We start from the raw sequence: 57,671 nt of genomic DNA, 5'->3' as shown, positions 1-57,671 counted from the left end.
ATTCCAAGAATAACAAGGCCCTCTTATCCGTTTCCATAATAAAACCAGTAGAGATAGATGAAAAACTTGCCAAATTGGTGGCTATCGAGCTTTCAGCATTGACTAAAATCAATGCGGAATATTTTGAACACCTGCAGAGCTATGAAATTGAGGAAGCCCTTCCTCAAGTTGAAGATATGGGATACAGTTTACCTTCAGGAAACACCAAAATTCAGGATGGGGTCTATCTGGCAGGAGATTATCTTTTGAATGGATCGATCAATGCCGCAATGACGGCCGGTCGCAAAGCAGCAGAGGCAGTCATTCTGAGTTTTCAACCCACTCATTGATTGAAAAAAACCGTTGCCATAGCAGGGGCCGGGGGCTATATCGGAAGATGGTTTATCCACCATTTCAGGGATAAGTACAAGATCATTGCACTCAGCAGGAGAGAGGCCGTAGAAAACTCAGATCCGGATGTGGAATGGAGAAAAGTGGAGCTTTTTTCCATCACCTCTACCATTGAAGCACTTAAGGGGGTGGATTATGCAGTATACTTGATCCACTCCATGAGTGCTTCAACCCGTCTTAACCAAGGTTCATTCGAAGATACAGACCTATTGTTGGCTGACAACTTTGCACGGGCAGCATCGGCCAATAGGATCAAACAGATTGTGTATTTGGGTGGAATTCTCCCTAAAGAAGTGGGAATTCAAAAGATGTCCAAACATTTAAAAAGTAGGTTAGAGGTTGAAGAAGCACTTGCTTCACAAGGCATACCTGTAACCAGTCTCAGAGCAGGAATCATTGTTGGTCCAGGAGGTTCTTCTTTTGAGATGATTCATCATTTGATTGACCGGCTTCCGGTTTTAATTTGTCCAAAATGGACCCTTTCCCAAACCCAGGCTATTTCTCTTAGAGATACTTTGACGATTATGGATGCCTCGATAGGAAATGAATCGCTCTATCACCGGGCTGTAGAGATAGGAGCTCCAGAAGTATTGACCTATAAAAGTATGCTCGAAATTACGGCCAAGGTTATGGATAAAAAGAGATGGATATTTTCTGTACCTGTTTTTTCAGTCGGTCTTTCAAAGCTTTGGGTAAGTTATTTTGGCAATACTCCTGCTAAATTGGTTTCTCCCTTGGTGGAAAGCTTGAAACATACCTTAACGGTCTCGGATAATCTACGGTTTAGATCAAAAGAAATTGATTACCTTAATTTTGAAGGAAGTGTTCAAGAAGCTTTGGACCCTGAAAAAAAACTGACCGATCTGCCGAGATTTAAGCGTGAAAAAGGAATCAGGAATACGGTAAGAAGTATTCAGCGCTTCCCCAATACCAGGCATCGCAGCGCACTTTGGGTAGCCAATAGATACAAAGTATGGTTACCTACATTTTTCAGCTTTTTGATCAATGCCAAAGAGACTTCCAGGGGAGATATAGGTTTTTACTTATTGGGTATAAAAAAGCCAATGTTACAACTCACCTGGATACCCGACCGTAGTGATATAAAAAGACAGCTGTTTTATATTACGGGTGGATGGCTTGTCAAGCGCTTTGACTATGGCTGGCTGGAATTCAGGGAGGTTTTGGACGGTAAATATATGATTTCTGCCATCCATGAATTTGTCCCAAGATTGCCTTGGCTTTTGTATGTCAATACCCAGGCTAAACTGCATCTCTGGGTAATGAACAGATTCAAGAAATACCTTGAAAAATATAAATCAGAGGTCTAAGAACTCTCAGCAATTGGTTGTAAATTTACTTCAAACAATAGTTAAAAAATTACCAGATCAAACAACAAAATAAGATGAAGACCCTGACTTTTAAAAATGGAGATAAAATGCCCATCATTGGTTTAGGAACCTGGAAGTCCAAGCCAGGTGAAGTTTACCAGGCTGTTTTATGGGCTATTGAAGCAGGCTACAGGCATATAGATTGTGCTGCCATCTATGATAATGAAAAAGAGGTCGGTAATGCTTTAGAAAAGGCCATCAAAGAAAATCTTGTAAAAAGGGAGGAGCTTTTTATCACTTCCAAACTTTGGAACAGTTGTCACAGGCTGGAAGACGTCCAACCTGCATTAAAGAAAACCCTGAAAGATTTGAAATTGGATTACTTGGATCTTTACCTGATCCATTGGCCGGTAAGTTTCAAGCCTGGAGTAGGGTTCGCCCAGACCAGGGAGGAGTTTTATACTTACAGTGATATCCCGCTCTCTCAAACTTGGGAAGGTATGGAACATTGTCTCGATGCAGGACTTACACGACATATTGGTGTTTCCAATTTCAATATTTCCAAATTGACTGAAATAATGAATTCTGCTTCTTTGGCCCCCGAAATGAACCAAGTAGAACTGCATCCTTTTCTTCCACAAAATAAGCTTGTAAATTTCTGTAAGGATAATGGGATTTTGCTTACCGCATACTCACCTTTAGGCTCTGGAGATAGATCTGCTTCCATCAAAAAACCCGATGAGCCCAGCCTTTTGGAGAATCAGGTTGTCAAGGGCATAGCAGATAAGAAAGGGCTTACACCCGCCCAGGTTTTAATCGCCTATTCCATAGCCAGGGATATCGCGGTAATTCCTAAATCGGTGAACAGGGAGAGGATTGCCCAAAATCTGGCAGCAGCGAATGTTGAACTTACAGGGGATGAGATGCAAGCTCTTGCCAATATTGGTATCTCTTATAGATACGTGGATGGTTCTTTCTTTACAGGCGCCATCAGTCCTTATCGCTTAAGCGATTTATGGGAAAAAGAATAAGTCATGTTAGAGCAAATTCAAAAGTATAACCTATTTAAAATTTTGAAGGACAGCATCATGGATTTCACCAGTGGGGAATCCATGAATTTGGCTGCAGCTACGGCTTTTTATACTATCTTCAGCTTACCCGCCCTATTGCTTATTTTGCTCAATATCGGGGCTACTTTTTTAAGCCAATCCGAAATGAAGGATGAGATAATGCTTCAGGTAGAAGTCATGGCAGGCGAAGAAAGCAGGGCTACCCTGGAAGAAGTGCTGGGAAATTATGTGGCAAGTCCACAATTTGGGATTGCTTACATCATTGCATTTTTGATTTTGGCATTCAGTGCCACCACCGTTTTTATGAGCCTTCAAAATGCCATCAACCATATCTGGCACATTAAAGCAAAACCAAAAAAGGGTATTTTAAAATACATCATCAACAGGCTTTTGGGTTTTCTTATGGTAGCTTCCATAGGAATGGTGATGATTGCGTCTTTGATTTTGGAAGCCGCTCTGGTCATCATCAGTGAATACCTTACCGACTTCATAGGGGATATCAATATCCAACTTTTTACCATAATAAACTTCGTTGTTAGCCAATTGGTATTGGTTGTGATTTTTGCCCTTATGTTCAAGATTTTACCAGATGCGAAGGTGAGGTGGAAAGACACCTGGCTCGGGGCCATTATAACGATGGTCCTCTTTGGGATTGGGAAGTATTTGATAGGTATCTATATAGCCAACAGTGACCTGGATTCCACCTATGGTGCTGCGGGTTCCCTCGCTGTTTTATTGGTTTGGATATATTATTCTCTGGTCATCATCCTTTTTGGTGGTCAATTGACCTATTATTTGGCAGAGCATGTAGGAGGTGGCGTAGTTCCTCTCCCGCAGGCTGTTAAAGTTGAGTTAAGAGAATTAAATGCTGATTGATTTCCGTAACTATTGATTATGTAGGTTGAAGTGGTTGTCAATTTCCTTACATTTCAAGCATCCGCTTTACCAAAAGTTCCCATTCTTCATTCAAGCTACAGGAAGGTCTTGCTTCTCCCGCTCTTTTGTACCAGTAATCTGCATTCCACAAATCTCCCTCTTTCCTATGGAGGTAGGCATGTACCCTGGCTGAAAGTCGATCTGAAGGTCCATCAGCCAAATCATGGGCTTTTTGCCAATCACCGATCCCATCATACCATAAGGCTTCCAATTGCCTACTTAGATTTCCTGGTTTTTTTTGCTGCGCAACTGACTGAATAAAGCTTTCAAATTCCATTTTGAATTGGTTTATGTTAAAATGGATATCCTATACCAATGTTGAATACAGTTTGTCCCCTTGCTCCAAGGAAACTCTTAAAGAAATTACCCAAAATGAATCTTTCCCCGATGGGTCTGGCAGGATCTACAGCCTTGACCCCCATGTCCAACCTGAAAACAAGGAAATCGAAATCCATCCTCAATCCTAATCCTGTTCCTACAGCTATCTCCCTCCAAAACCGGTCAAATTCAAAATTGGCACCTGGTCTGGTTAAATCTTCCTGAAAAGTCCAGCTGTTTCCCAAATCAATGAAAAATGCCCCATCAAAATACCCATACAGTTTTGAACGAAGTTCAAACATGCCTTCAAAAAGAATATCCGCTGGCTGCTCAAAACGGTAATCAAATGTTCCGTCTTCCAATGTTTCGGGGGTAAAAGATCCCGGTCCCAAACGTCTGGGTTGCCAGGCCCTGATACCCGTACTACCTCCTGCAAAGAAATACTTTTCGTAAGGTAAGACACCATTACTGATGCCATAAGGCCTTGCCATTCCAAGATTCAGCCTGTAAGCAAATGTTTGGTTCCTTGATAGGGGAATATATCTCCTGAAATCGGACTGGAATTTTAAAAATTGAAAGTAAGCCAAATTTCGGTTATTGATAAAATCCTCATTAAAGAAATTCAGGGTTGTTCCGCCGCTTTCCAGGAAAATTCTCCATAAGGAAGCGCGGTTTTTTTGAAACAGCCCATATTGATTAAAATTGATGATAACCTGCCCTGAAATACTGCTCACATAAGAAGGCAGGAAAGAATTGATCAGGTTATTTCCCTGGTTTTGCAAATCTTCCAACAATTGACGGAAATCCCTGTTGAGGTTGGACCGGATAAAGTTGGCATCCAGCACATTGAAAGTGTATTGTTGCCTGAGGTTTCTGGTATTCCAGTTGTACGCAACGATTCCATTGACACTTTCCCTGATGTATTCTGGTCTGTTTACGTAATTGTAACCAATTAAAGTCCTTGTATTGGGATTATACCGACCAAATTTTTGAAGGGAACTTTGATTAAATGGAAATAAGAACTGAGGAAAAATTACCGACGCAGAAGTGTTCAATTCCCGGCTGCGGAATACACCCCCTTCACCGGTTGCAGATACCACTCCTTCCAAACCCGCACGGAAAAAAAATTCAAATATTTCTGCACCTCTAAACAGGTTTCTGTTTCTTAAAGAATGGCTAAAAAACGGGCCAGGGACCTGTTCTGTAATGCTTGCACCCAATTGATTGGTTACCAGATATTTTTGGTTTGGCTGGGTAAAAATTTTAGGCCTAAGTACGTTGCCTAAGGTATCAAAGGCAATATTCACAAACCTGAACAAATCAAGGTTGGCCAATTGCCTTTGTGTTTCGATGACATCTGTACGCTTATAAAGGTCTCCCTTATTTAAAAAGATCCTGGAGGCTATGATTTTTTCAGAATATTTATCCTCATAAAATTCAAAGTTGATATCCCTGTAGGTACTCTTTTTTCCTTCATCGAAGAATTCGGTGGAAGGAGGGTCAATGGAAAAATACACTGAGTCCAGAAAAAATACCTGGTGTTTATCAGCAAATACCGGTTTTCGGATTACTTGCTCAATATCAACTTTTTTTTCAACTGTGTCTTTATAGACATTATATTCGATATATGACCTTGAAAAGGTATAATATCCATTATCCTTAAGAATATCTTCCACCCTTTGTCTTTCTCTGGTTATGGCAGATTGGTCATACCGACTGGAAAGTTTAATATTGGATTTATTAGCAGAATTTTCAAGAATGAGATAGATATTTTCATCATCGGATCGGGTATAAAAAGTATCCACCAAATAAGGACTGTTTTCTTCAATCAAGTACGTAACATATGCCTTTTTCCTTTTGGTCTTTACCTCAAAATCTGTTTTGGCGTCAAAAAAACCATTGTTTAAGAGGAAATTGGCCATTTGTCTTCGGCTTTCCTCCGTTTTTGCACTGTCCAATATGACCCTTGGATTACCAGTCCTCATAAAAAAATTTCCAAACTCAATTTTTTTATTCAATGAACTGAGGATATTATTCACCTTGTTCAGTCTTTTCTGCTGCTTTTTGGAAAGACCTTCCGAGGTAGTTTCAAGACGGAGAAGCTCAAGCCTTTCTTGTTCATATCTGGCTTTTTTTTCCAAAGGCTTCAGGCTATCATAGGTCCATTCCCCAAATCTGTACAGAGAAACGCCAATGGAGGTATTGAGCAATGGAATTCTGGTATTTGGATCCTGTCTTGCCAGGCTCAAAAGATCATTTTTATTTGTCAGCTTATTCCCGTGAACATCGATATCGTACAGTAAATATTCCCCTTCTTTCAGTCCTTTGGTCAAAGAACAGGAAGAAATTAAAATCATCAGAAAAAGAAAGTTTATATATTTGGACTTGTTCACTACTCCGAAATTATCCGAATGTTAAGCAAAAATACGCTTAAGTTTATTAAATCCTTGCAACAGAAAAAATTCCGTAAAGAGGAACAGTCTTTTTTTGTCGAAGGCTCAAAAAATGTAACGGAATTGCTTCAGTCAGATTTTGAGGTCACCCATCTTTTATTTACCGAAAAGTTTGCAAGTGAATTTCATCATTTTATTCCTGACTCAGGGGTAGCACTTTTTGAAGTCAGTCAAAAAGAGCTTGAAAATGCAGGAACTTTTCAATCCAATGACAGTGCTTTGGCTGTTGCAAAGATAAAAGACAACATACCATTTGACTTAAAGTCAAATGAATGGGCAATTGCTTTGGACGATGTAAGGGATCCTGGCAACCTGGGCACTATCCTTAGAATAGCCGATTGGTATGGAATCAATAAACTCTTGATTTCCAATGAATCGGCAGATATCTATAATCCAAAAGTGCTGCATGCCAGTATGGGGAGTTTTACCAGGGTAGCATTTTTCTACACAGATTTGGAAGCCTATTTCACCAAGTCGAACCCTGTGATCTATGGTGCTTTTTTGGAAGGGGAGAATATTTACGATGTAAATTTTGGCGATGGAGGAATCATTCTGATGGGCAATGAATCCAATGGCATCAGTCACAAAATTGGCAAGCAGGTAAATAGGAAAATCTCCATTCCGAAATATGGACATGCAGAATCATTGAATGTGGCAATTGCTACATCCATTATCTGCGACAACATCAGAAGACAGGAACATATCCAATCTAAACGCTTAAGATAAAATGACAAAACTCAGAGATACCCTTCGAAGAGTTGGGTTGAATACTTTTTTCCTTTTACTGATCGGGATGATTTTTTTGGCTAAGATTTTTCCTGAGTGGGGAACAGCAGATAGTCCGCTTCCTTTAAAAGCCATTACAGGTGCAGGAATTTCTATTATCTTCTTTTTTTATGGGGTCAAGTTGAGCCCTCAAAAATTATGGGAAGGGTTGGCCAATTGGAAATTGCACATAGTGGTTCAGGCAACTACTTTTTTGATTTTCCCCTTAGTGGTATTGCTATTTTATGCCTTTTTTGGAGAGGAGGGGAGTTATCTTTGGTTGGGAACCTTTTATTTGGCAGCATTGCCTTCTACTGTTTCTTCTTCGGTTGTCATGGTCTCCATCGCTGGAGGGAATCTACCCGCAGCTATTTTCAATGCCAGCATTTCCAGTATGGTGGGCATCTTCATCACGCCTATTTGGATGGACATCATGTTGCCAGAGACCTCTGTATCCTTTGATCTTACAGATACTTTTATCAAGTTGAGTTTTCAGGTATTGTTTCCTGTAATCATTGGTCTTTTACTCCATCACCGATTGATCGGTTTTGTCAATAAATACCAAACGGCCTTAAAAAACTTCGATCAGGGGATTATTTTATTAATTGTATTTACTGCTTTTGCTGAATCATTTGCCGAGGATATGTTTGCAGGTCAGAGCACCTGGGCCTTAATTGGTCTAAGTGTACTGATGCTGGTATTTTTTGGATTCATGCTGGTCCTGATGTACTTCATTTCGGTTGGGTTCAGGTTTTCCAGAGAAGATACGATTACAGTTATGTTCTGTGGAAGCAAAAAATCATTGGTTCAGGGGGCTGTCATGGGCAGGGTGATGTTTCCGGATCCGGTCGTTTTTGGTGTGATCTTGCTGCCTTTGATGATATATCATGCATTACAGTTGATGGCAGGCTCAGCCTTGGCCCAACGTTTAGGTGAAAACAAAAAATAGTATATCAGAGCAGAATTAATATTACACCGAAAAATAATAACCTATTCCTTTGATGGTGATGATCTCAACTTGTGGATCAGCCTTCAGATAGTCTCTTAGTTTGGTGATATATACATCCAGATTTCTTGAATTGAAATAGCTGTCATCTCCCCATAAACTCATCAAAATTTCTTTTCTTTCAGTGGTTTGATTGGCATTTTCCAGCAATAGGGATAAAATTCCCGCTTCTTTGTAAGACAGTCTTTTAACCGCTCCTTCTGGGTCTTTTAACTCATATCGGCTTGGATTGAAAACAAATTTCCCGAAAATGATTTCCTGCTTCGCCTGTTGTTTTTGACCATTGGTCAACATCAGGAGATTTTCTATCCTGACGATCAATTCTTCCAAGCTGAATGGCTTTTTGAGATAATCATTGCCACCGGATTGAAAACCCTTCACTACATCATCTACCTGACTTTTGGCGGTTAAGAATAAAATTGGGATCTGAGGGGACAATTTTCTGATAGACAATGCCAAGGTGTAGCCATCCATTTTGGGAAGCATAATGTCCAATACGCAGATGTCAACTTTGGAATCGGGAAATAATTTAAGTGCACTGATTCCGTCTTCTGCCATGAGAACCTCATAATTTCTGCTTTGAAGGCTTTCTTTCACAATTTTTCCCAATGCAGGCTCATCTTCTACATACAATATTCTGGTCATACTTGTTGAAATTGAAGGGTGAAAACAGATCCTTGTCCCACTTTGGACTCAAGGGAAATTTTCCCATCATGTAAGCGGATAATTTCTGCTACCTGGGCGAGGCCCAAACCATATCCTTTAACATCATGTACATCCTGTTGTGGTACCCTGATGAATTTTTCAAAAATTTCCTTTTGGTAAGCTTCCGGTATCCCAATCCCTTTATCTTGAATCTGAAGGATGATTTTTCCCCCAGATTCCCGTAATTTCACTTGAATATTTTTTTCCTCCTTGCTGTATTTGACAGCATTGTCCAACAAATTAAAAATGACGAGTCCAAGTTTTTCCCAATCCCCAATTATAGAAAAATTCTTTCCTTCTTTGATGTACTGAAATTCAAAATTTTGGTGATCCAAAATGGGTTTAAATGACTGGATCTTTTCCTCCAGCAGCACATCCAATTCGATGGGTTTAAAACTTACCTTTTGCTCTTTTTCCAAAAGACTGGAAGTAAGGATATTTTCTGCCATTTGGGTAAGTCTTTTCAGTTCGTTTTTGGCAATTTGAATATATTCTTTCCTTAAAGCTTCTTTTTGTTGGCTTCCAAAGTTTTCCAAAGACTCTAGAACGATGGCTACTGTTGCCACCGGGGTTTTCAATTCATGCGTGATATTGCTGATAATATCATTTTTGAGAAGGTTGAGCCTTTGTTGCTTAAGCATGTTCCTGTACATGGCTAACATCGACCAGCTTATAAACAGTACTACCAACAATGCGAATAAAGATGGCACAATCATTTTTTTATAAAGGAATACTTGGTAATTATATAAGTATCCCTGTATCCTTGTGCCAAATGGAATCCTTATTTCCTTGAGATCAATGACATTTTTTGGCAATTGGGATAAAGGCTCTTCTATATGATATTTTCTTACCTTTGCATTTACCTCATAACCTCTCGCAATTAGTGCCTTTTCGAAAGTAGATTCTATTTCTTCAGGAGACAGCGTTTCTTCATCCAATCTGAAAGTGAATTTTTTACCCTCCCCCAAACTGTCCAGACCAAGCATTAAGGGACGAACAACTGACCTGAGCGAATCAAGGGGTACATTTTCCCCACTGGAAATGACCTGAATTTGTCTGTTGACTCGACCTTTGGTCCCAGCTTCATTTTCGCCCTGTCTGATTTCAATTCTAAAGGATCTTATAGTATCCTGCGTGGTTTTTTTTCCTATTTGCAAAGGTCTGATAAAAGCAGTATCCGGCATACCTGGTATAAAAACAGGAGTCATTTTCCGGAGCACCAATGAATCTAACATGTCAGTGACTGTGTTGGCAAACAATAAGGCGGCCTCCTGTTTTAGACTTGTCTTGTAATCATTGTAAACAGATTTAAGCCAAAAAAACTGCAACACCAGGACCGTCAGGACACTGGCCACCATAAGTATCAAGTAGCGGAGGTTTTTTCGTTGCATAGGACAAATATAAAGGGTTTATTTTCCTTTGCTTTCAGCCATTAACCTTAATTAACCTTGTATTCAGGTTGCTTAACCTGCACTTTATTTTTCTTATCCTACTTTTGGACCAACAAAATTCCAATATCATGAAAAAATACCTTTTAGCCATGTTTGCCTGTGCCTCTTGGGCATTTATATCCCAACAAATCGATCAGGGCATCATTACCTACTCGACAAAAGTCAATGTGCACAAGCGCATGCCTGCCGAACAGGAAGAAATGAAAAAAATGATCCCTGAATTCAATGTCACCGAAAACCTCCTTGTATTTAGTGGAGATGAGAGCCTTTACAAACCTGTTCCGATAGATGAGAACCCATTTGATCAGGGGCCTGGTGCGGGTGGACCTAGGATGATGCGGATGGTGATTCAAAATGAAACTTATGTGGACAGGTCTTCTGAAATCATGACCCAGTTGCGGGAATTTATGGGCAAGAAATACATCATACAAAAAGAAACCTCGAGAATACCCTGGAAATTGGGGCAGGATACCAAAGAGATCCAGGGCATGATTTGCAAAAATGCCTTTTATACAGATGAAAATCAAAGAGAAATCGTCGCTTGGTATACCGAGGAAATCAGATTACCCATAGGTCCGGAAAGTTTTCATGGCCTACCTGGACTTATCTTGGAAGTTAGTATCAACACGGATGACATCATTATTACTGCGGATAAAATTGACTTGAGGGCCTTAAAGAAAAATGAGCTTAAAATTCCAAAGGGAGGACAAGAAATATCCGAAGAAGCATACAGGGCTATGGTCCAGGAACAAATGGAAAAAATGGGAGCCCAGAGTGGTCAGGGGGGATTTAGGATGATGATCAGGAATTAAACTTAGAAACAAGAAGCAAAAAACAAGAAGAGATTTAAAATCAGATTCCGATTTCTGAAACAAGAAAAATAATTCCCATGCAGAAGATATTCTTAGCAATTTCAATCATTTTTTTGACCAGTGTTCAAGTAGCAGCCCAGATAAATAGATGGTCAGTGTCAGGAACCGTCATGGACAAGGAAGGTAAAGCACTTCCTTCTGCTACCATTACCCTTTTGGACCCTAAAGATTCCACTTTGGTGACCTTTGGCGTTAGCAATCCTGTAGGGTATTTTGAGATAAAAAATCTTAGGGAAGATGAATTGTTGCTACAGGTATCTTTTGTAGGTTTTTCAAGTTTTTCAAAAGTTATCCAAAAACCCAAGGAAATAAGTCAATTGGTTTTAGGTGAAATCCGCCTCCAGGAAAAAACAGCGGATTTGGATGAATTTACTGTGGAAGCTATTGCGCCTGTCACGATAAAAAAAGATACCATAGAGTTCAATGCCGGTTCATTTAAAACCATGCCCAATGCCAATGTTGAAGATCTCTTGAAAAGACTTCCTGGTGTGGAAATTGATGCTGATGGGAACATCAAAGCTCAGGGAGAGACAGTAAGAAGGGTCTTGGTAGATGGAAAGGAGTTTTTTGGAAATGATCCTAAACTGGCAACGAAAAACCTTTTGGCAGAAGCCATTGACAAGGTTCAGATACTTGATCGACGGTCAGAACAAGCGCTGTTTACTGGAATTGATGATGGCCAAAGGGAGAAAACCATCAACCTGAAGTTGAAAGACAGTCATAAAAAGGGATTCTTTGGGAATATCACCAGTGGTTATGGTTCAGATGACCGCTATGCGATTCGGGGGAATCTCAACAAATTTTCGGATCAACAGCAGCTTTCCTTCTTGGGAATGTCAAACAATACCAATGAGCAAGGCTTCTCTATTGATGACTATATTAATTTTCAGGGCGGACTACAAAGTATGGCCAACAGTGGGGGAGGAATGGTTCGGATTACAGTTGGAGGTCCAGGAGGTGGACAGTCACCCATACCTTTGAACAATGGTCAAAGATTTAATGGGATTATGAACAGCCATGCCATAGGTACTAACCTTAATAAGGATTTCAATAAGAAAACACAAATGAGAAGCAGCTATTTTTTCAATCAGATTGATCATAGGATCACTCAAAACACCGACCGTCTGAATTTTTTTCCGGAAGGGGATGTCAACTTTAATGAAAATAGTTTTCAGGATAACATGTCTGCCAATCACCGCTTGAATCTTATTTTAGACCATAAGATAGATAGTTTGAATTCACTACGGTCAACCACCAATGGTCAATATACCCTCAGTGATGGATTGGTAAACAGTGTCAGTTCTAACAGAGATCAGGAGGGCAACTTATTGAACAGGGGAGAAAGAAGTAACCTAACACAGGGGGACAATTACCAACTCAATACTGAGTTGTTGATCAGACATCGTTTTTCCAAGCCTGGTAAAACCCTATCTGCCAATTTGGTATTTGGATACAATGCCGGGGATTATGAAGGGAGTTTGTATGCAGAAAATGAATTTTTTGGGACTAATCCCGGATTGGAAATCATAAGGCAGGAAAATTTTCAAAAAAATACCTCTTTCAATTATGGTGGAAATCTTTCCTATACTGAACCATTAGGTGGACGGAAATACCTGGAATTGGTCTATAATTTCAGACAAAATTTAAATGACGTAAACAGGGAAGTCTATGATATAGAAGGGGAAAATAGGGTTTTCAATCAACAGCTAAGCAATAAGTTCAATTCCGTTTATACTTACCATCGCCCAGGGGCAAACTTCTCCTACAATTCCAGGAAGTATAACCTGGTAGCAGGGATTGCCCTTCAAGCTACAAGATTGAATGGCGAATTGCTGCTGTTTGATGAAATTATCCGTAACAGTTTTGAGAATTTGTTGCCCAGTTTGAGAATGAATTATGGCTTCAGCAATACCAAAAACCTGATGTTCAATTATCAGACTTCTGTTACAGAACCCACTATTGAGCAATTGCAGCCTGTGATCAATAATGCAGACCCCTTGAACATTTATGTAGGTAATCCCGAATTGAGGCCTGCTTTTGTCCATAGTTGGCGGGTAAATTACAATAGTTTTGATGTGGGAAAATTCATAAACCTTTTTGCCAGTGCTTTTGTGAATTTTACTGAAAACGCAATAGTAAATGCCCAAAGCATCGATGAAAGACTTGTTCGAACAATTACTCCAATGAATGTAAGAAACAGTTTGATGGCCAATACCAATATCAATTTGGGTTTTCCAATCAAACCATTGAACAGCAGGTTCAATGTAGGTCCCAATATATTGTACAATCAGGGCTACAATATGATCAATGAGCTGGAAGATGTCATCCGGATCAGCAGTCTGGGAGGAAATATACGTTACGATTACAACTGGAAGGAATTTGTTAATTTAGGTCTATCTGCCAACATCAATCGCCAGGAAACAGCCTATGATTTCAGCCCTGAACAAAATCAATTGTTTTTCAATCAAAATTTTAATGCTGAACTGGGCGTTAATTTTTTAAAGCATTACAGCTTTTTGGGTAATTTCAATTACCTCAAATATAAGTCCAGGACCACGGATTTCAATGAATCCATACCCCTTCTGAATCTTGCAATCAGCAGGTTCATTCTCAAGGGCAATAAAGGAGAAATCCGAATATCAGGGCAGAATTTACTTAACCAGAATTTTGGCGTTTCACAAAGGGCAGATGTCAATTTCATTGAACAAACTGTTACAAATAACCTGGGAAGAATTGTTATGCTGAGTTTTACTTACAAACTGAACAGCAATTTGAATCCGATGAATAACTTATCGAGGCCAGGAGGGGGGATGAGGATCATGCGAATGATGAACTGAAAAAATGTAAACTTGCCACATTAAACCCTTAGTGGTTTTTGCCTTTTTCCGACTTGTCTTTTTGGGGCATAAGAAGGGAAAAAATGAAGGCAAAGCCAACAATCAAATGAAGTAGAATCAACAATAATACGATTTGAGTTCCTATTCCCATGGATATAACTGAAGGCTATTTTCAAATTAAAAGTACGAAATAAAAAGGAAAGCTTATATGTTAAAAAAAAGGCTTTCACAAACAATGGGAAAGCCTTTTTTCTCTTTCTGGATTCAATACAAGACCCTGAACCTTATTGTACCAGGGATTTTTTTCATTACTTCTATGATTTCCGGGGAATAAGCTTTGTCAATATCGGTGATCACATAACCTATTTTCTCGTTTGTTTTCAAGTATTGACCCACAATATTGATTTCATGTTTGGCTAAGCACTGATTGATTTTGGCCAAAACACCTGGCTCGTTGTGGTGGATATGGATCAATCTATGTGCATCCTTGAGGAAAGGCAATTGGATGTTTGGGAAATTCACTGAATTAAAGGTGTTTCCCGTATTGATATAATCCATTATTTTCCCGGGCACGAAACGGGCAATATTCTGTTGTGCTTCCAAAGTTGATCCACCTATATGTGGTGTAAGAATGGTGTTCCTGGTTCCTATCAGCTCAGATACAAAAGGTTCATTATTATTCTTTGGTTCTTCTGGAAATACATCTATGGCTGCTCCTGCCAAGTGTCCACTATCCAAGGCTTTCTTTAAGGCTTTGATGTCCACCACATGACCTCTACTTAAGTTGAGAAGATAGGCACCATTTTTCATAAGGCCAATTTTGGCTTCATTGATCAGGTTTTTATTTTCTTTTCTACCATCTACATGTAAGCTGATGACATCACAGGTAAGCAAAAGTTCATCTAAGGAATCCAGTTTGGTAGCATTTCCCAAGGCTAATTTTTCTATTACGTCATAATAATAAACATCCATACCCATACTTTCCGCCAGCACAGATAATTGGGCTCCAATATTTCCATAGCCTAAAATTCCCAATTTTTTACCTCTTATTTCAAAACTTCCGGTAGCCGATTTATCCCACTTGCCTTGATGCATACCCAAACTTTTATCATGGAAGTTCCGCATCAAAAATATTATCTCCGCTATGGCCATCTCTACCACAGACCTGGTATTGCTGAAGGGTGCATTGAAAACGGCGATTCCTTTTTCAGTACAGGTTTCAAGGTCTATCTGATTAGTACCGATACAAAAAGCCCCAATGGAAATCAGTCTGTTTGCATTTTCCAATACTTTCTTTGTTACATTGGTTTTGGAACGGATACCTAAGATGCTCACATTCTTAATTTTTTCTGTAAGCTCATCTTCGGAAAGTGCTGAAGAAATCACTTCTACGTTGTATCCTTCTTGTTTCATCAGTTCGATTCCAATCGGATGTACATTTTCCAAAAGCAGTACATTGATCCGGCTTTTTGGGTAGGAGAATTTTTTGTTCATCTTGTTTACATATAAGATTTCATCTAAACTTGGAGCAATATGGTCTGCCTTAGCAGTGACTTTTGCCCGCTCTACATTTTCTGTAAATGCATAAAATTTATTGGCAAGCCCGGAGGCCTTAATTTCATAGTCTGTGTACCCATCCCCAATAACATAAATGTCACCTTCCAAATTAAGCCTTTTAATGGTTTCTGCTTTTCCACCATTATTGGAAAGTACATTTTCTCTGTTGAAATCTATGATTTTACCTGACTCATCATAGATAAATTCATTTGCAAAAACATTTTCCGGCTTGATACCATATTCACTTACGATAGGTGTTATGAAATCTCTGAAGCCATTTGAAATTATGATGATATCATCCGCATGCTCCTGTAAAAACTCTTTATTTCTCTTGAAAGATTTGGAAACTTTAGCTTTTAAGGCATCTATCAGTTCATCGATCTGGGGTTTACTTGCTTCCAAAATACTAAGTCTTCTCTCCAAGCTCTCTCTAAAATTGAGGGAGCCATCCATTCCCATATCTGTAATGTCCTTGATAGCCTGTAATTTTTCTTTCCTGTTTGGATCGTTTTTTAGACTTATTTCCCCCAACACGTCTAATGCTTCTACTTGGGTAAATGTACTGTCAAAATCAATGATAAATTTTTTGTTGCTGGGCATTTCAGTTGCTGATTTTTTATCTTTCTAGCTCAAAATTAAAATATTATTAAAAAATAATCCCTTTGATTGAACAAAATACTTTTGTGATTTTTGGCACTTAAGAAATGAAATCGATTGAATGGCGTTTAAACCCAAATAATCTAATCTATTTTTTTGTTAACCCGATATTCTTAGATTCGATAGAATCACCCAGAAATTAGAAAATGAACAAACAGAAAAAAGAAAAGTGGTCCTTTTCAGGCCACTTTTCCATATAAATGGTTTTTATCTTTGTTATTTGATGGATTTGATCAACCTTTCATTCAATCCCACATAATCTGGGTTTTTGGCCTCTCTAGCCATTTCCATAGATTTCTGTGCACTTTCCAAAGCGTCTTTCTTCATTCCCAAAGCCAGTTCAATTTTTGCTTTAAGGTGCATGGTCCAGTATTTGGGATCTGCATCTACAGATTTTTTGATCCATTCATAAGCCTGGTTCATGTCTTTGTTGTTGGTGAAATAGTAGTTTGCTGCCTGATAGTAAAGCCCTGGATTCTGAGGTTCTTGATCGATTACCAGTTCTTTGATCTGTGCCATAACGATATCATCCACTTCGGTTTCAATCCTGAATTTTACCCTGGTATTTTCCCATTTCAGTGCAATGGAAGCCCCGGTATCCGTAACATCTACAAAATTGATCTCCATAGTTTCATATTTCTGACCTGTTTTGCCAGGCTTCACGGTAAATCGCATTACATCATCTGAAGCATCATACCCCACAGCCCCCCAAAGTTTGGTGTTTTTGGAAAGTATGATTGTCCAGCTTGATTTTCCAGGTATCGAGTACAGTGCGTAACTTCCTGCCGGCAAATTTCTGCCTTCTACCTTCACATCAGTGGAAAATGTCAAGATGGTAGCAGCATTGGCCCCGGTTCTCCAAACCTGACCATAAGGCACCAGCTCTCCAAAAATTTTTCTTCCTTTCATGCTAGGTCTACTGTATTCTACAGATACATCTGTAAGTCCTACTTTCTGACTGATCTGTGCTGCGGGACTCGCCTGAGGCATCTGTATTTGCTGCGCCTTCATTTCTGAAAAACCCAAAAACAATACAATTAGGGTGAATAATGTGGCTTTGTTTTTCATTTTTGATTTTTGTTATGAAATTAATGTTATTTACTATCTTTTTTTTGAATTTTAAATGAATCCTATAAATTTGTTTTAAGTAGTCATTTGATGAATCCAAACCAACTAATTATTTTACAATTCTCTAAGAGCTTTAATTGTTGATTTAAAACAAACGCAATGGGTATTGCAATTATTTCACCTGGAAGAGATGTAACTGTTTGGGTCGAAAATATAAAAAAATTAGATCAGAAAATAAGTATTCAGGTTTATCCTGACATTTCTGATGAAAAAGAGGTGCAGGCCGTGATTTTATGGCAGCATCCCAAAGGGATTTTGTCCAAGTTTCCCAATCTCAAATTGATTTGTTCTATGGGTGCAGGAGTCGACCATATACTCTCTGATGAAAGTATTCCACAATACCTGCCCATCACCAGAATTGTTGACGGTAAATTGACTTTTTCGATGACAAATTATGTGATTATGGGAGTGCTGAATTTCCATAGGCAGATAGACAGGTATCAAAAGGATAAAAAAAGGAAAGTCTGGGATATGTCTAATCCGGAAATTCCAATCACTGTAGGTATAATGGGTGTAGGAGAATTAGGGGGTGATGTCATTGAAAAACTTCAATTCATGAATATTCCCGTTGCCGGTTTTGGAAACAGTCCGAAGGAGAATTTGGAATATCCTTATTTTGACAAGACAAAAATAGATGAGTTTTTGGCCAGTGTCAATGTCCTTGTTTGTATGTTGCCGCTTACAGCTGAAACCGAAGGGATACTAAATATTGAATTATTCAGGAGATGCAACAAGGGGACTTATTTGATCAATGTAGCGCGAGGAAGGCATCTTGTGGAAGAAGATTTATTGACTGCTTTGGATGAGGGCTTTCTTTCAGGAGCTTTATTGGATGTATTTCACCAGGAGCCTTTGCCCCCAAGCCATCCCTTTTGGGACAGGGAGGAAATTACCATTACACCACATATAGCCAGTGTAACCAATCCGGAGGCTGCTTCTCCTCAAATCGTTGAGAATTATCACAGAATGTTAAAACACGAACCTTTAATCAATCAAATTGATAGGATCAAAGGATATTAAACCCAAAATATTATGGCCAATTATTTTAAAATTTTATGCCCAACAGATTTTTCTGAATGTTCCCTGAATGCCATTGAATATGCCGCCAAATTAGGAGAAAAATACGGGGCAGACCTGATCCTTTTTCATGTGCCTGACAGGGAGGATTATCAAAAGCTTTCAGCAGGGGATTCAAAAGCCCTTGATCAATATGCTTTTATTCAAAAAAAACTGGATAACCTCGTAAAGACTGTACAGGAGGAAAGCACTTCAAAAGGATTGCATTCCTGCAAAGCTGTCATTTTGGAGGGAAAGGCTGTAAAAACCATTTTGACCTACGCCGAAGAAAATCAGATTGATCTTATTGTGATGGGAACCGAAGGTGTCAATGAATTTAAACAGAACTATATCGGTACCCGGAGCAGTAAAGTGGTGGAAAGGTCAGAAATTGATGTCCTGATTATTCCAAGGAGAGTTTATTTTAAGCCTCCCAGGAAATTTGTCTATGCTACCGATTATTTGGAAGAAGACAAGATTGCTATACAGAAAGTCGTGGAAATGGCGAAATTTTTCAATAGTGAAATTGACATGGTTCATGTAAGTTCCAAAGAAAAAACGATTGATAGAGGTCTTCACCAGCTCATGATCCAGGAAATTGAGCCTTTTATCAAATACGATAAAGTAAACTATGTATTGAAGTCTTACCGGGATGAACCCGGACTTGGTCTTGAAAATTACCTGATCACCGCAAAAGGAGATATATTGGTAACATTAAGTAAGAAAAAGACCTGGTTTGAACAGGTGTTTACCAAGAATCTTTCTCGAAAAATGTCCTATTTTATCAATAAACCCCTGTTGGTTCTAAAAAGGGCCTAATCAGCCCTTTTTTTGAACCCTGCCTTTATAAAATCCCAAAATTCCTGTTGTGTCTTTTTGTCCGTCAGGACGTTTTTTAACGTCTCCAAATAATTTGAAACTGTTAGTTTTTGGCTTTTAGGAGTTTCTTGCACTTGTTTTTCCTGAGTTTTTCCACCAATGGTTGGGAATCCGTTTTTGCCTGATTTTTCATCCGTCTCCACAGTGTTTTGAGTTGGTTTGTAACCAATCAGTTCATCGGCTTTTTTGAAACTCTTTTGGGATTTTTCTTTATAACCCAATTTTTCCTCTACAAGTCCTTTGTTGTTATAAGCTACAGCATCTTCAGGGTCTAGTTCAATGGCTTTTTCATAATCTTCAATGGCCCCTTTGAGGTCTCCGATCCTGTCTTTGAAAAAAGCCCGGCTTGAATATCGGTAAGGATTAAGCGGTTCAAGGTTCAATGCCCGGTCAAATTCTTCCAGTGCTTCCTGATTTCTTTTCAAAAGGTGAAGGACTACAGCACGGTCACTGATATAAGTGGGATTATAAGGTTCCATCCCAACGAGATAATCGAAGTCGTTCAAAGCAGACTCGAGGTTTCCCAATCTGCTGAACACTCTTCCCCTAAAGAAATAAAATTCCAAATTGGATGCATCTGATGCAATACAGTGATTGATTTGGACAAGCGCTTCCTCAAATTTTCCTTCCTTGAAGTATTTTATTGAAATTTCAAAATTGCTCACTTTGTAATGGATTTCTGATCTAATTGTTATACAAAAATAGTCGGGATAAAGTTTAAAAAATAACACTTGACAAAATTGTAATTCCTTTCGGGAATTTGAATTCTTTATATCTTTGACATCAAATCAGGAATATGGCCAGTAAAGTAGAAGATGTATTAAAGGATCTCAAAAGCGGCAAGTACGCCCCGATTTATTTTTTACAGGGTGAAGAACCTTTTTTTATTGACCAGATCTGTAATTTCATCGAAAAAAATGCCATTGCCGAGCATGAAAAGGGATTCAATCAGGTCGTGATGTATGGCAAGGACGCCCCCATGAATGTGATTTTGAGTAATGCCAGAAGATTTCCCATGATGGCAGAAAGACAAGTGGTCATTGTCAAAGAAGCTCAGAATATCCCCAGCTTGGGCAAAGAGGAAGTCGATGCGCTACTGATAAGTTATCTTCAAAACCCTTTGCCAAGCACCATCCTTGTTTTTGCTCATAAATACAAAAAAATTGACGGAAGAAAGCCTTTGACTAAGGAGTTGGATAAAAAAGCCATCCTGGTCACTTCTGAGAAAATTAAGGATTTTCAGTTACCTGCCTGGATTGAAGCCTATGTGAAATCACAGGGCCATCATATTGATGCCAATACATCTTCCTTTTTGGCAGATAGTATAGGCAATAACCTGGAGGTTATATCTAACGAACTTTCCAAAATTTTTATCAATTTCACTGAACCCACCTCTATAACCAAAGACCATATCCAAAAATATGTGGGCATCAATAAAGAGTACAATAACTTTGAATTGCTCAAAGCTATTGGCTTTAGGGATGTGGTCAAAGCCAATAAAATCATTCATTATTTTTCCCAAAATCCCAAAAGCAATCCCCTTATTCCTATGATTGCGCTGATTTACAACTACTTCGCCAAAATCGCCTTATTGCATGCCAATAAGTCCATGGGCGATGCAGAATTGGCAAAAATCACAGGTGTAAACCCCTATTTTTTAAAAGAATACAAATCAGCGTCAAAAAACTATCATTTAGGCAAGGTTATTGATTGTTTTGGCTATATTCAAGAAGCTGATTTACGATCTAAAGGCGTAGATTCCGGTGGGATGGATGAAGCAGAGATTCTTCGGGAAATGATATTTAAGATCATGCATTAAAACTGTAGCTTTTGACTATGAAAAAAAGCCTTTATCTGCTTTTGCTAACCGGCATCAGCATAACCGGATACGGACAGTCCAGTCTGTATCAAACAAGCAAAATCAAAGAGCTTGACGATAATTTTGAACTTTACCAAAAAAACCTTTTCAGCGCATCCAAGTATGAATTTGACAATTTCAGGTTAAAGGATTTGGATGAGGAACCCCAAGTGCAGGCCGACTTTCTCCATGCGGTTTCTGCACTTAAAATTGATGACCCCGCTGCATCAGATTTGGTGTATTATTTCATGAGAAAGAATCCTGATCACCCCACCACCAACCAGGCAGCACATTTATTGGGTGATTTCTTTTTTGAGAAAAGGAATTACAGGGAATCTATCCGGGCATTCCAAAAAGTGAACCTCAACAAGGTGGATTTTGAACAAGGATCGGAAGTTAACTTTAAGATCGGGTATGGTTTTTTCCAGTTAAAGGACAACAACAATGCGCTGCGGTATTTCAACGCAGTCAAGCTTCAACCTAACCAATACAAGCCCGATGCGCATTATTATGCGGGTTTTATTGCACTGGAACAGGGAAATTTCAATCAGGCCATTGCTGATTTTAAAGAAGCAGATAAGGCAGCTTTTTATGCCAGTAAGGTCCCTTATATGCTTGCCGGTGCCTATTATAAACAGGGCCAATATGATGAGTTGATTAATTATGCAGAGCCAGTTTTGGCCAACAGGAGAAACTTGGATAGGAGGGAAGAGATCCATCTCTATTTAGCCGAGGCTTATTTTGAAAAAAGAAATTTCCCAAAAGCTGCCGCTAACTATGATGCATTTGTAAATGCAAGAAGGGGGGAATTGACCAGGGCCCAAATTTACAAAGCAGGTATTGCCCAGTTTGAAATCCAAAATTTCCAGCGTGCCACAGATTACCTGAAAGTTTCTGCCGTCGAAAATGATGAAATAGGCCAAGTTTCCAGTTATTACCTTGGCCACGCTTACCTGAAATTGAACAATATTCAATTTGCATCCAATAGTTTCAATGCTGCCTTTAAAAGTGATGCCAACAGGTCCATCAAAGAAGATGCCTTGATCAATTATGCCAAAGTCAATCTGGAAAGGGGGAGTTTTCAGGATGCAGTGAATGCTCTGGATACTTATCTTGACAATTACCCCAATGGCAGGTATGCAAGGGAAGCTGAGAGCCTCCTAACCGATGCACTGATCAATACCAATAATTATCTAAGGGCTATTGAGCATATTGAAAAAATGCCAAGAAAGTCCGATCGGATTAGGGAGGCCTATCAAAAAATTACCTTTTACCAAGGCATAGTTTATTACCGAGACAAGCGCTATGATTTGGCTACAACTTATTTTGACAAGTCATTATCTACGCCTGTCGATAGAGATTTGGTAGTGCAGGTTCATTTCTGGAAAGGTGAAAACTTTGCGGCTAAGGGAGACCTCAATCAGGCCATCAGATCCTATGAAGCCGTTCAGGCAAGCAGGCCAAGAGCAAATGATCCTTTCCTGATCAAATCCTATTATGGATTGGGATATGCTTTGTTTAATTCCGAGCAATATGCAAGAGCTGAGGTTCAATTTAGAAATTATGTAGACCGATTACAGGGACGCCCCGATAAAGAGAATTATGACGAAGCGCTGATCAGATTGGGGGATACCTACTATGTCCAGAAAAAATTCGCCGATGCCCAGAATACTTTCCAAAGGGCCATCAGAGAAAGAAGTGATTATATCGATTATGCTTATTTCAGAAGCGGGGTAGTTTACAATTTCCAAAACCGCAACAGTGAAGCCATTCAGCAAATGAATATGCTGATCAATAATTATCCAAACAGCCTGTATCTGGAAGATGCCATTTTCCAAAAGGCCCAGATCAACATGGAGGAAATGAATTATGCTGAAGCAAGAGATGGCTTTACAAGGTTGATCAATACCCGTCCAAACAGTCCTTTTATTCCCTTTGCATTGGAAGGCAGGGCAGTGGCCAATTTCTCTTTGCAGAATTATAATGCTACCATTGATGATTATAAACGAATTCTGGAAAATCATCCCAATTCCAACAATGCCCAGACTGCCCTCGTAGGGCTTCAGGAGGCTTTGGCACTTCAGGGACGTTCAGCGGAATTTTCCCAATATGCATCACGATATAGAAGTGCCAACCCTGATAACAGAAGCCTTCAGAATCTTGAATTTGAGTCTGCGAAATCCCTTTATTTTGCCAATTCATGGGAACAGTCCATAAGGGCTTTTGAAGAATATCTGAGAAATTATCCACAAGCGTCCAATAGGGCAGAAGCTGTGTTTTTTATAGCGGAATCCCATTACAGGGCAGGAAGAAAAGAAAAGGCTTTGGATTTCTTTTACCAAATAGACAGGGAAAGGGAGTCACCTCAAAGACTGAGGGCCGTACAAAGGATTGCAGCCATAGAAATGGAGAATAAGAATTTCCAAAAAGCGCTGCCATATTTGAGAGAATCTGCTAGAAATGCCAGAAATCAAATTGAAGAATATGAGGCTTTGAACGGCCTGATGCAGGCACATTACCAAACCACAAGATTTGATTCAGCGCTGTTTTATGCTGATAGGGTAATTGCTTTGGGAAGTGTCACAGGAGATGCTATTCCGGAAGCACTTTTATTGAAAGCGAAAGCCTATCAAAGATCCAATCAGGTAGGTCGGGCTGAAGAGACACTGCGTGACCTGATCAACGAATATAAGTCCGTACAGGGAGCAGAAGGGCTATTCTTATTGGCAGAATCGTATCATAAGAGAGGAAGTTTCAGTCAAAGCAATGACGTTATTTTTGACTTTTCCAGCCCGTACAGCGGCTATGATTATTGGTACGGCAGGTGTTTCATCCTCCTGGCTGAGAATTACCTGAAGTTGGGAGAGGAGTTTCAGGCCAAAGCCACATTGGAATCCATTGTGGAAAGGTCAACTAACCCGGAAATCAAAAAAATGGCTCAGGAAAAATTATCAAGCATTAAATAATATTCAGGGATATGGTAAACTTAAACAAATCATGGATGCGTTCTGCCAAATTCTTTTTGGCAATAGCTTTCTCTGGATATCAATCGGCACTTTTTGCCCAACAGGCAGGTGAGGTTAGGGATCAGGAATTTATCATCCGGAAGGATAGGGTTTTAACATTGCCCAAACAGCCCAGGAAATTCGAAAGAGTTCCAGTATTGCCTACCCCTAAATCCAGTAGTTCTTTTAATTATACCGTTCAGCCCTATTTCCTTTCTCTTCCTCCTGAAGTGATTAGGCCTGAGGCTGCACAAAAGCAATGGCCCAAAAATCAAGAAGAACTGTTCCCTAGTTTTGTAAGGCTTGGATTTGGCAATTACACTTCTCCTATTTTGGAAGCCAGGTACAATCACTGGGAAGAAGAGGATTACAATTTTGGTGTTAAGGTAAAGCATGAAGGTTTTTACACAGGACCTGTTGACGGTAGCAATTCAGCAGAAAACTTTACCCAGGTAAAATTGGATGGTAGCCTTTTCAAAGATTATTTTCAACTGTATGGAGGGCTAGATTATGATAGGCATCAGTTCAAGTTTTACGGTTATGATCCTAACAATGAATTCTTGGCCGATTATATTCCTAACCAAAACACACTGAATAATTTCAAGCTACGTGCAGGAATACAGGACATTGATAAGATGGACAATTTCAATTATGATGCTGGATTGTTTGTAAGGACATTCAATGACCAATTTGAGGCAAGGGAGAACGAATTCGGCATAAAAGCAAAAGGGGACTTTTGGTTTGATGATGATTTGAGCACAGGAATCCACATGGATATGTCCCTGACTTCCCCCAAAGATGAATTTTACCAGGATATCAATAGAAATTATTTCCGGATCAATCCATTTGTCCAGTACAAAAAATCCGGAATTTATGTCAAAGCTGGAGCAAATATCGTCTTCGAAAATGATGAAGCTTTGAATAAAAGATCCGACTTCCATCTCTTTCCCCAAGTAGATGCCCACTATATGTTGGCAGATCAGTTTGGTGTTTATGCTGGATTTGAAGGGGATGTGATAAGAAAGACATATTGGGATTTCATCCAGGAAAACCCATTTTTAGGTCCAAGTGAAAGGTTATTGAACACCATTCAGAATTATAAAGCCAAAGCAGGAATCAAAGGGGTATTGAATGACGAACTGACTTATGAAGCAGGATTGGCATTTGGAAAGTTTACCAATATGCATTTCTTTATCAACAGTCCTTCCGATTCCCTGAGGTTCAACCTTGTTTATGATGATGATACAAGGGTTGTAAATTATAATGCAAAAGTAGGTTGGCATATTGATAAAACTTACCGTTTGATAGCCTCAGCTAATTATTATTACTATAACACCAGTACTTTGGGAGCAGCATTCATGCGTCCAGAGTGGGAGGTAAGTATCAATAACAACTTTATGCCCGTAGAACAATTGCTGCTCCAATTCAATGCAAATTTGATGGGAGGTATACAGGGTTTGGTTAACTTTGGGCCGGAGGAAACCAATCTCAAACAGTTGCCGGCTATTTTAGATTTGCAGCTTAAAGCAGATTATCAAATTACGGATAGGTTTTCTGCATTTGCAGTTGGTAATAACCTCTTGAATAGAAATAACCAGCGATTTCTGAATTACCCTGTGAGGGGAATCCAGGGAATTTTAGGTTTAACTTTCAAATTTTAAGAAATATTATCAAAGATTTGGCATAACAGAATTTGATACCGTTTGTCATTTGGTTCAAATCTCATAGTTTCGTGATGAATTAGAAGATTAAATTATGGCGGAAGAAAATAAGGACAAGTTCTCTGAACAAAACGAAAGCGATTACGGCTTTCCTTTTGTTGAAATTACGCCATTGAAGGCCAAAGAAAAAAAATCAAAGCCGGAAATCACTGAAAAAATCGAAATTAAGAAATCCGGAGAGGCAGAAGAAACAACTGCCAAAATGGAAAAGCAGATTGTTAGCCATGCTCCTTCAGAAAAAAGAAAAAGAAGCCAGCTTCCGTTGCAGTTTTCTTTGGTCATGTTGATTTTAATCATATTATCAGCAATGGCATACTTCTTGTATTTTTTACCTGAAACAGAATTGAAAAGCAGTTCCCCTTCCAGCCTTGAGTTGGTGGAGAAAAGTGTAGAAGTAGAGGAGGATGACATAGTGAAGGAAGAAGATACATTGAATGCTGTAGAGGAACCGGTCAATGAGGCTAAAGATGAAGATGAGACCATTGAAAGTATTCCGCAGCAAGTTTCACCAACTTTTACCAAAACAGGAAATGTAATCAAAGTTACCCAAAGGGGCACTTCTGTACAATATTATTTAATTGTATCAAGCACTCCTTCGGAAAAAGTCGCACTCGAACAAGCTGAAAACCTAAAACAAAAAAACACCGATGTTTGGGTAATTTATCCATACGGAGACAACACCAATTACCGTTTATCTATAGGCCAATTCTCTACTTTCGGCGAAGCTTCTACAGCTATGGAAAAAAGCAGGGCAGAGTTTGGTGAATCAATCTGGATTTTGAAATACTAAATATGATTCTAACACAAATCAGTACAGATGGCCAAATGATGGCCGATACGCTATCAGTTATGGAACCTGGCAGACAAAGCATAGGTTTATTGGACTTAATGATCAAAGGTGGTTACATGATGATTCCCCTTTACATCTTATTTGTATTGGCGATCTTCATCTTTGTAGAAAAAGTGATTACCCTTAGGAAAGCCTCCAAGTCACCCAAACATTTGATGGACCAGATCAAGATCCTCGTTCAGGGTGGAAAAATCGATCAGGCCAGAATGTTATGTCAGGGAGAAAATACACCGGTGGCAAACATGATTGCCAAAGGTTTGGAAAGGATTGGAAGTCCCTTGAAAAATATTGAGGTGTCTATTGAAAATGTGGGTAAAATAGAGATTTACAAATTGGAGAAAAACCTTGGTCTATTGGCCACTGTGGCCGGCGCTGCACCGATGATCGGATTCCTCGGAACGGTTGCCGGTATGATAAGGGCATTTATCGGGGTGGCACAGGAGGAAGGAATGGTATCTCCCAAATTGCTCTCCACTGGTATCTATGAAGCTATGATAACGACTGCAACAGGACTGGTGGTCGGTATTGTCGCTTATTTAGGTTATAATTATTTGGTTACCCAGGTTTCCAAATTGATCCACAGTATGGAATATACTTCCGTTGAATTTATTGACCTATTGCAGGATAAATAATTATGGCTTTACAGTCAAAACATAAAGTTGATGCTGCTTTCAGCATGTCCTCCATGACGGATATCATTTTCCTTTTGTTGATATTCTTCATGCTGACATCTTCCTTTATCACCCCTTCAGGGCTACCTGTCAACTTACCTTCCAGTGAAGCTTCAGACATTGTCATGCAGGAAATTACGGTTACAGTAACCAAAGACCTGAAGTTTTCCGTTAATGATAGGGTAGTGTCCAGGGATCAGATCAAACCTGAGCTCACTGCATTGTTGCAGGACAAAAAAGGACAGGTTGTCCTGCACATTGATAAAGAGGTACCAGTTGAATATCTGGTTGAAATAGGCGGTATTGCCGCTGGTTTAGAGGCAAATGTTTCGATCGCCACAAAACCCTATAAGTAATTATGCAACTTTGGGAAATTGATAGCCAGGAAAGCGAGAATAAAAGGAAAGCGCTAATTATCACCATTCTAGTCAATATTTTGGTGCTACTGGCCATATACTTTATTGTCGTTTGGCGCGAGCAGGTTCCACCTTTACCAAAATATGGTATGGAACTGAACCTGGGATTCACGGATTTGGGAAGTGGGAATAACCAAACTACCGCACCTCCATCTGAGGTACAAACTAACAATACCGAGGCACCGGCTCCGGGTGAACAGGCTCCTAAGCCAACAGAATCAAGTGTGCCGGTAACCCAGCCCAAAACTGAAGCTGCTAAACCTAAGTCTGCTCCTTCGAAAAATACCTACGAGTCCCAAAGCAAGCTTCCAAGTACTGTCAAAGCAAGTGAAAAACCTTCACCTGCAGTAAAAGATCCCAGTCCTGCGAAGAAAGAAACCACGCCGGTAACCCAGCCTGCTACAGCTGAGGCCGAGAAAACCACTACCAAAGCAGAAGAGAAACCAAAAATTGACCAAAGGGCAATTTTTGGAGCGGGTGGGACGACCGGGACAGGCAACCAACCTGCACAAGGTTCCGCACAGGGAAGTTCAACCCAAAAAGGGGATGAAGGTAAGCCAACAGGAACAGTAGATGGAAGGGCTTTGATGGGTTCAGGAACAGGTACCGGTGCACCAGGACCTGCTTCAGGTTATAATTTGGAATTGGCCGGATGGGATTTTGCATCCAGGCCAAATATCAGGGACAATGTTTCAACAAGAAACGGTAGGATTGTTTTTAGGATTACAGTGGATGATACAGGCAGGATTGTTCAGGCAGTTCCTATTGAATATAATGTATCCAATGAAGTTTTGGCTTATTACAGAACAGTAGTCAATCAGATCAATTTCCGAAGACAAGCCGGAGCTGCAACTGCAGATTATTCAACAGGAAGAATCACTTTTATCATCAAAGTAGATTAAATTCATGAACTATCAGGAGACATTGGACTTTTTGTTCAATGCATTGCCCATGTTTCAACGGGTGGGTGCTTCGGCTTTTAAAAAAGACCTGAAGAACACACTTGCATTGTGTGAACATCTCGGGCAGCCTCAGCAAAAATTCAAAAGTGTACACGTTGCAGGGACAAATGGCAAGGGAAGTACTTCCCATTCCATTTGTTCAGTTTTGATGGAAGCTGGTTACAAAGTTGGGCTATATACCTCTCCACACCTTAAATCCTTCACAGAAAGGATAAAAATCAACGGAGAGGAAATCCCTGAACAAGCTGTAGTGGGTTTTGTAGCTGATAATAAATCTTTTTTGGAGAGTCTTCAGCCCAGTTTTTTTGAAATGACGGTGGCCATGGCATTTTGGTATTTTGCCAAAGAACAGGTGGATATCGCAGTTATAGAAGTGGGTATGGGGGGGAGGTTGGATAGTACCAATGTCATCAACCCGGAAGTGGCTGTCATTACCAATATCGGATTTGACCATATGCAATTTCTCGGAGATACCTTGGAGAAAATTGCAGGAGAAAAAGCAGGCATCATCAAAAAGGATACACCTGTTGTCATCAGTACCCAACAAGAGGAAACTACCGATGTTTTTGAAAGGATAGCAGCTGTTCAGCATGCCCCCATCTATTTTGCAGAAAGCGCTTTTCAGATCAGACCTTTGGGGCAAACTTCAGACAAAAAGAGCCTTTTTGAAGTAATCCACAAAGGGGAGATGAAGAATCTGGAGTTGGAGTTATTGGGCAATTATCAAAAGAATAATCTTCCCGGAATCCTTCAGGCATTGGAAATTTTGAAAGAAAAAGGATTTCAGATTTCAGATGAAGATATCTCCAAAGGCTTGTCCCATGTTATAAAAAACACTGGTCTAAAAGGAAGATGGCAGATTTTGGGTAACGCTCCTTGGATCATTTGTGATACAGGACATAATGAGGATGGTATCAAATATATTTTAAAACAAATCAATGAATATCCCTATAATCAGCTGTTTATGGTTATAGGTATGGTCAATGATAAAGATGTTTCCAAAGTTTTAAGCCTGCTTCCCAAGGATGCTAAATATATTTTTTGTCAGGCAAACATACCACGGGCCATGCCTGCAGATGAGCTTTATCTGAAAGCCCAGGAATTTGGATTGGATGGAATTGTGATCAAAGATGTCAACGATGCCATCTCTTGGGCAAAGAAAAAAGCAAGTAAAGAGGACTTAATATTCATCGGGGGCAGTACCTTTGTGGTCGCCGAAATCAAGGATTTATAAGCATGAGCAGAAAGAAACTGCAAAGGTTCAAAGAGAACGAAAAGAACAGAAACGTTGTCCAACAGGGAAAAGAGATTTTTGAAAAGATCAAAGGAAATTGGAATTGCGTTCAATTTTTAAACAGTAATCCAATCGTGGTTGAATTGGCATGTGGCAGGGGGGAGTTTACTGTGGGATTGGCCAGGCAATATCCGGAAAAAAACTTCATAGGCGTTGATATCAAAGGAGCCCGTATCTGGAAGGGGAGCACCGTAGCGATTGCAGAAGGTTTGGAAAATGTTGCTTTTTTGAGGACACAAATCCAGGTTTTGGATAAGTTCTTTGAAAAGGGAGAAATTTCAGAGTTATGGATTACTTTTCCCGATCCTTTTCCAAGAGATGGAGATGAAAAAAGAAGACTGACTTCCCCAAGATTTTTGGATATGTACAAGCCATTGATCAAGGAGGATGGGATTGTTCATTTTAAAACTGATAACACTGGATTATTTGATTATACCTTGGATGTGGTAAAGCAAAGAGAGGATTGTGAAGTAATTCTCCATACCCATGACTTTTATGCATCTCCCTGGAAAGATGAGCACCATGGCATTAAAACAAAATATGAAAAACTCTTCAGTGAAAAAGGGGAGAAAATCAAGTATCTGAAATTTCAGTTTAAACCGATCGATAAAGACGGGGATCAAAAATAAAGGGAGTTTGGGCAATTATCTTGACCTCCTTGAAGTAGGGGCTTTGAGGATTTAGAATCAGGTTATATTGGTTGTGCACGATGGAACTAGGAACTTTGATTCCAAGAATTTCCAAGTTTTTAAAAAATGGCTCTGCCAGCTCTTTTAGGCTTCTGGGACTTGGGTAGTGGTACCAATTGTCCGGTAATTGTGCTTTATCGATGATTTGGATTTTGTCTTCCGGTATTTCTAAAGTAATTAGCTGTAGGTCCGGTTGGAACATAGGTGGTATATTAACCACGATTTCAAGCAAAGCCAGGGCTGTATTTTCTGAGGTATATACCACAGCCCTTCCTTTTTTATTCCATCTTCCTCCCGCCATTGCAGCCCCTGTACCGCTCAGGTCCCTGGCATATATGGATTTTGTCAGTCGAAAAACCTCCATTAACTGTACACGCCGTATTCTATTCTATGCAATAAATCCCTGACTTTGGAAATGCCCTCAGGATAGCTGATCACTTCCATGGGGGTAAGCCCCCCTAAAGCCGTATTTGGCAATTCCATCCATTTGAAGAAATTTTCCCTGCTTCCTATTACCTCCTCACCATAAAAAAACATATCCGTAGCTTCCAATAATTTGATGGCTTCTTGCTTAGGGAGGGATTTGTTTTCTTTGATTCTTCTGTACAAGGTGGGCTCTGAAGTGGAAAGGATGGACGCTATCTGGGATAAACCCAATGAAAATGCATCCTTGAATTTGGATAAATAAGAGGCAGCAAGTCCCTGATTGGCTACTATATAGATATCCATAGGCTCCTCCATTATATTTTTGAACTTATCCTTGGTCAGTGTATCAATCATTTCGGAGTAATTTCTCATTTGATAAATTATTTAATCAAATTTAATTTTTTTCGCTTGATTTTCAAATTTCTTTCTAATTTTTATCAAATCCCGGCCTGATAAATTTATAGGCATCCGGAAATTCTTCTTCCAGCATTTGCTTTATTTGCACCAATTTATCCAATATAGGAAGGATAAATTCTTCTTCCTCATTAGACCAAAAGAGAATTCCCTGCCAGGCATTGATACTGTTCTGGATGCAGATCAATGCTACTTTAGCCGTTCCATTGTAGCCACGTTCCTCTACCGGATAATCATCCCAAAAAGATTTGTCGGCAAGATAATTCAGGGCACTTCTGCATTTGACAGGAATCATGGTCTGGTACCATTGAACGGACTCCAGGTGTTTGATGACTTTTTCTAATTTTTCAATATCTATCTCATTACGGATTCCTTCAGGTAAATTTCCTAGGAGCATTGGTCCAATGATCGGATCCTGTCTTTTGCTTTTGATCCAGGCCATACAGGCATCCATGTATGCTTCACTTAGGTCTGATAAGGGATGGATTTCTATTTTGATTTGTGTAATCTGATGCTCATGCATGGTCTCCTCTTGTTCTTCTTCATTTTCCTCCTCCATATCATTTAATTCCATTTCAAATTCCTCTGCTGCTTCATTGAGCATTTCCAAGGTTTCCATCATTTTCTCCCTCATTTTTTCCATCTTTTCATCTTCATCCATGTCACTTTCCATGATGGCCCTGTCTTCCTGCTCCTGCGCATAAAGGTAACACCTGGAAGTCATGTGGCAGCGTTCACACCACCTGTCGCACCAATTGTAAATCCCAGGGATATGGTTGGGATCAAATTGCTTCATATTCTTCGATTTGGTAAAAATTCAGTTGAAATAGCCTATTTCCCATTCAAACAAGATGGGATTAAAATTAAAGGATAATTGTCTAATATCATGCAGATTAATCGGATAAGAAATGGATAAAATGCACGCTTTCACCAAAAAAATTCAGAAAGGGCTACTTATTGTCTATAGTTTTTTAATGGCTCAAGGGGTTTATGCCCAGCAAGTTAGTGAAGATGTCTACCGAAATGCTGCCTACTTCTTAAGCGACAATATTCAGAAAGAAATTTTTCATCTGGAAGTTGTTCCCAATTGGGTGGAAGGGCAAAATGCATTTTGGCATCAGACATATACCCAAGATGGAAAAAAGTTTTTTTATACAGATGTATCCAAACAAGTGACAGGGGAGGCCTTTGACCATAGGAGCCTTGCAGCCTTGATGGGTGAAGTTAGTATCCTCGACATCAATGACAGGGACCTTCCCATCCATGGGCTCAAATTTCATTCAGCATCCCGAATCAGCTTTACCTGGGACAATAAAAACTGGGTTTATGATAAAGAAAACAATACGTTGAAACCATCAGTGGAACAGAAACAAGAAAACCCTAATGGGATTTCTCCTGATGGAAAATGGAGAGCTTTCACCAAAGATTTCAACCTTTACCTGGAAAATCTGGAAACAGGAAAAGTGGAACAATTAAGTCATCACGGTAAAAGGGATTTTGAATATGCAAGTAGTTATGGCTGGAGTGATCTGATCAAAGGTGAGGTGGGAAACAGGTTGGAAAGGTTCTTTGTGTCTTGGTCTCCCGATTCAAAAAAGCTATTTACCCAAATTGTGGACTTTCGCCTTGCTGAGAAAATGTATCTCTTGGATTTCAGCCAGGATGAAAAATTCAGGCCGGAATTGCTCTCTTATTATAGAGGCTCACCAGGTGATACTACGGTGGTTTATTATTTACCGGTAATCTTTGATATCGAAAATAAAAAGGAAACGGTCATTCAAGCGCTTAAGGCCCCTCATTTCATGGGTTTGAATTTCAGATGGAATGGAAATAGTAATAAGCTCGAAGGGATGGTTTTCCAAAGAGGTTACAAACAGATGGACTTTATAGAAATCAATGCAATTGATGGTTCTTTTAAAAGTCTGTTTACTGATCGATCTGACACATTTGTCGAAAATACCCAACTTTTTCTGGAGATTGGAAAGGACAGGTTTATCATTTCATCAGAAAAATCCGGCTATAAACACTTGTACCTGATTGATAGGAGCAGCGGTAACTTACTCCGTCAATTGACATCGGGTAATTTTGTGGTGACTAAAATTCACCATTGGGATGAAAAACAAGATTGGCTCTATTTTGAGGCTACAGGAAGGGAAAAAGGAAGAAACCCATACTATCCGCATTTGTATAAAATCAAATTGAATGGTACAGAAATGACGCTTTTGACACCTGAGGATGCCTTCCATGACATTCAATTTTCCAAGGAAAGGTATTTTTTCGTGGACAACTTGTCAAAAGTGGACCAACCCACCTCCTCTGTGTTGAGGGAATTAGAAACGGGAAAAGTCATCATGGAGATTTCCAGGGCAGATATTTCCAATCTTACCCGAAGAGGCTATCAATTTCCCAGGCCATTTTCGGCCAGGGCTAAAGATGGAAAAACAGAAATCCACGGTGTTTATTTTCTACCAGCTGATTTTGACCCGGGAAAAAGGTATCCTGTCATAGACTACACCTATACCGGGCCTCATACCGCTATTACCCCAAAAACTTTCAAAGCTGCTGTTATGGGCCTGCAACAATCTTTTGCTGAATTGGGATTTGTGGTAGTTACTGTGGATGGTCTGGGAACAGCGGGTAGGGGAAAAGTCTTCCAAAATTTCTCTTACAAGAATCTGGGAGATGGTACTACAGACCATGTTTTGGCCATCAGGGAATTAGCTGAAAAGGTATCATTTTTGGATATCGATAGGGTAGGAATTTTTGGTCATTCAGCAGGAGGTTATGATGCAGCCAGGGCCATGCTTTTGCATCCGGATTTTTACAAAGTGGGCGTAGCCTCAGCAGGTGACCATGACCACCGTATGGAAAAAGCCTGGTGGCCTGAAATGTATATGGGCTATCCTGTAGGAGGATTTTACCATGATCAATCCAATGTTACAAATGCGGCCAATCTCAAAGGAAGACTGTTGTTGGCCCATGGTGCCATAGATGAAAATGTAAACCCTTCTGCCACTTATAAATTTGCAGAAGCTCTTGTCAATGCAGGAAAGGATTTTGACCTATTCATATGGCCAAGCAGAAACCACAGCTTTGGACGGACCAATGGAGATTATTTTACCAAAAAGCGCTGGGATTATTTTATCCAACATTTGTTGGGCAAAGAGCCGCTGCTGCATTACAACGGGTGGAATTAGATAATTTTCATTTCCATCACCACATCATCCATTACAAATCCCTTGCCTATGTCTATTACTTCGCGGAAATCTTCATAGAAACCCATTTTTGAATAGAAGTCAATTGCAGATTGATTGTACTTGTTCACGTTCAGAAATAAGTGGGTATCCCCATTTTTCTTTGCGATTCGGGCAACTTCCTGAATAAGTTTTTTTCCTACCCCTTTTCCCTGTGCCTCAGGAAGTATGTAGATCTTATGGATTTTGGTTTTTGAAGGACTTTTGGCATGCAGTTCATAGGAGCAAAACCCCAGGCTATTATTCCCCTCAGATGCCAGTAAAAACACATGATTTTTTTCAAGAACCTGTTGCTCCAGGGCTTTGGGACTATACATCCAGTCCAACATGTATGCTATCTGCTCCTGTGTAAGGATATTGCCGAATGTTTTAGGCCAGGTAACAAGGGCAATTTCCCTAACTTTTTTTAAGTCTGATAAATTGGCCTGGGTAATAGTAATCATCCTGTTTTCTGTTTGTCTTCCCGAAACTAATCAATTTCTGAAATCTTTACCGGTCTTTTTCAAGAATTGGTTTTTACGTTCTTTTTATTTAATTTTTATGAAGCGAAAACCCAAAATAGCACATGAAATTAGTCAAACTCCTGGCCTTTTTTCTACTTATTTCCAGCTGTGGAAATAAAGACCCGGATCAGAAAATTCCATGGGGCAGTAAGGCTCCCATCTATACCACCCATGCAGCCGCCATGGAGAGGTCTGAGTTTTTAATAGACCAGGGATATGAATTCTTTTATGATGATCCAGAAAACCCACTCTTATTTCATTCCCAAAAAGGTGGAACATTAGGTTTGGTGTTTAGAATTGACGGGGAATTGATCCAAAATGTGAAAGATTATTTTCATGCCCCTCAAATCCATGAAAGCTATCCGGATATGGTTTCCTTTTCTTGTTTTCCAAAGGAAGGAATTGAGGTAAAAGGGATATTCCTGGTTTATTCTTCCAAGATTGCCATTCAGGAATTGGAATTCATCAACCATACCCAGAATGCTGTTGCCGTGGAAATGATCCCTTTTGTCTCTAATCCATACAGGACATTCAGGGAAGTGGACAAACACGGGGATAAGGCTATTCAATTTTTGCATGAAAAGTATCCAGATTCCTGGTCTTTAAACCAAGGAATTCCCTATGAAGACAGCCTTCAAAACACCTGGTTTTTCTCAGAGAAAATTGGACATTGGGGATCATTTTCCTCATTTGACGGAGAAATGGCGCGGCCTTCTTTTGGCTTTGACTTAAACCGAAAAAGCTCCCATCAGATTTTTGGAAGAGCCTATGATAAGGGGGAAAGGTTGTTGGAAAACGGCGCTGATGCAAGAATTATGGTAAGTTCTCCCAATGACCCAAGGTTTATTTTAACAGAAAATTCACCCATTTGGGGCAGTCCTGTTCCCAGTATTGATTTTGCGGGTTTGTTCAGGTTGGAACTTGGGAATTTTCCAAAACAAGTTTCCCTAAAAAGTTTATCACTTATCTATTATAATTTGAACCGTAGCATTGGGGATCAGCTTCGGATGGAGTCTCCGCTTCCCAATCAACGGATTGATTTTAATGCTAAAAAAGAAAAGAACTTTCAATTCGTAAAGGGTATCAAAAGCAAGACCACTTCCGATGGCATTCAAATTTCCTGGCAGGCATTGCCAGGTTCCAAATCCTACAAAATTTATAAAAGGACTTATCCTGAAAATGGATTTTACGAATTATTGACCGAGGTTCAAAGCGAAAGCTTTGAAGATAAATTTGATTCATTTGAAGGGTATTATGGTTACATAATTTTACCTGTAGGTGATTTTATAGGGGTACATTCTGAAGAGGTTTTCACCTTTCCCAAAGCAGACTTCAATTCCTGGCTTAATAATCATGACATGTCTATTTCATCTGATCATGCCAGGGTGATTGCTACGATTCTTCCGTTTGACCTAAGTTCAAAAAATAGCAAAAAGGTAAGAATCGGAAGAAGGATTGATTCAATTGATCATAAGTCAATTAACCTATTGAATGAAGTTCAAAATTTATTAACACTTGATTTTGAGCCCTATTGGAACTACAATAAAGAATTGTTTGCAAATGTACCTTCCTTATCATCAAGGAATGAAGAGGTGCTTTTGCTCTATAAAAGTGCATGGAACATGATGCGGCAAGTCATGTATCCCCCTGAAGGCAGAAGTCCCTACAACTATTATGTGTTTTCCCGGGAACCCACCTGGGGCTGGGGGCATGGTGGTCAAGTTTTCCATGAGAGCATTACCATGCTGGCCTATGCTTTTCTTGATCCAGAATCAGCCATGAATTCCCAAAGGGTATTTTCCGATAGGCAGTATGACAATGGCTACATCAATTACCGGACAGGCTCTTACCTGGATGAGATAATTGAATACAATGGTCAGTTGACTTCTTCTGCACCCTGGTACTCTTGGTTGAATTGGGAGATCTTTAAAATTACTCAGGATAGGGAGTTTCTGAAGGAAATGTATGCTTCTAGCAAAAAATTCTACAATTTCTATATCAGTGAAAGGGATGCTGATGGGGATGGTCTTTTGGAGTGGGGGGGACATGCCATTTTGGAATCCGTGAGGGATGCCTTGGTTGCTGTTTGGGATGAGGTGGGTTGGCCATCCAATTTTGAGTCGATTGACTTGAACTGCATGATGGTTATGGAGGCCAAAGCTTTGGAAAATATGGCTTTAACACTAGGCTTACAAGAAGAAGCTGCCTATTGGCGCAAAGATCATGAAAAAAGGGCTGCGCTTATCAATCAGGTATTTTGGGACGAAAAGAACGGGTTTTATTACAATGTCAATAAAGCGGATAACAGTTTCACTTTCAAAACTGAAAATGACTTAAAAAGGGATGAAATCATCGGTTTTTTGCCACTTTGGGCAGGTGTAGCAGATGATGCTAAAGCAAGGCGTTTGGTACAAAAGTTAACAGATAAGGATCAATTCTGGAGAAAGTTTGGTATCCCATCCTTATCCGCAGCAGATCCTTTTTATAATGATAAGGGATATTGGAACGGCCCGGTATGGGTGGAGTGGAATTACCTTATATTCAAAGGGCTAAAGGATTACGGTTATCATCAGGAAGCAGCCGAACTCACGGATAATATTGCTGCAGTAATGATTTCCCAATTGAAACAAAACCATAATCTCTGGGAGTTTTACAGTCCGGATGAGGATTGGGCCGGATATCACAAGACCTATATCTGGGCAGGGATTATCAATAGAATGCTGATGGATAAAGATAAAAGATGAAATACCACTCCAAATCCATATTTCTCTGTTTAATTCTGGGCATTTTGCTTATGGGTAATGCATGCCAATCATCTATCCCGTCTGATCCTATCATGTTGTTGTTTACCCAACCTTCCCCTTTGATACAGGCAGGTAAAATGATACAACTGTCAAGCCATGATACCACCGGGGGCAATAATGACCGGATTCCCATCAAGCCGGGAGAAAAGGTCCATATTGCCAATATTAAGGGGGAAGGAATGATCGCCCGGATCTGGGTGACAGTGGACAGCAGGGATCCAGATTATCTAAGGACGATCCTGATCCGGATGTACTGGGATGGAGAGGAAAATCCTTCCGTGGAAGTACCTTTAGGAGATTTTTTTGGAAGTCCTTTTCAGTATCAGCATCATTTACCTAAATATGTGGGCATGTCCAGCGGGGGATATTATTCCTATTTCCCTATGCCTTTTAAGAATGGAGCTGTCATTGAAATTGAAAATCAGGGTAGGGAAGAGGTTTATGCTTTTTATTACCAGATCAATTATTATGAATTGGAAAAAAATAGCCTTCCAAAAGAAATACCCTATTTTCATGCCCAATGGAAAAGAGATGTCCGAACAGAAAGCACTGAAAATTATGTCGCTTTGGATGCTTTGGGGAAAGGATTTTTTGCTGGTTTGAATTTTAACGGACAACCATATGACGGGAGGCTTTTTTACCTGGAGGGTGATGAGATGATTTTTGTGGATGGTGAAGCAAAACCGTCCGTTTACGGAACTGGAATGGAAGATTACTTTACAGCAGGCTGGTATTTTCAAAATGGACCTTTTGCTGCGGGCTATCATGGTCTGACCTTCCTCGATCCAGAAACTGGTAGGGTAACGGCCTACAGGCACCATATACCCGATGCCATACCATTTAAAAATTCCATCAAAGTCACATTTGAACATGGCCACGGAAACGAGGAAGTGGTCGATCTGAGCACTACTGCTTTTTGGTACCAGACAGAGCCTCATCAAAAATTCAATTCCATTGGAGTTCCTGGACAAAGAATGGTATTAAAAAGACCAATCTCCTCAGGAGTAATAGCTCCTAACGCTTTCAAGGTTAGAACTGACCTTGATTTCGAAATAAGGGACATGACCCAAAATGGTCCGGACTGGATCGGAAATGAGCAGCTAATTGTTAAAGGCAAAGACGGGGCATCTTTTTCGATCATATTAGATCAACTCGAAGAGGCTGCTTACGAGATTGAGATTTATTATTCCAAAGCTCCTGAATTTGGAACAACGGAGATAGGTCTAAACGGAAAAAGGTTGATGGAATTAGAAGCTTTGGGAACAAGGCTCCAAGCTCAAGACAAAATCTATTTAGGTGAAGCCAAACCCAATAGCCAAAAAGAAATAGTATTGGATTTTCGTTTCATGGAGGGGGGAAGTTTTGGTTTGGACGCTGTACTTTTGACACCCAAACGCAATTTTATTACTGATTGGTACCTGATTGGACCTTTTCCCAACCTTAGGGTGCATGATTATGAAAGGCCTGGACTGGATTCTGCCTATTTCCCCGAAAAAGAAATCCACCTGGATACCACTTATCCAGGCTATTATGGCGATCAATTAGCGTGGTTTAGGGTCAATGATGGCAAATCCGGCTACGATATGCGGCTGAGGCAATATTTTGAACCGACAGAGTTCATTGTCATTTATGGGTTGACTTATGTCTTTTCCCCTTTAGATCAGCAGGTTATCATGTTTGTTGGAAGCGATGATGCTGCCAAAGTATTTATCAACGATGAGGAAGTGTATCGCTTTTTTGACCTTATGCGCATAGCTGCCCCGGATCAGGACAGGGTAGAGGTCACACTCAAAAAAGGTTGGAACAAGGTGCTGGTAAAAGCAGAAAATAATTTCGGAGGCTTTGCTTTTTACCTTAGGTTCATGGATCCGACCAATTCTCTTATAGTTAATGCCCAGCAAAAATTTGAATAATCCAGTTATGAAGATAGCTTTATACTTTGCATTTATTGTCATTTTGGTTACTTCCTTCTTGGTTCCTAACGTTCCAATATCTGCACAAGATAATGGATGGGTAATTGGTTCAGATTTAATTGTTTATAAATTGAACAATGTTCAATTAAATGAACCAAAACCTTTGTTTTCCGTCGTTTTGGATGGAAAAACATTGTTTTCCCATGAATTTGAATCTCAAGATCACAGAAAATTGCACAAAGGATTTTTTGAGATTGTACTGGACAGTTTGGTTCATGAGGATGGGTATTTTTCTGCCATTTTAAGATTCGAAAACCATTCAAAAGACACTTTGACTTTGGAAAACTTGGTGCCTTTTGGAGAACAGTCCGACCATGTATACATTACCGGAAAAGGAAAACACCCACTTTCCCGGTCACATCTTTTTAGGTCTGGACTGGAACCGGTAAATGTCATTTTGCCGGATAATTCCTGGGAATTAGGGCTTGGAATTATCCAACAAGGGATGGGTGGGTTTGCTGCATTATCGAGAAGGAAGTATTGGAATGGTGCGGTAAGAAGGAGGTTTGAAACCTTGCTTCCTCCGGGTAGTTCTGTAACCTACAGGCTCTATATTGATGCTTACCATGGTGTTGACTGGCAGGATGGATTGAGGAAGGTTTTTCAGGAAAAATACTTGTATGACCTAAAGAGCTTTGATAATACCCTATATCTAAGGGAGGATTTACAATGGATTAGAAAGTCTTATGCCATGCATTTGTTGATGGCTTGGGATAATAATTTTTATAATACTGAAAAACAAGAATTTAGTGTTTTACAGTTTGAGAAAAGAAATAAGTCTTTGTTTGGTGGTAATGATGTCATTGGGATATGGCCTACCTGGCCCATGTTGGGATTGGATCAGAGGAACCAGTGGGATATGTACAGGGATCTTCCGGGAGGTCTGCCCCAGTTGGCGGCTATTTCTGATAGCCTCAATTTAATGGGGACCAAATTTTTCATTGCCTACAATCCATGGGATGAAAGTACAAGGTTGGAAGGGCATTTGGAGGGGATGTCGGAGTTGATACAACAAAGCCGTGCAAACGGAGTGGTTTTGGACACAAAAGGCAGTTCAAGCAGGGAATTGCAAGAGGCTGCCGATGCAGTCAGTCAGGGGATTGTTATGTACAGTGAGGGAATGGCTGTACCGAAAGACATGCCGGGGATTGTTTCGGGCCGGGTGCATAATGCATTGTACTATCCTCCACTGCTGAATCTCAATAAGTTCATCAAACCGGACTTTGCCATCTTTAGGGTGGCAGAACTTGCCTATGAACGTATCAGGCGGGAATACGCCTTATCCATGTTCAATGGTTACGGGACTGAACTGAACGTTTTCCGTCCCGGAAGGCCGGAATGGGCAGCCGAGGATTACAGATTTTTTGGGCGTACTTTGAGAGTTCTTCGGGAAAACCATCCCAATTTTATTTCATATGATTTTATTCCCTTATTTCCCACAATTGAGGATGGCATTTATGTCAATCGCTGGGCTAAGCAGGATAAAATACTTTATACCATTTTCAGCCTTAGGCCGGAAGGCTATCATGGTAGGCTTTTTGAAGTTGAAAATCCAAAAGAGGGATGGCATTATATAGATATATGGTCACATGAGGAACTTATTCCAGAGGAAGAAAACGGAAAATTTTATATTAATGTAAATGTAGAAGGCTTTGATAAAAAATGGCTGGGCAGCAATAATGAGGGTGCTGTAAGTTGCATTATTTATGTTCCTGAATTATTGGAAGTTAAGTTGGTTTATAATAAGTTAAAGATTAATGCTTTGTTGGGATCTGAAATCAGGGTTTGGGCTGGGGTACCGGAGTATGGTAAATCTTGCACCTCCTTATCGGGCCGATCTCATGAAATTGACATTAAGAGAGAATTTGGAACGTTTGAAGGCAAATTGGTCATCCAGCTTTTTGAAGGGGATGTATTATTGGATGAGCGTGTGGTAAACACAGGGTATGGAATCCCTAGATTAATTTCAATACCTGAAAAAACAAAACCTTATGATCAACTACCAGAAGGCATGGTAAAGATTCCTTCTGGAACTTTTACCATGAAGGTCACTCAGGGGGATCAATTTATACCTTATCCTGTAGAAGGCTTTCCGAAGGAATTGAAGATGTCCACTTTCTTCATGGACAGACATCCTTTTACCAATTTGGAGTTCAAGAAATTTTTGGATGCCTCAGGGTATTGGCCTTTGGATGACCATCGTTTTCTCGCTCATTGGGACAATGGAAAGATCCCTGTTGGAAAGGAAAACTTCCCTGTAGTCAATGTGAGTTGGGAGGACGCCAAAGCTTTTGCTGCCTGGGCAGGCAAAAGATTACCTACCGAAGCTGAATGGCAATATGCTGCTTCTGCAGGGGATGGGAGGGATTGGCCATGGGATAAGGAATTAAAGGTGAACAAAAGACTTGAATTTGTGACTAATACGCTTACCGTAGAGCACCTCGAAGGGCTTGATAAAGATTTTTGTAACCTTGGAAATGGAGAAATGGATCCAGTTGGAAATTATCCTAAAGGGAGAAATCCATGGGGTTTGGAAGATCTTACAGGTTCAGTTTGGCAATTAACTGCCGATCTTTATGATAATAGCACCAACCAAATGCTTATTTTGAAGGGGGGAAGTTATTTCAAGCCTTCCTCAAGTTGGTGGTATGTTCAAGGCGGCCCAAGAGAAACACATTACAGGCAAATGTTGCTTAGGGTTGCTCCCGGATTTGAAAGAAATGAAACAGTTGGGTTCCGCTGTGTGGCGGATAGCAGGTGAAAAACCATGATTTAAATCATGATTTTTCTTGATGAAGGTCGGAGCTTATTCTGCAACTAATTGAGAAATTTGATAAAAGTCATAGAAATTGAGTCGATGGACATTTTAAAAATAGAGAGTCCTTTTTTGAAAGAAGCCGGTGAAATCAGCCGATTTACGGCAAGATTTTTCAGGGAAGCATTAAAACCCAAACAAGAATGGGAGGAGTTTCTGAACCAGTGTTTTTGGGTTGGATATAAAACCCTCACTTTGGTTGGGGTGACAGCCTTTATTATCGGGCTGGTGTTGACCATCCAATCTAGGCCAACTTTGGTGGAATTTGGCGCGGAGTCAATGTTGCCGGCTATGGTTTCCGTTTCCCTGGTTCGGGAAATTTCACCTGTCATTGTTGCCTTGATCTGTGCAGGAAAGATCGGTTCAGGGATAGGGGCAGAGCTCGGTTCTATGCGTGTAACCGAGCAGATTGATGCGATGGAAGTTTCGGGAACCAATCCTTTCAAATACCTGGTGGTGACGCGGGTGTGGGCGACGACCTTAATGGTTCCTGTGCTATCAAGTGTGGGAAATGCTGTTTCTTTATATGGAGGCTATTTAGGGGTAAATATAAGGGGGCATGTGAGTTGGAACTTGTACTGGTTTCAGGTTTTTGACGCCTTGAGTTTTGGGGATGTTTTACCTTCTTTGATCAAGACCTTTTTCTTTGGTTTTGCCATAGGAATAGTGGGATGCTACAAGGGTTATAATTCTCAAAAAGGAACTGAAGGTGTTGGAAGGTCTGCTACCACTGCTGTTATTGTTGCTTCTTTGCTTGTCTTTATTCTGGACCTAATAGCGGTTCAGGTTACTGATTTATTAGGATTGACTTGATCATGGAAAAAAAGGAGTCAGTTATTGTTGTCCAAAATGTAAATAAATCCTTTGGTGACAACCATGTGCTCAGGGATTTTTCCATGGAAGTATACTCTGGTGAAAACCTGGTGATATTGGGAAAATCGGGTTCTGGGAAATCTGTTTTGATCAAATGCATTATAAAATTAATCGATGCGGACTCGGGGAGTATCAATGTGCTGGGGCAGGATATAGATGATTTGGATCAGGATGAGCTTGATAAACTCCGTGCAAAAGTGGGCTTCCTTTTCCAAAGTAATGCTTTATACGATTCCATGACAGTAAGAGAAAATCTCGAATTTCCTTTGAGAAGGCATTGGACCAAAGAAGAAAGGGCTGAAAAGGCAGAATCTGCCGTTCTGGAAGCTTTGGAAGATGTAGGGCTTTCACATACCATCAATATGATGCCGGCGGAATTATCCGGCGGTATGAGAAAGCGGATTGCCTTGGCAAGGACCTTGATCCTTAGGCCAAAAGTTATCCTGTATGATGAGCCCACTACCGGTCTGGACCCTATCACAGGGAAGGAAATAAGCCAATTGATGCTGGATGTTCAAAAAAAGTACAACGCAACATCCGTTGTCATTTCTCACGACTTGAATTGTATAAAAATGATTGCCAACAGGATAATTATGTTGATTGATGGGAAAAACTATACTTCAGGGACTTTTGAAAGTCTTCACCACAACACAGATCCGAAAGTTAAAGAATTCTTCGATTAGACATGAAAAAGCAAAAAATATTAAATAACACCCGCTTGGGTCTCCTGGTTATATCAGGAATTCTTTTCCTTGTTTTTACACTCTACATGATCGGGAAAAATCAGAATCTATTCGGTTCAACTTTTACAGTGATCGCTGTGGTGGACAATGTCAGTGGGCTGGTTCCAGGAAATAATGTTCGTTTTAAGGGGATGAATGTTGGGACGGTCCGTTCTATCAATATGGAAAATGACTCCTCCATTTTTGTGACTTTGCTTGTCCAAAACAATATGAAGCCTTTTATCAAAAAGAATTCCTTGACGACAATCAATACAGATGGCTTGATGGGGAATAAATTGATTCAGATCATACCGCAACCAGGTTTCTCAGAAAATATCACTGATGGAGATACATTATATGCCCAAAGAGGTATTGATACGGACGAATTGTTAAACAAATTGGAAAGTACCGGAGCCCATTTGGAAAAAACATTTTTTAACCTTGCTTCGGTGGCGGAAAAATTAAACAATAGCAATGAATTATGGAAAATGCTTTCTGATTCCTCTATGACCGAAGAAATCAAACAGTCCATCCATCAAATCAGGCTTGCAGGAACGAATGCAGCTGAAATGGCCAAAACAGGAACATCCATGTTGAATACTTTAGAGAGGGGAGAGGGGCTTGTCGACAAGGTCTTCCGGGATACAGTAATGGCAGATAATTTTGAAGCATCCATCGAGCATTTGATGGATGTCAGCAAACAGGCAACTGAAATTGCTATGGAAATCAAAAAGGTTCTTTCGGATCTGGAATCCGGAAAAGGGACAGCAGGTATGGTACTTCAGGATTCAGCTTTAAGGGAATCTGTCAGAAATATAGTCACAAATGTGGAAGAGAGTACAGCCGGGTTGAATGAGAACATGGAAGCCCTTAAACACAGTTTTCTATTGAGGGGTTATTTCAGAAAGCTAGAGAGACAACAAAGGAGAGAAGCCAGAACAAATCCATCCAATTAGGATATAAGGAATGAATATCACCCAAAAAATTAATGAAGGATTGCTGCTTCCTGAAGTGGAATTTAAAATGAGCAGGAGCTCAGGTCCGGGAGGTCAGCATGTCAATAAGACAAATACCAGGGTATCCTTGATTTTTAATGTTGGGAATTCTGCTGTTTTGGACGAAGAAGAAAAAACCATTCTCATTGAAAAACTCGCCAATAAACTGGATAATGAAACCAATTTGATCATTCATGCCCAAGAAAAGCGCAGCCAGATTCAGAATAAGGAAATCGCCATCAGGAAATTCCATGATCTGATGCGGAAGGCCTTTGAGCGAAAAAAGATCAGAAAGGTCAGCAAGCCGGGTAAAGCAGCCATAGAAAAACGTTTGTCAGAGAAAAAAGCCCTTTCACAAAAGAAAAGGGAAAGGAGTGGGGATTGGTGATTTTTTTTTTTGAATGCTAACTTTTAAAGTTTAATCCTGCATTTATCCTTTCAAAATGGATAGCGGTCCAAATCCAAGCCCCACCTGACTTCGACACTGGGACACCCAAAATCAAAAACCGAACATTTTTGCGAGTTTTTGTTGACTTTCGTTCAAAAGCAGGGTCTTTCTCAGCTTTTTACCTGAAGATTTGAGCTGTATTTCAACAGTGTAAATCCCTTTTGCTATTTCTATGGCTTTCTGAGGAGAAAGTTTTGATCCTTTTTCCAATAACTGCCTTTCCAGTTCCTTAAACACTTTGTAAGCGACGAATGCGATGCTTATATGTGCTTCGATCCTGCGTTGTTTATAATGGAAAACAGGCCTGACTTTGATTTCATTTTTTGTTATCCTGAAGGCCTTTTCTATTTTCCAAAGGTTGTTGTAATTCTCAATGACCTCGTCTTTGTCAAGGTTTGTGTTGGTAATATACCCTTTGAGACCGTCCCATTTCCCATCCTGTTCAAACTTTTCAATATCAAGTGCAATCTTTACCTCCCCTTCCATTTTAAGATACTTGTTATAGCCCCTGTTGTTGATGTGGCTTTTGTTGAGCTTTCCTGATTTTAACTGTTTCTCGAGCTTTTTAAGACCTTTCTCCCTGTTGATCCTGTCTTTTTTGGCTCTTCTGTCTGAATAACTGACAACCATTCTGAGCCCGTCCTCCCAATCCAGCAGCCTGCTCTCGCCGTTTTCAAGTTCAAAAGCCAATATCCTCTCTTTACTTTTATCAGGGGAAGCTTTCAGCCTTGCTCCCAGAATAAACTCGTAACCGTTGTCCCGTAACTCTTTTACATTGCTTTTTGACAGTAAACCTGAATCGGCAACAACAATCGGAGCAGGTAAGCTATACTTCTTTCTAAAAGCTTCTATCACAGGGATCATCGTATGCCCTTCAAACTTGTTTCCCTCAAAAATCTCATAAGCCAGAGGATATCCCTCTAGTCCAACCAGCAGACCCAAAACAATCTGTGGATTTTGATGCTTTCCCTCCTTGGAAAAACCACTCTTTCTAAGATCATCTTCATGATCCACTTCAAAATAAAGCGTAGTAACATCATAGAAAACGATATTGATACTCCCTCCGAGTATTCTCTTGGTATGTTCAAAGCTGATCAGCTGGACCGTTTCCTTATAGTTGTTGTAAAGCTTGTCCATGTACCTGTAAAGGTCCTGAACCTGGAATTCGAGGCCGTGGTAGGTGAGCAGGTAATCACAGGTTTTCAGCTTGCTGGCAGGAAAACAGATCCTGGAATATACCAGCCACCTGAAGATATCATCTTGGATTGCGCTGAACCCAATATCATTGAAAATCCTGTCCAAAAGCAGCTCGGTACCTGAAACAGTGATGTTTTCAACACTTTCCAGAACAGAATCGGCAATCCGTTCTTCATCACTGAAGGGGATTTCAAGTGCTCCTTTATGGTTTTTTATCCATTCCTCCCCAAGAATAAAAAGTCTTTCAACCTCAGATCGATCAGAACTGCTTCCGATCGTTTTTACAACCTTGCTTTTACCTTTGATCTTCTCAATTACCTGAACACTGATCTTGCCACTTTTATTGGGTTTTCTCCGAACAAACATGCCTAAAAGTACAAAAAACCACCCCGGGACACCCAAATTGAGAATCTGAAAATTATAATGATCTATATTTCAATACTTTATGTAAAAATGGGACTGACGACTGTCGAAGTCAGGAAAAACGTTTGTCAGAGAAAAAAGCCCTTTCACAAAAGAAAAGGGAAAGGAGTGGGGATTGGTGATTTTTTTTTTTGAATGCTAACTTTTAAAGTTTAATCCTGCATTTATCCTTTCAAAATGGATAGCGGTCCAAATCCAAGCCCCACAGCAATGGCAAGACATAAAATGTAAAAAAGGTGATAATTAAAATGGAAAGAATATTCATCCATAAACCTGCTTTAAACATGTCCGGTATTTTGAGGTAGCCCGAGCCAAATACCACTGCATTTGGAGGAGTGGCTACTGGAAGCATAAAAGCACAGCTAGCAGCCAAGGTTGCACCCACCATCAAGCCAAATGGGTGAACACCCATGGAATAAGACACTGCCGCAAGAATAGGAAGTATCATGGATGCTGTGGCCACATTAGATGTGATTTCAGTCAAAAAGTTGACTGCCGCAATGATGATTAACAAAAACAAACCAAAAGCGATAAAATCAAGGAATACAAACTGATTTCCTATCCAGGAGGCCAGGCCTGTAACTTTGAATCCTTCGGCCAAGGATAATCCGCCCCCAAAAAGCAATAAAATCCCCCAAGGTATTTTTTCAGCAGTCCTCCAGTCTAATAATTTAGTTTTATAATCGGAAGAGGGGATGACAAACAGAATCACCACTCCCGCTATGGCGATCATGGTGTCATCCAAAGCAGGTATCAATTCCTGTAACAAAAAGGTTCTGCTGATCCAAGCAAGACTGACCAAGCCAAAAACCCAGGAAACTCTTTTTTCTTCAACAGTCATGGGACCGAGGAGGATAAGTTGTTTTTCAATTTCATCTTTTCCTCCGGTAACAGAAAATGATTTTTCAAAGGGGTAGGCGAATTTTACCAAATAAAACCAGCATACAATCAATAGAACCAATGCAATTGGAAAACCAAACAATAACCATTGATAAAAACTAATTTCATAGCCATACATTTCTTTGACTACTCCTGCCAAAATAATGTTAGTGGGGGTACCTATCAAGGTAGCAACGCCGCCAATGGATGCAGAATAAGCAATTCCAAGCATCAGTGCTTTGCCAATTTTGTTGGTTTCTTTAGCTTCTTGGGAAGCTTCTGGACTTAATTGATTGATAACCGCCAAGGCTATGGGCAGCATCATCAGAGAAGTTGCCGTATTGGATATCCACATGGACAAAAAAGCTGTAGCGACCATGAATCCAAGGATAATTCTTTGGATACCTGAACCTATTAAATAAATAGTTTTGAGTGCGATTCGTTTGTGCAAATTCCATTTTTCAATTGACATAGCTATCATGAATCCACCCATATACAGCAATACCATCGGATGGGAATAGGAGGAAGCAGTAGAACTCATGGGCAAAGCACCCAATGCCGGTAAAAGTATCAAAGGTAATAAAGATGTGGCCGCTATGGGAATGGCTTCTGTTATCCACCAAACAGCAATCCAAACAGTTACCGCAAGCATAGCAATTCCAGGTTGGCTTAGTCCTTGTGGTTTTAAAAAAAACAGGATCAATAGAAACAATAAAGGGCCTGCAATTCTTCCAACAAAAGCGGTACGGTTCTGGGTCATTTATGAATAGATTGTTTGCTAAGCTTATTAAAATTTTCAGGAATTTCAAATGCTTTGAGGGGAGAGCAATTTTTTATGGATTGGTGGTTGGTATTTTGTATCTATATTAAACAATCCTCTGTTTAACATAATGTAAATTATATAACAAAAATACCCTTAACATACTGCAGAGTTTTAGTTTTCCCTTGAACGGTATGATTATTTAAATACTTAATATTCAATTGCTCTCCATAAGTATTCGGGGAAAAACAAAATTGAAAACTTTAAGCCGGGTATTTGATGTTTAATTCCCTATCAATTTCTTCCCAATTTCCTTTTAAAGCCTGATCCAGCATATGGTTCCATCTTTCCTGTTCTACGGTATCCATTCCATGCCTGGTCTGTTTGTCATAGATCTCCTGCAACCGGTTCATTTCCCGGTAAGCATTCAGATAAGCATCATTGATGGTTGCCTCGTACCAGTCTGGATCCAAAGTCAAATTCCTTAATTGATAGACCAATCGGTCGGCAACAATCCGCACCACATCAAAATGGCGCTGTTCATGATTCAAAGCATAATCACTTGGATTCCTTACCCAGGATTGATCCGGCAGCATATAGACATCAATTTCAATGGTTTGAACAATTGTACCGGATTCTACCAAGGATTTTCCCTGAATGGAAAAACTGGTGAATATGCTGGCATTGAACCTGCTCCTGGAATTTGGCCTGTCACGGAAATCATCCCAGATCAATGGCCTTTCAGTAGAGTAATAAACGGTGTCTTTATCACTCCATTTAGGCTTGTCTATGATTTTCAGACGCACCCCCTGTACAAGGTGCTTGTTGTCCATTACCTGCATTTTGATCCAAGTGTCAAAGTACTCCAAGCCATTTCTGAAGATCCTGTTTACCAAACTTTCAATCATCTCTAATCTGTTGGCGGACCTTCTGTATTGGACGGATCCGGAATAATCCACCAAATGAACAGGTTCAAAGTTCCCTAACTTAAAAAATCCTATAATTAATTGGATGTCACCGTTATAAACATTGTTACCTGATGCTTTGCTCTCTGTTAAAGTGAACTCAAAAATTCGTGCCTGGATTTTTTGTACCTCTTGTTGGTATGGTTTGACATTCTTGGTATAAAAATCCAATGCAGATTGATCAAGGCTGTTTTTAAAGAGTACATTTCCTTTTTTATCATTGATTTGAAAAACTTCCCCAATTTGGTTTTTATTGACCCGCATATCAATCACTTCGGTGATCTTATAGGCGGTTTGTTCAAAAGGTTTACCGGTGGCTATCAAATCAACTGTCAGATGCTGTCCACAGGCCATCTGATGAATCATGCTGAAAATGAAGAAAATGGAAATAATCGGCTTCACAATTTCATATACAGCAAATCTTTCCAAAAAGTTTATCAAGAGAATTCAATGGCTGAGTATTCTAATTTTTTTTTTCAAATCTCCCTTTGGTATTTGATTTTTAGCCCTTCAATTCTTCCAATTGAATCTGAAAATCATATTGGAGGTCTTCATGAAGCTTTTCTATTAATTTTTCTGCCTTACCCAATTGGACTCTATAGAGATTATCGATTACCGGATGTCGGAAAGCAAGGAAACCATACCGCTTCAACTGACTGCAAAAATACAGGATCATTTCTATATGGGCTTCTTTGTTTTTGCTCAGTTTAAGATTTTTGTTGAGTTTACGGCGTATAGCTTGGGCTGATTTTTTTGCCAAATGGTAATTTTTAATGTTGGCATCCATGAATGCCATATCAAGATCTTCCTTGCACATTTCAACAAAGAGATTGGGATTGTCGCGCTCAAACAATCTAAAAAATAAATAGCCTTTATTGTCTTTACTGAATTTGCTGAGTTCAAGAATGATTGCTGTTAATTCTTTTGCATCGAGGTAACTCAGCTCTTTTTTGAATTCTGCTAATGAAGGAATCTGCATTTTATTAATCAACCTGATTGATTATGATAAAAGGTCCGGAAAAAACATCTCATTTTTTCCGGCAGTAACCTTTCTGTACTCTTTACTTTAAGAGTTTCACCTCAATGGCACTCATGCCTTTTGGAGTTTTTTCCGTCTGAAAAGTTACTTTATCATTTTCTTTGATTTCATCGATGCAACCGCTCATATGTACAAAAATACTTTCCTGCGTTTGTTCATCTTTAATAAAACCGTAACCCTTGGAACTGTTGAAGAAGGACACCTTTCCTTTTCTGAAGGTTTCTTCCTCTGTAATGGCCTTTGCTTTTGGAACTCCAATATCGATACTTTCAGCATCGATCACTTGTTTTTTGGCTGGATCTGGAGGCGTGGAAGTAATATTTCCGTACTCATCGACATAAGCAATCATATCCTCAAAACTGGAGGATTTTTCTGCATCTGATTGTCTCGCATCTTTACGGTCTTTTTTCTCCTGCTTCTTTTTTGCCCTTTGCTTCTCTTTTTCTTTTTTATTAAATGTTTCTCTGGATTTTGTCATATGTTACAATATTCCCACATTCTGGGTGCTTTTCCTATTTTTTAGGCGATTCTTTATAGAATCTTTTTGATTTTCAGTAAAGAAGTAGTCGCAATACCGGATCTTGAAATATTGATTTTTAAAATTCTATTTCCGTTTGTCAAGGAACCTATTCTCCTATTTGGAAAATTAAGTAGTTTAGTATGTAAATTTTAATTTCATGAAAGAACTGCATCAGATCATACAGGCATATAATACCAGTGTTTCAAGTAATAAAAAAACGGCACTCGCCACTGTGGTTAAGGTGGACGGGTCCGCTTACAGAAGACCAGGAGCAAGAATGCTGGTGACAGAAGACGGGGAATTGACAGGGGCTATTTCAGGAGGCTGTCTGGAAGGCGATGCCTTAAGGAAGGCTCAATCAGTCATTTTTCAACAAAAATCTATGTTGGTCACCTACGATACCACCGATGAAGATGATCAGAAATTTGGTGTTGGTTTGGGTTGCAATGGCATCATTCAGGTACTGATTGAACCAATTCTACCCGAAGACCCTGAAAATCCCATTGAATTATTGAAAAAAGCACTTTCAGACCGGTCTACATCCCTACTGGTGACTGTTTTTTCTCTTCTTAAGTCAAGAGAAGAACAAGTCGGAACCAAATTGCTTTTTAAAAACAATTTAAAATCCGGTGATGAAACAAAAATTCCAAAAGAGCTAATTGAAGCCATTCACCAAGAGTCGAAGGACCTTATAATAGAGGGAAATAACCTGATAAAAAGTTATCCAAAAGCGGAAGGGCTTTTTGTCTTTTACGAAGTCATCAAAGCACCCCTAAGGCTCTTGCTATTTGGGGCCGGAAATGATACCATTCCTCTTGCAAAAATGGCACATTTGATGGGTTGGGAATTGTGGCTGGTCGATGGGCGAAAAAATCATGCAACCATAGGGAGGTTTCCTACTGCAAATAAAATTATAGTAGGTCCTGCGGATGAGGTCATCCAGAATCTGGAGTGGGATGAACATACAGTAGCCCTCTTGATGACACATAACTTTGAATATGAGGTGGTGGTATTATCCAGGCTAATACAGTATCCCCTTCCCTACATTGGGATACTAGGCCCAAAAAAGAAGACAATCAAGCTTCTTGAAAGACTGGAAAATCTAGGCATTCAGGTCAATACTTCCAATATTTATGGTCCAATGGGGCTGGACTTGGGCGCAGAGGGTTCAGAGGAAATAGCACTTTCTGCTTTAGCAGAAATAAAGACTGTCTTATCCAAGAAAACCATTATGCATTTAAGGGATAAACCAGGGCCTATCCATGATGAACTGAGATGAAAAAGGAAAAAATAGGTATTGTCCTATTGGCAGCAGGTGAATCAGCAAGATTGGGACGTCCCAAACAATTATTGGTTTATAAGGGAAAAACCCTACTTGAAAATGCCATAGAAAATGCAAAAACCTCTCATGCAGCACATTTCGTTGTAATTCTTGGTGCCAATGCAGCTTTGATTCAAGAAAAACTGGATATGGGCCAAATCCAATTTTTGGTAAACCCAGATTGGAAAACAGGGATGTCCGCAAGCATGAGACTCGGTCTTTCCTTTCTGAAGGAAAAATATCAGGTTGACGCCGTCCTTATCATATTGGCCGATCAACCCTTTGCAGATTCAGCTTTGCTCAATGAGCTAATTGACCAATATTATAAGACCAAAAAAGGAATTATTGCGGCTTCCTACAAAAATACCCTAGGTGTTCCTGCTTTATTCGATAAAAAATATTTCCCTGAACTTCTATTATTAAGCGAAAAGGAAGGGGCAAAAAAAATCATTTTTGCCCATAGGGAAGACACAGTACCTATTGATTTTCCTTTGGCTTCAGTGGATATAGACACAGAGGAAGATTATAAAGAATTATTAAAGTTAATGGGTGATCAGGATTCTTTCCTGAATTCCTGAATTACAGCATGTACATGTGAAATGCAGTCTTCAATTTCTTTTTCTGTCGTGAATTTCCCCAAACTAAAGCGGATGGATGCTCTTCCTAAGTCTGTATCCAGACCCATAGCAGTCAAAACATGGGATGGTTTTGGCGAAATGCTTGTGCAGGCCGAACCCGAACTTACAGCTACTTTTTTATTGACAGCACGCAATAGCTCCTCCCCTTCTATTCCTTCAAAAGCGATGTTGCACACATGGGGCAACCGGTTTTCTTGACTTCCGTTCAATTTTGTTCCGTTAATTTGCAATAAGCTGTTTTCCAGTTTATTTCTTAGGATGGACAAACGATTTGACTCCTCATTTAAAACTTCATGCTGCATTACAGCTGCTTTACCCATCCCTACAATTCCCGGCACATTGACAGTTCCGCTTCTGAAACCTTTTTCATGCCCCCCTCCTTCTATCAAAGGAAGGGGTTTGGGAAGTGGATGGTTATGGCGGATATATAATGCACCGACTCCTTTGGGTCCATAAAATTTATGGGAAGAAAATGCCATCAAATGGATACCTGACACATTCACCGGTATTTTTCCCACAGCTTGGACAGCATCCGTAAAAAATATAATGTTTTTATCATTGGCTATTTTTTTTATCTCTTCTACAGGATGGATCAAACCTGTTTCATTATTTGCCCACATCAAAGCAATCATTTTGGTGTGGTTTTGAATGCTTGCCTCAAGTTGTTGGATATCAATTTCACCTTTTTGGTTAACTTCCAGGTAAGTGACTTCAGCGCCTGCTATTTCTATACTTTTTAAGGCGTCCAATACCGCTTTGTGCTCTGTTTTACAGGTAATATAATGTTGTTTTTCTCCTCTGAAAATTTCAAATATACCCTTGATGGCTAAGTTGATGGCTTCAGTGGCACCGGAAGTGAAAATGATCTCTTTGCTTTTTGCTCCAATCAAATGAGCGACCTGTTCCCTTGCGGTTTCAAGGGCATCTTCGGCCACCCAGCCATAGGCATGGCTTTTACTGGCCGCATTGCCAAAATGCCGGGAGAAGTAAGGCAACATGGCTTCCACTACCTCCTCTGAACAAGGTGTGGTGGCATTGTAATCCATATAAATGGGATAATTCATGAGTACAACTCTTTTCTAAAACCAAGGTAAGCGCTAAGATTTAATCCCACAAATGAAAATGGATATTCGGCCGATTTGGATAACTTTGGTCATGCAGGAAACCTGGCGAATTAAACTATCCGGACCGATTGAACCAGAGAATACTAGGGAATTATTGTTGCAAGTCTTTGAAAACAAAACCAAAGACCTTGGTATTTTTCTTTCCTATTACTACAAAAAACAAGGTGCAGTGACAGAGAATGTGACTCTATTAAAACCACCTGTTTTTAGAAATCAATTTTCAGGTCAAGTATCGGTAAAATTTGACCTGATTTTTTTCAATGCCTGTCTTAATATCCATGAAAAAGAAAGAGACCAACTGGAATTGAGTTTTGAAATTTTACCTGAAAATGCTGAAATCCTTATTACTGGCCCATATTGGCCGGAAAGGGAAATGGATGAGATTTAAAAAACCCCCGAACTTTAGTCCGGGGGTTTTGGTAATTTCGGATGAAAGCAACTTATGTTCTTCTAATCTGCAGCTTGATATCTGAAAACTCTTTTTGCTCGATAAAAGGTTGACTTCTTAACCTTCTTCCGGTAGCGGCAAATATAGCATTGGCGATGGCTCCACCTGTAGGAGGAAGCGCCGGTTCACCAAGTCCTGTCGGATCATAACCACTATCCACATAATGAACGTCAATTTCAGGTACTTCCTTCATCCTGATCAACCTATAGGTATCAAAGTTTCTTTGTTTAGGAAGACCATTTTCAAAGGTCATATTCGTAAACATGGCATGTCCCATACCATCCACTATGCCACCACGAACCTGATGGTTGGCACCTGTAGGATGTACTACGATACCGCAATCAGTGGCAGCGGTAATCTTTTTAAGTACAGGTTGACCACCTTCCATCACGATATCGGCGACTTGGGCTACATAAGACCTATGAGAGAAATAAACGCTAAAGCCCTGCATCACATCCTTATTCTTGCCCCAGTTGGATTTCTCAGCAGCTGTCTCTATAACACCTATCATCCTGTCAATGTCATAGTGGATTTCTCCAACAGGATTCTTTTTGGCCCTTTCCAAAAGCTCCAGCCTGAATTTTACTGGGTCTTTCTTGGCTGCCAGGGCCACTTCATCCAAGAATGATTGTTCTGCATAAGCCAGGAAATTGGTTATCGGAGCTCTCCATGCATTGGTGGTGATGGGAGACCTATGCTCAATATTTTCAATCAGCAAATTATCTACAGCACCTGAAGGGAAGTTATTTTCACGGGTAGAATTACCTGCATTAATACCTGCTCCTCTCAGTTTGTAGGCGATCATATTGCCTTTATCATCCAATGCTGCCTGGAATCTGTATCTTACGGCAGGCCTGTAAGCCCCACCTGTCATATCGTCCTCCCTGGTCCAACTTACCTTCACGGGTTTATCCAAAATTTTGGACAGTTCAGCAGCTTCTACCACAAAATCAGCCCTTAATCTCCTTCCAAATCCACCTCCTAATCGGGTAATTTCAACAGTGATATTTTCGGTTGGAATACCCAGTAATTGGGCGGTCTCCATTCTGGCACGGTCAGGTGTCTGTGTCGGTCCCACCAGTTCTACCTTATCCCCCTTCACATGGGCAAAAAAGTTTTGGGGTTCCATGGGAGCATGGGAAAGGAAGGGGCATTGGTATTCACTGGTAATGACCTGTGCTGCAGTTTTGAAAGCAGCTTCTACGTCACCGTCTTTTCTCATGACCTGTGCATTTTTACTGTCGAGTAATTCTTTCATGATGCGGTCATGGTCAAAACTGCTTTCCAAAGCTCCATCAGGTTCGTACTCAATCCTAAGCTGTCTTTTTGCTTTGATCAAAGGCCATGTGGAGGTACCTACTACCGCAACATTGTTTTTGAATACCACAACATCAGTAACACCGGATACAGACCTTGCAGCTGAATCATCCACAGATTTGATTTTCATTCCAAACGGAGGACGCTGTATCATAGCATGGACCATACCTTCCCGATAAAAATCCAATCCATACAAAGGTTTGCCCGTAAACATAGCCTTATTAACCACGTTTTTAACAGGTGTGCCTATGATTTTAAAATCCTTCGGGTCCTTAAGTTTTACTTCATCCGGAGCTGTCAGTTTCGCCGCATCTGCGACTACCTCTCCGAATTCAAATTTCTTTTTGCCATTATGGTAAATTATGCCTTTGTCAGCACTCAATTCATCAAAAGATACCCCAAGCTTGGTGGCTGCTGCAGTCAATAAAAGATGTTTGGCCGTAGCCCCGGCCTTGCGAAGCCTCTCCCAGGAATGTGGCATGGCCCCAGATCCACCAGTCAATTGTCTATCGTATTTTTCATTATCTAACGGTGCCTGAAAAACCCGAACTTTTGACCAGTCAGCATCTAATTCCTCCGCAACAATCATAGGGAATGAGGTCATGATATTTTGCCCCAATTCCGGATTCGGAGAATAAATGACAACATCTCCCGATGGGGAAATCGATAAATAGGCATTGAAATCCAAAGCCTGTGATAATACTTCCTCATCAGTCAGGACCTTCATCTTGGGAGAATCGCAGCCTGACCAATAAAAACCAATAAATAACCCCCCTGTAGCTGTTGCAGCTACTTTGAGGAAATCCCTTCTGTTAGTTTTTAATATTTTTTCCATGATCATTTCATTTTAGCTGCCAAGGCTACCGCCTCCCTGATTTTATGGTAAGTTCCGCACCTGCATAGGTTCCGGTTCATCGCATTTTCAATTTCTTCCATTGT

49 protein-coding genes (2 of these 49 only partly in view) are annotated in these 57,671 nt (G+C 40.0%); 30 read left to right on the top strand and 19 right to left on the bottom strand.

What is annotated here, in order from left to right; all coding sequences use genetic code 11:
* The 4 genes from BC751_RS15730 to BC751_RS15715 all read left to right on the top strand — a co-directional run.
* Positions 1-329 carry the end of a protoporphyrinogen/coproporphyrinogen oxidase gene (locus tag BC751_RS15730; protein ID WP_130276489.1) on the top strand. The gene continues 925 nt to the left of window position 1, outside the view, so only the last 329 of its 1,254 coding nucleotides appear in the window; its start codon lies off the left edge, out of view; it ends in the stop codon at positions 327-329.
* Complete coding sequence (locus BC751_RS15725; RefSeq protein ID WP_130276488.1) at positions 330-1,718, top strand: NmrA family NAD(P)-binding protein; 1,389 nt, start codon at positions 330-332, stop codon at positions 1,716-1,718. It abuts the gene before it with no gap.
* Between the two features lie 74 nt (positions 1,719-1,792).
* Positions 1,793-2,749, top strand: a complete 957-nt coding sequence (locus tag BC751_RS15720; RefSeq protein WP_130276487.1) for an aldo/keto reductase — start codon at positions 1,793-1,795, stop codon at positions 2,747-2,749.
* Between the two features lie 3 nt (positions 2,750-2,752).
* Positions 2,753-3,664 carry a YihY/virulence factor BrkB family protein gene (locus BC751_RS15715; RefSeq protein ID WP_130276486.1) on the top strand — a complete coding sequence of 304 codons (912 nt, stop codon included), beginning with the start codon at positions 2,753-2,755 and terminating at the stop codon, positions 3,662-3,664.
* A 46-nt stretch (positions 3,665-3,710) separates the two neighbouring features.
* On the opposite strand, the gene BC751_RS15710 is transcribed toward BC751_RS15715, so the two are convergent.
* A complete protein-coding gene (locus BC751_RS15710; RefSeq protein ID WP_130276485.1) occupies positions 3,711-4,001 on the bottom strand; it encodes a hypothetical protein in 291 nt (96 codons plus the stop codon).
* A 16-nt stretch (positions 4,002-4,017) separates the two neighbouring features.
* The gene (gene tamL, locus BC751_RS15705) at positions 4,018-6,399 is read right to left on the bottom strand and encodes a translocation and assembly module lipoprotein TamL (protein WP_130276484.1); all 2,382 of its coding nucleotides are present in this window, start codon (positions 6,397-6,399) and stop codon (positions 4,018-4,020) included.
* Between the two features lie 54 nt (positions 6,400-6,453).
* On the opposite strand from tamL, the gene BC751_RS15700 reads away from it, so the two are divergent.
* Together BC751_RS15700 and BC751_RS15695 are read left to right on the top strand one after the other, a co-directional pair.
* A complete protein-coding gene (locus BC751_RS15700; protein WP_130276483.1) occupies positions 6,454-7,221 on the top strand; it encodes a TrmH family RNA methyltransferase in 768 nt (255 codons plus the stop codon).
* A 1-nt stretch (position 7,222) separates the two neighbouring features.
* Positions 7,223-8,209, top strand: coding sequence for a bile acid:sodium symporter family protein (locus tag BC751_RS15695; protein WP_130276482.1), 987 nt, complete (start codon positions 7,223-7,225; stop codon positions 8,207-8,209).
* A gap of 21 nt (positions 8,210-8,230) precedes the next feature.
* On the opposite strand, the gene BC751_RS15690 is transcribed toward BC751_RS15695, so the two are convergent.
* Positions 8,231-8,911, bottom strand: coding sequence for a response regulator transcription factor (locus BC751_RS15690; RefSeq protein ID WP_130276481.1), 681 nt, complete (start codon positions 8,909-8,911; stop codon positions 8,231-8,233).
* A complete protein-coding gene (locus BC751_RS15685; protein ID WP_130276480.1) occupies positions 8,908-10,362 on the bottom strand; it encodes a sensor histidine kinase in 1,455 nt (484 codons plus the stop codon). The genes BC751_RS15690 and BC751_RS15685 overlap by 4 nt, the downstream gene beginning before the upstream one ends.
* Before the next feature lie 128 nt (positions 10,363-10,490).
* Between BC751_RS15685 and BC751_RS15680 the strand changes: the two genes are divergently transcribed.
* On the top strand, positions 10,491-11,234 hold the full coding sequence (locus tag BC751_RS15680) for a GLPGLI family protein (protein ID WP_207226905.1): 744 nt from the start codon (positions 10,491-10,493) through the stop codon (positions 11,232-11,234).
* A gap of 77 nt (positions 11,235-11,311) precedes the next feature.
* The gene (locus BC751_RS15675) at positions 11,312-14,131 is read left to right on the top strand and encodes an outer membrane beta-barrel family protein (protein WP_207226903.1); all 2,820 of its coding nucleotides are present in this window, start codon (positions 11,312-11,314) and stop codon (positions 14,129-14,131) included.
* 264 nt (positions 14,132-14,395) lie between these two features.
* Here the strand turns inward: BC751_RS15675 and serA are convergent, their stop codons facing one another.
* On the bottom strand, positions 14,396-16,288 hold the full coding sequence (gene serA, locus BC751_RS15670) for a phosphoglycerate dehydrogenase (RefSeq protein WP_130276478.1): 1,893 nt from the start codon (positions 16,286-16,288) through the stop codon (positions 14,396-14,398).
* Positions 16,289-16,561: 273 nt separating this feature from the next.
* Positions 16,562-17,413 (bottom strand): DUF2911 domain-containing protein, encoded by an 852-nt coding sequence (locus BC751_RS15665; RefSeq protein ID WP_130276477.1) that lies wholly within the window; start codon positions 17,411-17,413, stop codon positions 16,562-16,564.
* 159 nt (positions 17,414-17,572) lie between these two features.
* On the opposite strand from BC751_RS15665, the gene BC751_RS15660 reads away from it, so the two are divergent.
* Together BC751_RS15660 and BC751_RS15655 are read left to right on the top strand one after the other, a co-directional pair.
* Positions 17,573-18,493: a 2-hydroxyacid dehydrogenase gene (locus BC751_RS15660; protein WP_130276476.1), complete on the top strand. Its 921-nt coding sequence runs from the start codon at positions 17,573-17,575 to the stop codon at positions 18,491-18,493.
* A gap of 12 nt (positions 18,494-18,505) precedes the next feature.
* On the top strand, positions 18,506-19,348 hold the full coding sequence (locus BC751_RS15655; RefSeq protein ID WP_130276475.1) for a universal stress protein: 843 nt from the start codon (positions 18,506-18,508) through the stop codon (positions 19,346-19,348).
* Here BC751_RS15655 and BC751_RS15650 read toward each other — a convergent pair.
* The gene (locus BC751_RS15650; protein WP_130276474.1) at positions 19,345-20,073 is read right to left on the bottom strand and encodes a tetratricopeptide repeat protein; all 729 of its coding nucleotides are present in this window, start codon (positions 20,071-20,073) and stop codon (positions 19,345-19,347) included. The two genes, BC751_RS15655 and BC751_RS15650, sit on opposite strands and share 4 nt — an antisense overlap.
* Positions 20,074-20,204: 131 nt before the next feature.
* On the opposite strand from BC751_RS15650, the gene holA reads away from it, so the two are divergent.
* The 9 genes from holA to trmB all read left to right on the top strand — a co-directional run bounded on the left by holA (position 20,205) and on the right by trmB (position 30,814).
* On the top strand, positions 20,205-21,227 hold the full coding sequence (gene holA / locus BC751_RS15645; RefSeq protein WP_130276473.1) for a DNA polymerase III subunit delta: 1,023 nt from the start codon (positions 20,205-20,207) through the stop codon (positions 21,225-21,227).
* Positions 21,228-21,244: 17 nt separating this feature from the next.
* Entirely contained in the window at positions 21,245-24,232 is a 2,988-nt protein-coding gene (locus BC751_RS15640) for a tetratricopeptide repeat protein (protein ID WP_130276472.1), read from the top strand.
* An 11-nt stretch (positions 24,233-24,243) separates the two neighbouring features.
* On the top strand, positions 24,244-25,932 hold the full coding sequence (locus BC751_RS15635; RefSeq protein ID WP_130276471.1) for a TonB-dependent receptor: 1,689 nt from the start codon (positions 24,244-24,246) through the stop codon (positions 25,930-25,932).
* Positions 25,933-26,026: 94 nt separating this feature from the next.
* A complete protein-coding gene (locus BC751_RS15630) occupies positions 26,027-26,782 on the top strand; it encodes an SPOR domain-containing protein (protein WP_130276470.1) in 756 nt (251 codons plus the stop codon).
* Positions 26,783-26,784: 2 nt separating this feature from the next.
* The gene (locus BC751_RS15625) at positions 26,785-27,474 is read left to right on the top strand and encodes a MotA/TolQ/ExbB proton channel family protein (protein ID WP_130276469.1); all 690 of its coding nucleotides are present in this window, start codon (positions 26,785-26,787) and stop codon (positions 27,472-27,474) included.
* A gap of 2 nt (positions 27,475-27,476) precedes the next feature.
* Positions 27,477-27,869 (top strand): ExbD/TolR family protein, encoded by a 393-nt coding sequence (locus BC751_RS15620; protein ID WP_130276468.1) that lies wholly within the window; start codon positions 27,477-27,479, stop codon positions 27,867-27,869.
* Positions 27,870-27,871: 2 nt separating this feature from the next.
* Positions 27,872-28,831, top strand: a complete 960-nt coding sequence (locus tag BC751_RS15615; RefSeq protein ID WP_130276467.1) for an energy transducer TonB — start codon at positions 27,872-27,874, stop codon at positions 28,829-28,831.
* A gap of 4 nt (positions 28,832-28,835) precedes the next feature.
* Entirely contained in the window at positions 28,836-30,125 is a 1,290-nt protein-coding gene (locus BC751_RS15610) for a bifunctional folylpolyglutamate synthase/dihydrofolate synthase (protein ID WP_130276466.1), read from the top strand.
* A gap of 2 nt (positions 30,126-30,127) precedes the next feature.
* Positions 30,128-30,814 (top strand): tRNA (guanosine(46)-N7)-methyltransferase TrmB, encoded by a 687-nt coding sequence (gene trmB / locus BC751_RS15605; protein WP_130276465.1) that lies wholly within the window; start codon positions 30,128-30,130, stop codon positions 30,812-30,814.
* Here trmB and BC751_RS15600 read toward each other — a convergent pair.
* From BC751_RS15600 to BC751_RS15590, 3 genes are read right to left on the bottom strand one after another with little or no spacing between them, the layout of a single operon-like run.
* Positions 30,780-31,238, bottom strand: coding sequence for an RES family NAD+ phosphorylase (locus BC751_RS15600; RefSeq protein WP_130276464.1), 459 nt, complete (start codon positions 31,236-31,238; stop codon positions 30,780-30,782). The genes trmB and BC751_RS15600 overlap by 35 nt on opposite strands.
* Positions 31,238-31,672 carry a type II RES/Xre toxin-antitoxin system antitoxin gene (parS, locus tag BC751_RS15595; RefSeq protein ID WP_130276463.1) on the bottom strand — a complete coding sequence of 145 codons (435 nt, stop codon included), beginning with the start codon at positions 31,670-31,672 and terminating at the stop codon, positions 31,238-31,240. The genes BC751_RS15600 and parS overlap by 1 nt, the downstream gene beginning before the upstream one ends.
* Positions 31,673-31,727: 55 nt before the next feature.
* Positions 31,728-32,510: a hypothetical protein gene (locus tag BC751_RS15590; RefSeq protein ID WP_130276462.1), complete on the bottom strand. Its 783-nt coding sequence runs from the start codon at positions 32,508-32,510 to the stop codon at positions 31,728-31,730.
* A 112-nt stretch (positions 32,511-32,622) separates the two neighbouring features.
* On the opposite strand from BC751_RS15590, the gene BC751_RS15585 reads away from it, so the two are divergent.
* Positions 32,623-34,911, top strand: a complete 2,289-nt coding sequence (locus BC751_RS15585) for a S9 family peptidase (RefSeq protein ID WP_130276461.1) — start codon at positions 32,623-32,625, stop codon at positions 34,909-34,911.
* On the opposite strand, the gene BC751_RS15580 is transcribed toward BC751_RS15585, so the two are convergent.
* A complete protein-coding gene (locus BC751_RS15580; RefSeq protein WP_130276460.1) occupies positions 34,908-35,411 on the bottom strand; it encodes a GNAT family N-acetyltransferase in 504 nt (167 codons plus the stop codon). The two genes, BC751_RS15585 and BC751_RS15580, sit on opposite strands and share 4 nt — an antisense overlap.
* 122 nt (positions 35,412-35,533) lie before the next feature.
* On the opposite strand from BC751_RS15580, the gene BC751_RS15575 reads away from it, so the two are divergent.
* From BC751_RS15575 to arfB, 7 genes are all read left to right on the top strand, one after another.
* Entirely contained in the window at positions 35,534-38,215 is a 2,682-nt protein-coding gene (locus BC751_RS15575; protein WP_130276459.1) for an amylo-alpha-1,6-glucosidase, read from the top strand.
* Positions 38,212-40,188 carry a glycoside hydrolase family 172 protein gene (locus BC751_RS15570; protein ID WP_130276458.1) on the top strand — a complete coding sequence of 659 codons (1,977 nt, stop codon included), beginning with the start codon at positions 38,212-38,214 and terminating at the stop codon, positions 40,186-40,188. The genes BC751_RS15575 and BC751_RS15570 overlap by 4 nt, the downstream gene beginning before the upstream one ends.
* 7 nt (positions 40,189-40,195) lie before the next feature.
* Positions 40,196-43,009: a formylglycine-generating enzyme family protein gene (locus BC751_RS15565; protein WP_130276457.1), complete on the top strand. Its 2,814-nt coding sequence runs from the start codon at positions 40,196-40,198 to the stop codon at positions 43,007-43,009.
* 96 nt (positions 43,010-43,105) lie between these two features.
* Entirely contained in the window at positions 43,106-43,876 is a 771-nt protein-coding gene (locus BC751_RS15560; protein WP_130276456.1) for an MlaE family ABC transporter permease, read from the top strand.
* Positions 43,877-43,878: 2 nt separating this feature from the next.
* The gene (locus BC751_RS15555) at positions 43,879-44,619 is read left to right on the top strand and encodes an ABC transporter ATP-binding protein (RefSeq protein ID WP_130276455.1); all 741 of its coding nucleotides are present in this window, start codon (positions 43,879-43,881) and stop codon (positions 44,617-44,619) included.
* A 2-nt stretch (positions 44,620-44,621) separates the two neighbouring features.
* A complete protein-coding gene (locus tag BC751_RS15550; protein WP_130276454.1) occupies positions 44,622-45,614 on the top strand; it encodes an MlaD family protein in 993 nt (330 codons plus the stop codon).
* 10 nt (positions 45,615-45,624) lie between these two features.
* Positions 45,625-46,041: an alternative ribosome rescue aminoacyl-tRNA hydrolase ArfB gene (arfB, locus tag BC751_RS15545; protein WP_130276453.1), complete on the top strand. Its 417-nt coding sequence runs from the start codon at positions 45,625-45,627 to the stop codon at positions 46,039-46,041.
* A 111-nt stretch (positions 46,042-46,152) separates the two neighbouring features.
* Here the strand turns inward: arfB and BC751_RS15540 are convergent, their stop codons facing one another.
* The 5 genes from BC751_RS15540 to BC751_RS15520 all read right to left on the bottom strand — a co-directional run bounded on the left by BC751_RS15540 (position 46,153) and on the right by BC751_RS15520 (position 51,842).
* Positions 46,153-47,664 carry an IS1634 family transposase gene (locus BC751_RS15540; RefSeq protein ID WP_130273763.1) on the bottom strand — a complete coding sequence of 504 codons (1,512 nt, stop codon included), beginning with the start codon at positions 47,662-47,664 and terminating at the stop codon, positions 46,153-46,155.
* 229 nt (positions 47,665-47,893) lie between these two features.
* Entirely contained in the window at positions 47,894-49,360 is a 1,467-nt protein-coding gene (locus tag BC751_RS15535) for an SLC13 family permease (RefSeq protein WP_130276452.1), read from the bottom strand.
* Between the two features lie 263 nt (positions 49,361-49,623).
* A complete protein-coding gene (locus BC751_RS15530) occupies positions 49,624-50,754 on the bottom strand; it encodes a DUF922 domain-containing protein (protein WP_130276451.1) in 1,131 nt (376 codons plus the stop codon).
* A 73-nt stretch (positions 50,755-50,827) separates the two neighbouring features.
* Entirely contained in the window at positions 50,828-51,304 is a 477-nt protein-coding gene (locus BC751_RS15525) for a hypothetical protein (RefSeq protein WP_130276450.1), read from the bottom strand.
* Between the two features lie 82 nt (positions 51,305-51,386).
* The gene (locus BC751_RS15520; RefSeq protein WP_130276449.1) at positions 51,387-51,842 is read right to left on the bottom strand and encodes a cold-shock protein; all 456 of its coding nucleotides are present in this window, start codon (positions 51,840-51,842) and stop codon (positions 51,387-51,389) included.
* Between the two features lie 199 nt (positions 51,843-52,041).
* On the opposite strand from BC751_RS15520, the gene BC751_RS15515 reads away from it, so the two are divergent.
* Together BC751_RS15515 and BC751_RS15510 are read left to right on the top strand one after the other, a co-directional pair.
* On the top strand, positions 52,042-53,163 hold the full coding sequence (locus BC751_RS15515) for an XdhC family protein (protein ID WP_130276448.1): 1,122 nt from the start codon (positions 52,042-52,044) through the stop codon (positions 53,161-53,163).
* Positions 53,160-53,783: a nucleotidyltransferase family protein gene (locus BC751_RS15510; protein WP_130276447.1), complete on the top strand. Its 624-nt coding sequence runs from the start codon at positions 53,160-53,162 to the stop codon at positions 53,781-53,783. The genes BC751_RS15515 and BC751_RS15510 overlap by 4 nt, the downstream gene beginning before the upstream one ends.
* Here BC751_RS15510 and BC751_RS15505 read toward each other — a convergent pair.
* On the bottom strand, positions 53,759-54,907 hold the full coding sequence (locus BC751_RS15505; RefSeq protein ID WP_130276446.1) for a cysteine desulfurase family protein: 1,149 nt from the start codon (positions 54,905-54,907) through the stop codon (positions 53,759-53,761). The genes BC751_RS15510 and BC751_RS15505 overlap by 25 nt on opposite strands.
* 58 nt (positions 54,908-54,965) lie before the next feature.
* On the opposite strand from BC751_RS15505, the gene BC751_RS15500 reads away from it, so the two are divergent.
* A complete protein-coding gene (locus tag BC751_RS15500; RefSeq protein WP_242617497.1) occupies positions 54,966-55,355 on the top strand; it encodes a hypothetical protein in 390 nt (129 codons plus the stop codon).
* A gap of 52 nt (positions 55,356-55,407) precedes the next feature.
* On the opposite strand, the gene BC751_RS15495 is transcribed toward BC751_RS15500, so the two are convergent.
* Both BC751_RS15495 and BC751_RS15490 read right to left on the bottom strand, forming a co-directional pair.
* A complete protein-coding gene (locus BC751_RS15495) occupies positions 55,408-57,567 on the bottom strand; it encodes a xanthine dehydrogenase family protein molybdopterin-binding subunit (protein WP_130276445.1) in 2,160 nt (719 codons plus the stop codon).
* 2 nt (positions 57,568-57,569) lie between these two features.
* Positions 57,570-57,671, bottom strand: partial view of a (2Fe-2S)-binding protein gene (locus BC751_RS15490; RefSeq protein ID WP_130276444.1) — the final stretch only. It continues 357 nt past the right edge of the window; 102 of the gene's 459 nt are visible here — the last part of the coding sequence; the start codon falls outside the window, past its right edge; it ends in the stop codon at positions 57,570-57,572.

Origin of the sequence: Cecembia calidifontis, assembly GCF_004216715.1 — a bacterium.
Classification (GTDB): Bacteria; Bacteroidota; Bacteroidia; order Cytophagales; family Cyclobacteriaceae; genus Cecembia_A; species Cecembia_A calidifontis.
This window is presented reverse-complemented; position numbering and strand designations above follow the sequence as displayed.

Coding starts and splice junctions, on each gene's coding strand:
- BC751_RS15720 (WP_130276487.1), top strand. CDS start 1,793: ATGAAGACCCTGACTTTTAAAAATGGAGATAAAATGCCCATCATTGGT.
- BC751_RS15715 (WP_130276486.1), top strand. CDS start 2,753: ATGTTAGAGCAAATTCAAAAGTATAACCTATTTAAAATTTTGAAGGAC.
- BC751_RS15710 (WP_130276485.1), bottom strand. CDS start 4,001: ATGGAATTTGAAAGCTTTATTCAGTCAGTTGCGCAGCAAAAAAAACCA.
- tamL (WP_130276484.1), bottom strand. CDS start 6,399: ATGATTTTAATTTCTTCCTGTTCTTTGACCAAAGGACTGAAAGAAGGG.
- BC751_RS15700 (WP_130276483.1), top strand. CDS start 6,454: ATGTTAAGCAAAAATACGCTTAAGTTTATTAAATCCTTGCAACAGAAA.
- BC751_RS15695 (WP_130276482.1), top strand. CDS start 7,223: ATGACAAAACTCAGAGATACCCTTCGAAGAGTTGGGTTGAATACTTTT.
- BC751_RS15690 (WP_130276481.1), bottom strand. CDS start 8,911: ATGACCAGAATATTGTATGTAGAAGATGAGCCTGCATTGGGAAAAATT.
- BC751_RS15685 (WP_130276480.1), bottom strand. CDS start 10,362: ATGCAACGAAAAAACCTCCGCTACTTGATACTTATGGTGGCCAGTGTC.
- BC751_RS15680 (WP_207226905.1), top strand. CDS start 10,491: ATGAAAAAATACCTTTTAGCCATGTTTGCCTGTGCCTCTTGGGCATTT.
- BC751_RS15675 (WP_207226903.1), top strand. CDS start 11,312: ATGCAGAAGATATTCTTAGCAATTTCAATCATTTTTTTGACCAGTGTT.
- serA (WP_130276478.1), bottom strand. CDS start 16,288: ATGCCCAGCAACAAAAAATTTATCATTGATTTTGACAGTACATTTACC.
- BC751_RS15665 (WP_130276477.1), bottom strand. CDS start 17,413: ATGAAAAACAAAGCCACATTATTCACCCTAATTGTATTGTTTTTGGGT.
- BC751_RS15660 (WP_130276476.1), top strand. CDS start 17,573: ATGGGTATTGCAATTATTTCACCTGGAAGAGATGTAACTGTTTGGGTC.
- BC751_RS15655 (WP_130276475.1), top strand. CDS start 18,506: ATGGCCAATTATTTTAAAATTTTATGCCCAACAGATTTTTCTGAATGT.
- holA (WP_130276473.1), top strand. CDS start 20,205: ATGGCCAGTAAAGTAGAAGATGTATTAAAGGATCTCAAAAGCGGCAAG.
- BC751_RS15640 (WP_130276472.1), top strand. CDS start 21,245: ATGAAAAAAAGCCTTTATCTGCTTTTGCTAACCGGCATCAGCATAACC.
- BC751_RS15635 (WP_130276471.1), top strand. CDS start 24,244: ATGGTAAACTTAAACAAATCATGGATGCGTTCTGCCAAATTCTTTTTG.
- BC751_RS15630 (WP_130276470.1), top strand. CDS start 26,027: ATGGCGGAAGAAAATAAGGACAAGTTCTCTGAACAAAACGAAAGCGAT.
- BC751_RS15625 (WP_130276469.1), top strand. CDS start 26,785: ATGATTCTAACACAAATCAGTACAGATGGCCAAATGATGGCCGATACG.
- BC751_RS15620 (WP_130276468.1), top strand. CDS start 27,477: ATGGCTTTACAGTCAAAACATAAAGTTGATGCTGCTTTCAGCATGTCC.
- BC751_RS15615 (WP_130276467.1), top strand. CDS start 27,872: ATGCAACTTTGGGAAATTGATAGCCAGGAAAGCGAGAATAAAAGGAAA.
- BC751_RS15610 (WP_130276466.1), top strand. CDS start 28,836: ATGAACTATCAGGAGACATTGGACTTTTTGTTCAATGCATTGCCCATG.
- trmB (WP_130276465.1), top strand. CDS start 30,128: ATGAGCAGAAAGAAACTGCAAAGGTTCAAAGAGAACGAAAAGAACAGA.
- BC751_RS15600 (WP_130276464.1), bottom strand. CDS start 31,238: ATGGAGGTTTTTCGACTGACAAAATCCATATATGCCAGGGACCTGAGC.
- parS (WP_130276463.1), bottom strand. CDS start 31,672: ATGAGAAATTACTCCGAAATGATTGATACACTGACCAAGGATAAGTTC.
- BC751_RS15590 (WP_130276462.1), bottom strand. CDS start 32,510: ATGAAGCAATTTGATCCCAACCATATCCCTGGGATTTACAATTGGTGC.
- BC751_RS15585 (WP_130276461.1), top strand. CDS start 32,623: ATGGATAAAATGCACGCTTTCACCAAAAAAATTCAGAAAGGGCTACTT.
- BC751_RS15580 (WP_130276460.1), bottom strand. CDS start 35,411: ATGATTACTATTACCCAGGCCAATTTATCAGACTTAAAAAAAGTTAGG.
- BC751_RS15575 (WP_130276459.1), top strand. CDS start 35,534: ATGAAATTAGTCAAACTCCTGGCCTTTTTTCTACTTATTTCCAGCTGT.
- BC751_RS15570 (WP_130276458.1), top strand. CDS start 38,212: ATGAAATACCACTCCAAATCCATATTTCTCTGTTTAATTCTGGGCATT.
- BC751_RS15565 (WP_130276457.1), top strand. CDS start 40,196: ATGAAGATAGCTTTATACTTTGCATTTATTGTCATTTTGGTTACTTCC.
- BC751_RS15560 (WP_130276456.1), top strand. CDS start 43,106: ATGGACATTTTAAAAATAGAGAGTCCTTTTTTGAAAGAAGCCGGTGAA.
- BC751_RS15555 (WP_130276455.1), top strand. CDS start 43,879: ATGGAAAAAAAGGAGTCAGTTATTGTTGTCCAAAATGTAAATAAATCC.
- BC751_RS15550 (WP_130276454.1), top strand. CDS start 44,622: ATGAAAAAGCAAAAAATATTAAATAACACCCGCTTGGGTCTCCTGGTT.
- arfB (WP_130276453.1), top strand. CDS start 45,625: ATGAATATCACCCAAAAAATTAATGAAGGATTGCTGCTTCCTGAAGTG.
- BC751_RS15540 (WP_130273763.1), bottom strand. CDS start 47,664: ATGTTTGTTCGGAGAAAACCCAATAAAAGTGGCAAGATCAGTGTTCAG.
- BC751_RS15535 (WP_130276452.1), bottom strand. CDS start 49,360: ATGACCCAGAACCGTACCGCTTTTGTTGGAAGAATTGCAGGCCCTTTA.
- BC751_RS15525 (WP_130276450.1), bottom strand. CDS start 51,304: ATGCAGATTCCTTCATTAGCAGAATTCAAAAAAGAGCTGAGTTACCTC.
- BC751_RS15520 (WP_130276449.1), bottom strand. CDS start 51,842: ATGACAAAATCCAGAGAAACATTTAATAAAAAAGAAAAAGAGAAGCAA.
- BC751_RS15515 (WP_130276448.1), top strand. CDS start 52,042: ATGAAAGAACTGCATCAGATCATACAGGCATATAATACCAGTGTTTCA.
- BC751_RS15510 (WP_130276447.1), top strand. CDS start 53,160: ATGAAAAAGGAAAAAATAGGTATTGTCCTATTGGCAGCAGGTGAATCA.
- BC751_RS15505 (WP_130276446.1), bottom strand. CDS start 54,907: ATGAATTATCCCATTTATATGGATTACAATGCCACCACACCTTGTTCA.
- BC751_RS15500 (WP_242617497.1), top strand. CDS start 54,966: ATGGATATTCGGCCGATTTGGATAACTTTGGTCATGCAGGAAACCTGG.
- BC751_RS15495 (WP_130276445.1), bottom strand. CDS start 57,567: ATGGAAAAAATATTAAAAACTAACAGAAGGGATTTCCTCAAAGTAGCT.